This is a genomic window from Micromonospora zhanjiangensis (assembly GCF_042650605.1).
Lineage (GTDB): Bacteria > Actinomycetota > Actinomycetes > Mycobacteriales > Micromonosporaceae > Micromonospora_J > Micromonospora_J zhanjiangensis.
On the sequence record NZ_JBHSBN010000001.1, the window covers coordinates 227,064 to 282,848 of the forward strand.

57 protein-coding genes (2 of these 57 running past the window's edge) are annotated in these 55,785 nt (G+C 73.0%); 31 read left to right on the forward strand and 26 right to left on the reverse strand.

Going from position 1 to position 55,785, the window contains the following annotated elements; translation table 11 throughout:
- From pstB to ACFOX0_RS01065, 7 genes are all read right to left on the reverse strand, one after another.
- Nucleotides 1–349, reverse strand: the beginning of a protein-coding gene (gene pstB / locus ACFOX0_RS01035; RefSeq protein ID WP_377541460.1) for a phosphate ABC transporter ATP-binding protein PstB. 428 nt of this gene lie to the left of the window's left edge; only the first 349 of its 777 coding nucleotides appear in the window; it begins with the start codon at nucleotides 347–349; its stop codon lies off the left edge, out of view.
- A gap of 23 nt (nucleotides 350–372) precedes the next feature.
- Nucleotides 373–1,461, reverse strand: a complete 1,089-nt coding sequence (pstA, locus tag ACFOX0_RS01040) for a phosphate ABC transporter permease PstA (protein WP_377541461.1) — start codon at nucleotides 1,459–1,461, stop codon at nucleotides 373–375.
- A complete protein-coding gene (pstC, locus tag ACFOX0_RS01045) occupies nucleotides 1,458–2,546 on the reverse strand; it encodes a phosphate ABC transporter permease subunit PstC (RefSeq protein ID WP_377541462.1) in 1,089 nt (362 codons plus the stop codon). The genes pstA and pstC overlap by 4 nt, the downstream gene beginning before the upstream one ends.
- Before the next feature lie 44 nt (nucleotides 2,547–2,590).
- Complete coding sequence (gene pstS, locus ACFOX0_RS01050) at nucleotides 2,591–3,694, reverse strand: phosphate ABC transporter substrate-binding protein PstS (RefSeq protein ID WP_377541857.1); 1,104 nt, start codon at nucleotides 3,692–3,694, stop codon at nucleotides 2,591–2,593.
- A 317-nt stretch (nucleotides 3,695–4,011) separates the two neighbouring features.
- Nucleotides 4,012–5,043 (reverse strand): mycothiol synthase, encoded by a 1,032-nt coding sequence (gene mshD, locus ACFOX0_RS01055; RefSeq protein WP_377541858.1) that lies wholly within the window; start codon nucleotides 5,041–5,043, stop codon nucleotides 4,012–4,014.
- 46 nt (nucleotides 5,044–5,089) lie between these two features.
- A complete protein-coding gene (locus ACFOX0_RS01060; protein WP_377541463.1) occupies nucleotides 5,090–6,043 on the reverse strand; it encodes a polysaccharide deacetylase family protein in 954 nt (317 codons plus the stop codon).
- Nucleotides 6,044–6,150: 107 nt separating this feature from the next.
- On the reverse strand, nucleotides 6,151–6,867 hold the full coding sequence (locus tag ACFOX0_RS01065) for a winged helix-turn-helix transcriptional regulator (RefSeq protein WP_377541464.1): 717 nt from the start codon (nucleotides 6,865–6,867) through the stop codon (nucleotides 6,151–6,153).
- Between the two features lie 260 nt (nucleotides 6,868–7,127).
- Here ACFOX0_RS01065 and ACFOX0_RS01070 point away from each other — a divergent pair, with 260 nt between their 5' ends.
- The 5 genes from ACFOX0_RS01070 to ACFOX0_RS01090 all read left to right on the forward strand — a co-directional run bounded on the left by ACFOX0_RS01070 (nucleotide 7,128) and on the right by ACFOX0_RS01090 (nucleotide 10,687).
- A complete protein-coding gene (locus ACFOX0_RS01070; RefSeq protein WP_377541465.1) occupies nucleotides 7,128–8,189 on the forward strand; it encodes a hypothetical protein in 1,062 nt (353 codons plus the stop codon).
- 141 nt (nucleotides 8,190–8,330) lie between these two features.
- A complete protein-coding gene (locus tag ACFOX0_RS01075; RefSeq protein WP_377541466.1) occupies nucleotides 8,331–9,125 on the forward strand; it encodes an LmeA family phospholipid-binding protein in 795 nt (264 codons plus the stop codon).
- A gap of 103 nt (nucleotides 9,126–9,228) precedes the next feature.
- The gene (locus tag ACFOX0_RS01080) at nucleotides 9,229–9,306 is read left to right on the forward strand and encodes an Ms5788A family Cys-rich leader peptide (RefSeq protein WP_310503780.1); all 78 of its coding nucleotides are present in this window, start codon (nucleotides 9,229–9,231) and stop codon (nucleotides 9,304–9,306) included.
- A gap of 207 nt (nucleotides 9,307–9,513) precedes the next feature.
- Nucleotides 9,514–10,362, forward strand: coding sequence for a sulfurtransferase (locus ACFOX0_RS01085; protein WP_377541467.1), 849 nt, complete (start codon nucleotides 9,514–9,516; stop codon nucleotides 10,360–10,362).
- A 1-nt stretch (nucleotide 10,363) separates the two neighbouring features.
- Entirely contained in the window at nucleotides 10,364–10,687 is a 324-nt protein-coding gene (locus ACFOX0_RS01090) for a DUF1416 domain-containing protein (protein ID WP_377541468.1), read from the forward strand.
- Between the two features lie 143 nt (nucleotides 10,688–10,830).
- Here ACFOX0_RS01090 and ACFOX0_RS01095 read toward each other — a convergent pair whose 3' ends face one another.
- From ACFOX0_RS01095 to ACFOX0_RS01120, 6 genes are all read right to left on the reverse strand, one after another.
- Nucleotides 10,831–12,339 carry a sensor histidine kinase gene (locus ACFOX0_RS01095; RefSeq protein WP_377541469.1) on the reverse strand — a complete coding sequence of 503 codons (1,509 nt, stop codon included), beginning with the start codon at nucleotides 12,337–12,339 and terminating at the stop codon, nucleotides 10,831–10,833.
- A complete protein-coding gene (locus ACFOX0_RS01100) occupies nucleotides 12,336–13,019 on the reverse strand; it encodes a response regulator transcription factor (RefSeq protein ID WP_377541470.1) in 684 nt (227 codons plus the stop codon). Before ACFOX0_RS01100 ends, ACFOX0_RS01095 begins: the two co-directional genes overlap by 4 nt.
- Nucleotides 12,994–14,454, reverse strand: coding sequence for a hypothetical protein (locus ACFOX0_RS01105; protein WP_377541471.1), 1,461 nt, complete (start codon nucleotides 14,452–14,454; stop codon nucleotides 12,994–12,996). The genes ACFOX0_RS01100 and ACFOX0_RS01105 overlap by 26 nt, the downstream gene beginning before the upstream one ends.
- A complete protein-coding gene (locus ACFOX0_RS01110; RefSeq protein ID WP_377541472.1) occupies nucleotides 14,454–15,224 on the reverse strand; it encodes an ABC transporter permease in 771 nt (256 codons plus the stop codon). Before ACFOX0_RS01110 ends, ACFOX0_RS01105 begins: the two co-directional genes overlap by 1 nt.
- Nucleotides 15,221–16,138, reverse strand: a complete 918-nt coding sequence (locus ACFOX0_RS01115; protein ID WP_377541473.1) for an ABC transporter ATP-binding protein — start codon at nucleotides 16,136–16,138, stop codon at nucleotides 15,221–15,223. Before ACFOX0_RS01115 ends, ACFOX0_RS01110 begins: the two co-directional genes overlap by 4 nt.
- A gap of 204 nt (nucleotides 16,139–16,342) precedes the next feature.
- On the reverse strand, nucleotides 16,343–20,737 hold the full coding sequence (locus ACFOX0_RS01120) for a S8 family serine peptidase (RefSeq protein ID WP_377541474.1): 4,395 nt from the start codon (nucleotides 20,735–20,737) through the stop codon (nucleotides 16,343–16,345).
- 357 nt (nucleotides 20,738–21,094) lie between these two features.
- On the opposite strand from ACFOX0_RS01120, the gene ACFOX0_RS01125 reads away from it, so the two are divergent.
- Both ACFOX0_RS01125 and ACFOX0_RS01130 read left to right on the forward strand, forming a co-directional pair.
- The gene (locus ACFOX0_RS01125; RefSeq protein ID WP_377541859.1) at nucleotides 21,095–21,592 is read left to right on the forward strand and encodes a winged helix-turn-helix domain-containing protein; all 498 of its coding nucleotides are present in this window, start codon (nucleotides 21,095–21,097) and stop codon (nucleotides 21,590–21,592) included.
- Nucleotides 21,593–21,704: 112 nt separating this feature from the next.
- Nucleotides 21,705–22,562: a hypothetical protein gene (locus ACFOX0_RS01130; protein WP_377541475.1), complete on the forward strand. Its 858-nt coding sequence runs from the start codon at nucleotides 21,705–21,707 to the stop codon at nucleotides 22,560–22,562.
- A gap of 58 nt (nucleotides 22,563–22,620) precedes the next feature.
- On the opposite strand, the gene ACFOX0_RS01135 is transcribed toward ACFOX0_RS01130, so the two are convergent.
- Entirely contained in the window at nucleotides 22,621–22,983 is a 363-nt protein-coding gene (locus tag ACFOX0_RS01135) for a DsrE family protein (protein ID WP_377541476.1), read from the reverse strand.
- Nucleotides 22,984–23,006: 23 nt separating this feature from the next.
- Between ACFOX0_RS01135 and mtfM the strand changes: the two genes are divergently transcribed.
- The 13 genes from mtfM to ACFOX0_RS01200 all read left to right on the forward strand — a co-directional run bounded on the left by mtfM (nucleotide 23,007) and on the right by ACFOX0_RS01200 (nucleotide 34,054).
- A complete protein-coding gene (gene mtfM / locus ACFOX0_RS01140) occupies nucleotides 23,007–23,111 on the forward strand; it encodes a small membrane protein MtfM (RefSeq protein ID WP_304528807.1) in 105 nt (34 codons plus the stop codon).
- Nucleotides 23,112–23,166: 55 nt separating this feature from the next.
- Nucleotides 23,167–23,772 (forward strand): FABP family protein, encoded by a 606-nt coding sequence (locus ACFOX0_RS01145; RefSeq protein ID WP_377541477.1) that lies wholly within the window; start codon nucleotides 23,167–23,169, stop codon nucleotides 23,770–23,772.
- A gap of 144 nt (nucleotides 23,773–23,916) precedes the next feature.
- The gene (locus tag ACFOX0_RS01150) at nucleotides 23,917–24,339 is read left to right on the forward strand and encodes a Fur family transcriptional regulator (RefSeq protein ID WP_377541860.1); all 423 of its coding nucleotides are present in this window, start codon (nucleotides 23,917–23,919) and stop codon (nucleotides 24,337–24,339) included.
- A complete protein-coding gene (ygfZ, locus tag ACFOX0_RS01155) occupies nucleotides 24,336–25,448 on the forward strand; it encodes a CAF17-like 4Fe-4S cluster assembly/insertion protein YgfZ (protein WP_377541478.1) in 1,113 nt (370 codons plus the stop codon). The genes ACFOX0_RS01150 and ygfZ overlap by 4 nt, the downstream gene beginning before the upstream one ends.
- Nucleotides 25,449–25,501: 53 nt before the next feature.
- Nucleotides 25,502–26,341, forward strand: a complete 840-nt coding sequence (locus tag ACFOX0_RS01160) for a BKACE family enzyme (RefSeq protein WP_377541479.1) — start codon at nucleotides 25,502–25,504, stop codon at nucleotides 26,339–26,341.
- A 127-nt stretch (nucleotides 26,342–26,468) separates the two neighbouring features.
- A complete protein-coding gene (locus tag ACFOX0_RS01165; RefSeq protein ID WP_377541480.1) occupies nucleotides 26,469–27,428 on the forward strand; it encodes an asparaginase in 960 nt (319 codons plus the stop codon).
- Between the two features lie 103 nt (nucleotides 27,429–27,531).
- The gene (locus ACFOX0_RS01170) at nucleotides 27,532–28,260 is read left to right on the forward strand and encodes a helix-turn-helix domain-containing protein (RefSeq protein ID WP_377541481.1); all 729 of its coding nucleotides are present in this window, start codon (nucleotides 27,532–27,534) and stop codon (nucleotides 28,258–28,260) included.
- On the forward strand, nucleotides 28,257–28,871 hold the full coding sequence (locus ACFOX0_RS01175) for a hypothetical protein (RefSeq protein WP_377541482.1): 615 nt from the start codon (nucleotides 28,257–28,259) through the stop codon (nucleotides 28,869–28,871). The genes ACFOX0_RS01170 and ACFOX0_RS01175 overlap by 4 nt, the downstream gene beginning before the upstream one ends.
- A gap of 88 nt (nucleotides 28,872–28,959) precedes the next feature.
- Nucleotides 28,960–29,277 (forward strand): DUF2516 family protein, encoded by a 318-nt coding sequence (locus ACFOX0_RS01180; protein WP_377541483.1) that lies wholly within the window; start codon nucleotides 28,960–28,962, stop codon nucleotides 29,275–29,277.
- Nucleotides 29,274–30,164, forward strand: coding sequence for an alpha/beta fold hydrolase (locus ACFOX0_RS01185; RefSeq protein WP_377541484.1), 891 nt, complete (start codon nucleotides 29,274–29,276; stop codon nucleotides 30,162–30,164). Before ACFOX0_RS01180 ends, ACFOX0_RS01185 begins: the two co-directional genes overlap by 4 nt.
- Before the next feature lie 127 nt (nucleotides 30,165–30,291).
- Nucleotides 30,292–32,559, forward strand: a complete 2,268-nt coding sequence (locus ACFOX0_RS01190) for a transglycosylase domain-containing protein (RefSeq protein ID WP_377541485.1) — start codon at nucleotides 30,292–30,294, stop codon at nucleotides 32,557–32,559.
- Entirely contained in the window at nucleotides 32,496–33,068 is a 573-nt protein-coding gene (locus tag ACFOX0_RS01195) for an alanyl-tRNA editing protein (RefSeq protein WP_377541861.1), read from the forward strand. Before ACFOX0_RS01190 ends, ACFOX0_RS01195 begins: the two co-directional genes overlap by 64 nt.
- Before the next feature lie 71 nt (nucleotides 33,069–33,139).
- Complete coding sequence (locus ACFOX0_RS01200; RefSeq protein WP_377541486.1) at nucleotides 33,140–34,054, forward strand: SDR family oxidoreductase; 915 nt, start codon at nucleotides 33,140–33,142, stop codon at nucleotides 34,052–34,054.
- On the opposite strand, the gene ACFOX0_RS01205 is transcribed toward ACFOX0_RS01200, so the two are convergent.
- The 5 genes from ACFOX0_RS01205 to ACFOX0_RS01225 are packed head-to-tail and all read right to left on the reverse strand — an operon-like array spanning nucleotide 34,045 to nucleotide 38,816.
- A complete protein-coding gene (locus tag ACFOX0_RS01205; RefSeq protein WP_377541487.1) occupies nucleotides 34,045–35,061 on the reverse strand; it encodes a helix-turn-helix transcriptional regulator in 1,017 nt (338 codons plus the stop codon). The two genes, ACFOX0_RS01200 and ACFOX0_RS01205, sit on opposite strands and share 10 nt — an antisense overlap.
- A 16-nt stretch (nucleotides 35,062–35,077) precedes the next feature.
- Nucleotides 35,078–35,752, reverse strand: coding sequence for a response regulator (locus tag ACFOX0_RS01210; RefSeq protein ID WP_377541488.1), 675 nt, complete (start codon nucleotides 35,750–35,752; stop codon nucleotides 35,078–35,080).
- Nucleotides 35,749–37,113, reverse strand: a complete 1,365-nt coding sequence (locus ACFOX0_RS01215) for a sensor histidine kinase (protein ID WP_377541489.1) — start codon at nucleotides 37,111–37,113, stop codon at nucleotides 35,749–35,751. The genes ACFOX0_RS01210 and ACFOX0_RS01215 overlap by 4 nt, the downstream gene beginning before the upstream one ends.
- A gap of 35 nt (nucleotides 37,114–37,148) precedes the next feature.
- On the reverse strand, nucleotides 37,149–37,883 hold the full coding sequence (locus ACFOX0_RS01220; RefSeq protein WP_377541490.1) for an ABC transporter permease: 735 nt from the start codon (nucleotides 37,881–37,883) through the stop codon (nucleotides 37,149–37,151).
- Nucleotides 37,884–37,907: 24 nt separating this feature from the next.
- On the reverse strand, nucleotides 37,908–38,816 hold the full coding sequence (locus ACFOX0_RS01225; RefSeq protein ID WP_377541492.1) for an ABC transporter ATP-binding protein: 909 nt from the start codon (nucleotides 38,814–38,816) through the stop codon (nucleotides 37,908–37,910).
- A gap of 242 nt (nucleotides 38,817–39,058) precedes the next feature.
- On the opposite strand from ACFOX0_RS01225, the gene ACFOX0_RS01230 reads away from it, so the two are divergent.
- From ACFOX0_RS01230 to ACFOX0_RS01240, 3 genes are all read left to right on the forward strand, one after another.
- The gene (locus ACFOX0_RS01230; RefSeq protein WP_377541493.1) at nucleotides 39,059–39,850 is read left to right on the forward strand and encodes an EI24 domain-containing protein; all 792 of its coding nucleotides are present in this window, start codon (nucleotides 39,059–39,061) and stop codon (nucleotides 39,848–39,850) included.
- Nucleotides 39,850–40,365 carry an O-acetyl-ADP-ribose deacetylase gene (locus ACFOX0_RS01235; protein WP_377541494.1) on the forward strand — a complete coding sequence of 172 codons (516 nt, stop codon included), beginning with the start codon at nucleotides 39,850–39,852 and terminating at the stop codon, nucleotides 40,363–40,365. Before ACFOX0_RS01230 ends, ACFOX0_RS01235 begins: the two co-directional genes overlap by 1 nt.
- A gap of 655 nt (nucleotides 40,366–41,020) precedes the next feature.
- On the forward strand, nucleotides 41,021–41,224 hold the full coding sequence (locus ACFOX0_RS01240; protein ID WP_377541495.1) for a DNA-binding protein: 204 nt from the start codon (nucleotides 41,021–41,023) through the stop codon (nucleotides 41,222–41,224).
- Between the two features lie 90 nt (nucleotides 41,225–41,314).
- On the opposite strand, the gene ACFOX0_RS01245 is transcribed toward ACFOX0_RS01240, so the two are convergent.
- The gene (locus ACFOX0_RS01245; protein WP_377541496.1) at nucleotides 41,315–42,325 is read right to left on the reverse strand and encodes a LacI family DNA-binding transcriptional regulator; all 1,011 of its coding nucleotides are present in this window, start codon (nucleotides 42,323–42,325) and stop codon (nucleotides 41,315–41,317) included.
- A 12-nt stretch (nucleotides 42,326–42,337) separates the two neighbouring features.
- Nucleotides 42,338–43,099: a maleylpyruvate isomerase family mycothiol-dependent enzyme gene (locus ACFOX0_RS01250; protein ID WP_377541497.1), complete on the reverse strand. Its 762-nt coding sequence runs from the start codon at nucleotides 43,097–43,099 to the stop codon at nucleotides 42,338–42,340.
- A 68-nt stretch (nucleotides 43,100–43,167) separates the two neighbouring features.
- Here ACFOX0_RS01250 and ACFOX0_RS01255 point away from each other — a divergent pair, with 68 nt between their 5' ends.
- The gene (locus ACFOX0_RS01255) at nucleotides 43,168–44,259 is read left to right on the forward strand and encodes a UDP-N-acetylmuramate dehydrogenase (protein ID WP_377541498.1); all 1,092 of its coding nucleotides are present in this window, start codon (nucleotides 43,168–43,170) and stop codon (nucleotides 44,257–44,259) included.
- An 11-nt stretch (nucleotides 44,260–44,270) separates the two neighbouring features.
- Here ACFOX0_RS01255 and ACFOX0_RS01260 read toward each other — a convergent pair whose 3' ends face one another.
- Nucleotides 44,271–45,122, reverse strand: coding sequence for a class I SAM-dependent methyltransferase (locus ACFOX0_RS01260; protein ID WP_377541499.1), 852 nt, complete (start codon nucleotides 45,120–45,122; stop codon nucleotides 44,271–44,273).
- Complete coding sequence (locus ACFOX0_RS01265) at nucleotides 45,122–45,886, reverse strand: SDR family NAD(P)-dependent oxidoreductase (RefSeq protein ID WP_377541500.1); 765 nt, start codon at nucleotides 45,884–45,886, stop codon at nucleotides 45,122–45,124. Before ACFOX0_RS01265 ends, ACFOX0_RS01260 begins: the two co-directional genes overlap by 1 nt.
- A 258-nt stretch (nucleotides 45,887–46,144) precedes the next feature.
- Here ACFOX0_RS01265 and mshA point away from each other — a divergent pair, with 258 nt between their 5' ends.
- From mshA to ACFOX0_RS01280, 3 genes are all read left to right on the forward strand, one after another.
- Nucleotides 46,145–47,503: a D-inositol-3-phosphate glycosyltransferase gene (gene mshA / locus ACFOX0_RS01270; RefSeq protein WP_449288844.1), complete on the forward strand. Its 1,359-nt coding sequence runs from the start codon at nucleotides 46,145–46,147 to the stop codon at nucleotides 47,501–47,503.
- Between the two features lie 60 nt (nucleotides 47,504–47,563).
- Nucleotides 47,564–48,103: a type III secretion system chaperone family protein gene (locus tag ACFOX0_RS01275; protein WP_377541502.1), complete on the forward strand. Its 540-nt coding sequence runs from the start codon at nucleotides 47,564–47,566 to the stop codon at nucleotides 48,101–48,103.
- Nucleotides 48,104–48,171: 68 nt separating this feature from the next.
- Nucleotides 48,172–48,951, forward strand: a complete 780-nt coding sequence (locus tag ACFOX0_RS01280; RefSeq protein WP_377541503.1) for a hypothetical protein — start codon at nucleotides 48,172–48,174, stop codon at nucleotides 48,949–48,951.
- A gap of 440 nt (nucleotides 48,952–49,391) precedes the next feature.
- On the opposite strand, the gene ACFOX0_RS01285 is transcribed toward ACFOX0_RS01280, so the two are convergent.
- The gene (locus ACFOX0_RS01285) at nucleotides 49,392–50,726 is read right to left on the reverse strand and encodes an MDR family MFS transporter (RefSeq protein ID WP_377541504.1); all 1,335 of its coding nucleotides are present in this window, start codon (nucleotides 50,724–50,726) and stop codon (nucleotides 49,392–49,394) included.
- 151 nt (nucleotides 50,727–50,877) lie between these two features.
- Between ACFOX0_RS01285 and ACFOX0_RS01290 the strand changes: the two genes are divergently transcribed.
- Nucleotides 50,878–51,681, forward strand: a complete 804-nt coding sequence (locus ACFOX0_RS01290) for a phosphoglyceromutase (protein ID WP_377541505.1) — start codon at nucleotides 50,878–50,880, stop codon at nucleotides 51,679–51,681.
- Nucleotides 51,682–51,798: 117 nt separating this feature from the next.
- On the opposite strand, the gene phoU is transcribed toward ACFOX0_RS01290, so the two are convergent.
- Nucleotides 51,799–52,443, reverse strand: a complete 645-nt coding sequence (gene phoU / locus ACFOX0_RS01295; protein WP_377541506.1) for a phosphate signaling complex protein PhoU — start codon at nucleotides 52,441–52,443, stop codon at nucleotides 51,799–51,801.
- A gap of 222 nt (nucleotides 52,444–52,665) precedes the next feature.
- On the opposite strand from phoU, the gene ACFOX0_RS01300 reads away from it, so the two are divergent.
- The 3 genes from ACFOX0_RS01300 to ACFOX0_RS01310 all read left to right on the forward strand — a co-directional run bounded on the left by ACFOX0_RS01300 (nucleotide 52,666) and on the right by ACFOX0_RS01310 (nucleotide 55,322).
- Nucleotides 52,666–53,985, forward strand: a complete 1,320-nt coding sequence (locus ACFOX0_RS01300; RefSeq protein WP_377541508.1) for a sensor histidine kinase — start codon at nucleotides 52,666–52,668, stop codon at nucleotides 53,983–53,985.
- 25 nt (nucleotides 53,986–54,010) lie between these two features.
- Nucleotides 54,011–54,694, forward strand: a complete 684-nt coding sequence (locus ACFOX0_RS01305; RefSeq protein ID WP_377541509.1) for a response regulator — start codon at nucleotides 54,011–54,013, stop codon at nucleotides 54,692–54,694.
- 136 nt (nucleotides 54,695–54,830) lie between these two features.
- Entirely contained in the window at nucleotides 54,831–55,322 is a 492-nt protein-coding gene (locus ACFOX0_RS01310) for a hypothetical protein (RefSeq protein ID WP_377541510.1), read from the forward strand.
- Between the two features lie 24 nt (nucleotides 55,323–55,346).
- Here the strand turns inward: ACFOX0_RS01310 and ACFOX0_RS01315 are convergent, their stop codons facing one another.
- On the reverse strand, nucleotides 55,347–55,785 hold the 3' portion of the coding sequence (locus tag ACFOX0_RS01315) for a hypothetical protein (RefSeq protein WP_377541511.1). It continues 428 nt past the right edge of the window; the window shows 439 of its 867 coding nt (coding positions 429–867); the start codon falls outside the window, past its right edge; its stop codon occupies nucleotides 55,347–55,349.

The window sequence follows — 55,785 nt, forward strand, 5'->3', positions numbered from 1 at the left end:
TGCGGACGCCGTTGAGCTTCAACCCGGCCACCACGTTGTCGAAGATCGACATGGTGGGGAACGGGTTGGGCCGCTGGAAGACCATCCCGATCATGCGACGGACCGCGGTCACGTCCACGTCGCGGTCGTAGATGTCCTGGTCGTCGATGGTCAACCGGCCGTCGACCCGGGCACCGGGCAGCACCTCGTGCATCCGGTTGATCGACCGCAGGAAGGTGGACTTGCCACAGCCGGACGGTCCGATCAGGGCGGTCACGGTCTTCGGTTCGACGGTGAGGTTGATGTTCTCGATCGCCTTGAACGAGCCGTAGTAGGCGCTGACGTTCGTGGCTTCGACGCGCTTGGCCATGGTGGGGTCACCTCCGGAGGTGGTCATCGGGCGAGCCGGTTGCGACGGGCGAGCAGCTTCGCCGCGATGGTCAGGACGAGTACGAGGGCGACCAGGGTGAGAGCCGCCGTCCAGGCCCGCGCCGGGGCGTACCGGGACGCGTCGCCCGCCTGCTGGTAGACGAAGAGCGACAGGGACGCCTGGTTGTTCTGGAACGGGTCGAAGTTGATCGCGGCCGTGCCGCCGGCGACCAGCAGCACCGGTGCGGTCTCGCCGGCCGCCCGGGCGATCGAGAGCATCACGCCGGTGACGATGCCGGGCAGCGCGGTCGGCAGGACGATCCGCAGGATCGTCTTCCACTTCGGCACGCCGAGCGCGTACGACCCCTCGCGCAGCGGCGCCGGGACCAGCCGGAGCATCTCCTCGGTCGAGCGGATCACCAGGGGAAGCATCAGCACGCTCAGCGCCAGCGACGCCGCGAAGCCCGAGTACGCGGGCTGTCCGTCGTTGAACAGCGGCGTGACCATCAGCACCCAGAAGGCCAGCACGAACAGCCCGGCGACGATGGACGGGATGCCGGTCATCACGTCCACGAAGAAGCGGACCAGGAAGGCGAACCGGCCCCGGCCGTACTCCACCACGTAGATCGCGCAGAGGATGCCGAGCGGCACGGTGATCAGGGCGGCGATGCCGACCTGCTCCAGGGTGCCGACGATGGCGTGGTAGGCGCCGCCCATCGGGTCGCGGGCGCCGATGTTGTTCATCGAGGTGCCGAAGAAGTTGCCGTCGAGCCGGTCCATGCCCTTGCTCACCAGCGTCCACACCACCGACAGCAGCGGCAGCACGGCCAGCACGAAGGCCGAGTGGATCAGGGCGCTCCAGACCCGGTTGCGAGCCTGCCGGGGGCCCTCCACCGACCGGCTGGCCGCGTAGAGGCCGAGCAGGTAGAGCAGGGCGCCCAGCACGACGACCAGCACCGGGCCGCCGAGGTCGGCGCCGTAGACGATGCCGGCCGCGACGGCCAGCGCCGCCACCGCCAGGCCGAGGCGGACCGGCAGGGGTAGCCGGCGGCCCCGCAGGTCGGTCGGACGGCCCGGGGCGGTCGGGCGGCCGGGAGCGGTCAGGGTACTCATGCGGCGGACTCCGTGAACTCCCGGCGGCGGTAGATGATCGCGCGAGCGGTGATGTTGACCAGCAGCGTGATGGCGAAGAGCACGAGACCGGAGGCGATCAGCGCGCCCCGACCGGTGTCGTCGGCCTCGCCGAACTTGACGGCGATGTTCGCGGCGATCGAGTTGCCGCCGTTGGCGAGGATGTTGAACGAGATGTCGTAGGCGAAGCTGAGCGTCATGGCGAGGGCGATGGTCTCGCCGAGCGCCCGACCGAGACCCAGCATCACCGCGCCGATGACGCCCGGCCGCCCGTACGGCAGGACGGCGGTGCGGATCATCTCCCACCGGGTCGCGCCGAGGGCGAGGGCGGCCTCCTCGTTGGCGGTGGGCGTCTGCAGGAAGACCTCGCGGGAGAGCGAGATGACGATCGGCAGCACCATGATCGCCAGAACCAGCGAGCCGAGCAGGATCGACCGGCCGAACGGGCCGTCGCCGCCGAAGATCGGGATCCAGCCGAAGTACCGGTTCAACCAGATCGACAGGTCCTGTACCGGGCCGGCGAAGTAGTCCCGGCCCCACAGGCCGAAGACCACGCTCGGCACGGCGGCCAGCAGGTCGACCAGGAAGCCCAGGACGACGCCCACCCGGCGCGGCGCGTAGTGGGTGAGGAAGAGCGCGATGCCCAGGGCCACCGGCACGGCGACGATCAGCGCGATGACCGCCGAGAGCACGGTGCCGAACGCCAGCGCGCCGATGCCGAACTGCGGATCGGCGCCGTTGGGTGACCAGCCCTCGAAGGTGAGGAAGTTGGCCTTGTTGGCGCGCAGCGCCGGGATCGCCTTGGCGATCAGGAAGACCGCGATGGCCAGGATGATGAGCAGCACCGTCGCGCCGGCCGCGGTGCTGAGCAGCCGGAAGACGCGTTCGGTGCCGAAGGTCCGGCGCCGGGGCAGGGCCCCGCCGCCACCGAGGCCGGCGGGCGGCCGACCGGACATGGGCGGTGCGGTGTCGACCGACACCGCCGAACCGGCGGACCGGGCGTGACTCGTGGTCACGTCCGGTCCGCCGGCCCTGGTGTCGGCCGAGCGGGGAGGGGATTCACCCATCTGCTCGCTCGCTCCGTGTGAGGAATGGTGAGGGAACTACCGGATCAGGCCAGGCCCTTGACGGACTCGGCGACCTTGCTGCGGACCGACTCCGGCAGCGGGGCGTAACCGAGTTCGGCCAGGACCTGCTGGCCCTCGCTGCTGGCCGTGTAGGTGAGGAAGCCCTTGACCAGCTTGAGCTTGTCGGCGGCGAGGCCCTTGTCGCAGACGATCTCGTACGTCACCAGGATCAGCGGGTAGGCCCCGGCCTCCTTGGTCTTGTAGTCGATCGACAGCTTGAGGTCGTCGCCCTGGCCCTCGACCTTGGCGCCGGCGACGGCCTTGCCCGCGTTCTCGGCGGTCAACTCGGCGAACTCGCCGTTGCCGTTGGCGATCTTGGCGATGCCCAGGCCGGCGTTCTCCGCGAACGACCACTCGGTGTAGGTGATGGAGCCGGGGGTGGACTTGACGAAGCTGGTGACACCGTCCGAGCCCTTGGCGCCGGTGCCGCCCGGGGCCTTCCAGCCCTTGGCGTTACCGAAGGTCCAGTCCGACTCGGCGGTCTTGAACAGGAACTTGGTGAAGTTGTCGGTGGTGCCGGAGTCCTCCGACCGGTGCGCGGTCTGGATGGCGGTGGACGGCAGCTTGGCGTCGGCGTTGTCGGCCTTGATCGCCGGGTCGTCCCACTTGGTGATCTTGCCGGCGAAAATCTTGGCGACGGTGGCCGGCTTGAGCTGCAGGCCCTTCACGCCGTCCAGGTTGTACGCCACCGCGATCGGGCCGGTGACCATGGGGAGGTGGATGGCCTTGCCGCCGGAGCACTTGGCGTCGGCCTTCGGCTGCTCCTCCGGCTTGAGCGCCGAGTCGGAGCCGGCGAAGTCCGCCGTGCCGGAGATCAGTGCCTGGATGCCGGCACCGGAACCGGTGCCCTCGTAGTTGATCGTCGCGCCGTTGCACTTCTGCTGATACGCCTTGCGCCACTCGTCCATGGCGTTCTTCTGGGCGGTAGAGCCCTGCGCGTTCAGCGTGCCGGTGGCACAGTCGGCCGCGGCGGTGGAGCCCGCCGACGATCCGCTGCTCGGCCCGTTGTTGTCCGAACCGCAGGCAGCGAGTGCGAGCGTTGCGGAAAGAGCGAGGCAGGCGATGGCGCCGTGCCGCTGGAGCTTCACCGAGGGGTTTCCCTTCATGAACGTTGCGTCGCGGAGGTCGTCCGCGCGGCCGGCGGTCAACCAGCCAGTACGCAAGTTAGGAGGGCCAGGTGGACGGCTTGCCGGGCGTGGGTGAACGGGGGGTGAACAGGTGTTGCCGGCCAGGCCGCCGTCAGCTGAGGGCGGGTTGGCCGGAAAGTGAACTCCGAGGCTGACGTCGTGACACGTCCGTACTTAATACGACAGCCAGTTATCGGCCCGTGATCCGCCGTACATCGGGCCGTGATCCCGACGACCCGACCCGGTCACCGCGGACCCGGGCTTCGGCCCGATCTCGGCTACGCGGTACGTCGGTAGGTGACGTGGGCCGTCCATCGGCCGAAGCCGAGCCGGTGGTAGAGCGCCATCGCCGCCGCGTTGTCGTCGTCGACGTACAGCATCGCCCGGTTCAGGCCCCGGTCGCGCAGGTGGCGCAGGCCGGCCAGGGTCAACGCCTTGCCCAGGCCGGTGCCGTGCGTGGTCGGGTCGACGCCGAGCACGTACACCTCGCCGACGGGCTCGCCGCGGTAACCGGAGCCGGCGACGTCGGCCGCTCCGGCCGGCGCGATCCCGTCCGGTCCGGCGGCGGCCGGTCCGCCGTGCACCTTGGTCCAGTGGAAGCCGAGCAGGCGGTCGTCGGCGTCCTGGACCGCGAGCAGGAATCCGGCCGGGTCGAACCACGGCTCGGCCATCCGTACCCTCAGATCCTCGGCCGTCCAGCGGCCCTGCTCGGGGTGCTCGGCGAAGGCCCGCCGGTTGACCGCGAGCCAGGCGTCCTCGTCGTGACCCGGCCGGAACGGCCGGATCGACACGCCGGCCGGCAGTCGGGGTTCGGCCAGCGGGCCGGCCAGCGGCCGGCGCAGCTGCCAGAGCACCCGGACCCGGTCGAAGCCCAGGTCGAGCGCGAGCGCCGCCGCCGACGGGTGGTCACCGTGGGCCCATACCCGCAGCCCGCGGTCGGTCGCCGGGTCGGCCCCCGTGCCGTACGCCACCGGCCGTTCCCTGGTCGCGTCCAGCGCGGCGGTCAGCAGCGCCCGGCCGACGCCGCGCCGCCGGTGGGCCGGATGCACCACCAGCTCGGCCACCGTCCCGTCCGGCTCCGGCGTCAGGTGGGCGTAACCCGTCAGCGTGCCGCGCGGACCGCGGGCCAGCAGGTGTACGGCGGGCTCCGGCCCGCCCGGACTCAGCCGCAGCAGCACGCTCTCGGAGAGCGGGTCGGCCCCGTCGGCTACGCCGGCCGCGCGGCTCAACGCGATCACCTCCGGCACCTCGTCCGGATCCAGCCGTCGACTGCTGGCGGTCCGCGGCCTCTCCGAGGATGCTTCGTTGATCACCGTCTCACCGTATATCGGACGGGGGCGCGCCGGGGCGGTCCGCTCAGCGCGGGCCCGCGTTCGCCACCGGCGCCCGCTGGTACGCGGCCGCGGCGAGACCGGTGGGCAGCGACTCCAGTTGGAACCGCTGGGTGAGGCTGGCCAGGATCACCCGCAGCGCGTCGACGCTGCCCTGCCGGTTGCCGCCGCCGTCGTGCATGAGCACGATCGAACCGGCGTCGACCGGGTCCAGGACGGCGGACACGATGGCCGCCACGCCCGGCCGGGTCCAGTCCCGCGGGTCGACCGACCAGGCCAGTGAGGTCATCCCGAGCTGTCGGGCGACGTCGACCACGACCGGCGTCCAGGCCCCGCCCGGCTGGCGGAAGTACCGGATGGTCGCGTCGGGCGCGGCGGCGTGGATCGCCTCGTCGGTGGCGGTCAGGTCGGCGCGGATCGCCGCCGCCGTCCGGGAGCCGAGGGTCACGTCGTGCGACCAGCTGTGGTTGCACAGGGTGTGCCCCTCGGCGACGACCTGCCGGACCAGCTCGGGGTAGTCGCGCGCGTTCCGGCCGATTATGCAGAAGGTGGCCTTGACGCCGTACTGCCGCAGCACGGCGAGGATCTGCGGGGTGTACTCGGGGCTCGGCCCGTCGTCGAAGGTGAGCGCCACCCGGTCGGATCCGGTGCTGATCCGGCTGCCGAACGGGCCGCCCCGCTCCGGCGGGAGCTGCGGCTCGGCGTACCGGTCGGGGGCCTGCGGGGTGGGCCTGGCCGGCGCCGGGGAGGTACGCGCGGGTCCGGCCCGATCGGCGTCCGATCGGGCGGCGACCGGCGTGCCGGACGGTACGCCGCCGGAGGTGCCCAGCGTCCGACCCACCGCGTACGCGGTGAACAGCGTCGAACCGGCTATCAGCACGACCAGCAGGGTGTTCCGGGCTCCCGGGGTCAGCCGGAGGGATCCCCAGCGGTTCCGGTAGTTACCGGGCCGGTAGTTGCCTCCCTGGTAAAGCGACATCCCAGTGCCCTTCTCGCGGCAGATCCGTCATCGACCCTACGGATATCAAGCCGAAAAATGGGCTTTTCTCGGGATTAGTCACGGGAATGGGGCATAGCGGGTGACAGTCAGACCGGCAGCGGTGCCGGCTCCGGCTGCTCGCTCATCGACCGCGACGGCGGTACGACGAACTTGTACCCGACCTGGCGGACGGTGCCGATCATCGACTCGTACTCCGAGCCGAGCTTGGCCCGCAGCCGCCGGACGTGCACGTCCACGGTCCGGGTGCCGCCGAAGTAGTCGTACCCCCAGACCTCCCGGAGCAGCTGGTCGCGGGTGAACACCCGGCCCGGGTGCTGGGCGAGGAACTTCAGCAGCTCGAACTCCTTGTACGTCAGGTCGAGCGGGCGCCCCTTGAGCTTGGCCGCGTAGGTGTCCGGGTCGATGGCCAGCTCGCCGGCCCGGATCAGCCCGTGCGCCCCGGCGGTGGCGCTGGTCAGACGGCCGACGGCCAACCGCAGCCGGGCCTCCACCTCGGCCGGGCCGGCGCTGGCCAGGATCACGTCGTCCACGCCCCAGTCCGCGTTCAGGGCGATCAGGCCGGCCTCGGTCACCACCGCGACCAGCGGCACCCCGAGGCCGGTGGCGTGCAGCATCCGGCAGGTGGCGCGGGCATCGCTGAGTTCGGTGCGGGCGTCCACCAGCACGGCGTCCGGGCTCGGCCCGGCGACCAGGGTGCGGACGTCCCGGGGCGCGGTGCGAACCGAGTGGGGGAGCAGGTCCAGCGCGGGCAGCACGGCGGATGGCTCGCCGGCGCGCGCGGTGACCAGCAGCAGGATCTCCACGCAATCACCTCCGTCCCGGCGGCCTGGGCCGCGCGGTGATCAGCGACGTCGACCGGATGACGTCCGGGAGGTCGCTGGAGACTGGCGTCGGTCCCGGCGTCGCTGACGGGCGGGTTAAGGCCTGAGCGTAGCGGATGCTCAGTGTCCCGCCGTCGATGTTCCGTCCGATTACCGACCTATTGCCGGACTGGCCGGCCAGGTTTTTACTTCGCCGAAACGGTGACCGACGTGTAACCCCGTGGGTCTGGCACGATCAGGGCGTGTTCCCCTCGAAGTCATCCGAGACCGGCCGCGACCCGTGGACCGACGACGACCACGACGGCCCACCGCCCGGGCCGGGATCCCGTGACTCGACCGCGGACCCGGACCTGGGCGGCGGCGACCGGACGCCCCGGAAACGGCGCGGCACCGGGCGGGCCCGGCGGGGGGAGGGCGCGCCCGAGTCCCGCGCCGCCGACGCGCCGGCGGACGACGACGAGCCGGACGAGGAGATCGAACCGGTCCCGATCCGCCGGCTGCTGTCGGTCGCGGTCGCCGGGTTCGCCGCGCTGCTCGGGATCGGGTTGGTGCTCGGCGCGCAGACGTCCGGCCCGGACAGCCGACTGCCGTTCGCGGCGGTGGTGCTCGGCGTGCAACTGCTCTACGTCCTGGCCTGGACCATGGCCATGCGGCCACCGGCGTTGCTGCTGATCGCCGGGATCAGCGTCGTGGCGGCGGTCGGCGCCGACGCCGCCGCCGTCGTACCGAAGACCGCCGGCCTCGCCCCGCTGCTCTACGTCGCGGTGGGTGCGCTGGTGGTCGGGGTGCTCGGCCAACTCGTCCGGCCGGCCGACCGGAGCCGGGTGACCGAGTCACTGGGCGCCACCGTGCAGATCGTGGCGGGTGTGGTGGCCCTCGGCACCCTGCTCGTGCTGACCCGGCTGCCCGCCGGCACCCAGGCGATCTCGGTCTGCCTGACCGCGACCGCGGTCGCCCTGGCCGTCGCCCGGCTGACCGATGCCGTGCTGCCCTGGCCGCGGCTGGCGCCGCAGGTGCCGCGGGGAGCCGCCGGGGTGGTGCTCGGGGCCATGCTGGGCACCCTGGCCAGCGCCGTGGCCGGCAGCTATCTGGTCGCCTTCACCCCGGTCAGCGGGGCGTTGATCGGCCTGCTGGCCGCGGCGTCCGCGGTTCTGGTCGACCTCGGCGTCGGGTACGCCGAGGCGGGCCGGCAGATGGCCGGCGAGTCGCCCACCCTCTGGGTGGCCCGGCACATGCAGGGCCCGCTCGGCGGGTTCGCGCTGGCCGCCCCGGCGGCGTACGCGATGGCGGTCTTCTTTCTCTGATTCCCCGACAGTCCCGGCGGCGGTGCCGGCCCTTCGATTGGATCGGCGCCCGCCCGGGTATTCAGCGGTGCGCCGACCGGCGCGGCGAGACAGCGGGAGGCGCCCCGCGCGGCGACCCCGGACAGCGAGACAGGAGGCGGCGTGGCCGACAGCTATCAGGAGTACGAGGGGCGACCCCGACGGCGAGGTGGCCGGCGGGTACTGATCGGATTCGTCGTCCTGATCCTCGTGCTGGGTGGCCTGCTCGTGGTGGCCGACCGGTTGGCCGTCGGGTTCGCCGAGCGGGCCATCGCCGACCAGGTCCGCCAGGAGGTCGCCAAGCAGCAGGTGCAGGCGTCCGGCCCGGACGTCAAGGTGGGCGGCTTCCCGTTCCTCACCCAGGTGGTGAACGGACGCTACGAGGCGATCTCGATCGTGCTCACCGACCTGAGCGGGAACGTCGAGGGCAAGGCGGTCAGCCTGCCCAAGCTGGACATCGACGCGCGCAACGTCAAGGCGTCGATGGACACGCTGCGGACCGGGCAGGGCGAGGTGGTCGCCGAATCGGTCAAGGGCACCGGCACCATCACCTACGACAGCGTGACCAAGCTGATCGACCGCAAGGGGATCAAGCTCGCCGGGCAGGACGGCAAGCTCACCGTCACCGGGCCGGTGCAACTGCCCGTCGTCGGTGAGATGACCGTGCACGGCACCGCCAACCTGGCGGTGCAGAAGGGCCAGGTGGTGATCAAGTTCGAGCGGTTGACCGCCGACGGCCTGCCCAACATCCCGCTGGTCCAGGGCGCGATCAGCACGTACGCCAAGCAGCTCTCGATCAACGTTCCGTTGCCGCCGCTGCCGTTCGGGCTGAAGGTGCAGGAGGTCCGTCCGCTGCCGGAGGGACTCGCGGTCACCGCCGCGGCGCAGAACGTACCGCTGCGGTCGTCCGCCGGCTGAGAGCGCGACGCGGTTCCCGGAGCCCGGTGGGAAACCTCCGCCGGGCTCCCGGATTGTGGTCTGCGCTATAGCGGTACGGAAAACCGCTGGTAGGCTCCGTGGCATGGGGACGCACCTCACCAAACGGCGCGCGGTCGACCTGTGCCGCGTGGCCACCTGCCTGTGTCGCCCCGTCATCTGACGGCGGGACCGCATCCGGCTGCCTAGCGCGGCCGACCGGCACGGGACATCACGCGTTCCTCGGTACCCCCCTCATCGCCCGGCAGCGGCGCCGTCGCAACGAACCCCGAATTCCCACCTCCCCCGGGTCCGCGCGTGTTGCCGTACCAGAATCTCGATCTTCACGCGCTGACTCATCCACCGATCATCGGAACCAAGGAGTAATTCGATGAGTCGCGACACCGCACTCGTATCGGCCGACTGGGCCGAGAAGAACCTCGACACCCCGGGCGTCGTCTTCGTCGAGGTCGACGAGGACACCGCCGCGTACGACCGCGGCCACATCGCCGGCGCCGTCAAGCTCGACTGGCGCACCGACCTGCAGGACCCGGTCCGCCGGGACTTCGTCAACAAGACCCAGTTCGAGGAGCTGCTGTCGTCCCGCGGCATCGGCAACGACGACACCGTCGTCCTCTACGGCGGCAACAACAACTGGTTCGCCGCGTACGCGTACTGGTACTTCAAGCTCTACGGGCACCGCGACGTCAAGCTCCTCGACGGCGGCCGCAAGAAGTGGGAACTGGACGCCCGGCCGCTGGTCGCCGACCCGGTCTCCCGGCCCGTCACCCAGTACGTCGCGCAGGAGCCCGACCTGTCCATCCGGGCGTTCCGCGACGAGACGGTCGCCGCGATCGGGGTGAAGAACCTGGTCGACGTGCGGTCCCCGGACGAGTACGCCGGCCGGCTGCTCGCCCCCGCCCACCTGACGCAGGAGCAGGCCCAGCGGGCCGGACACATCCCGACCGCGATCAGCGTCCCGTGGTCCAAGGCGGCCAACGAGGACGGCACCTTCAAGTCCGACGACGATCTGCGCTCCCTCTACGCCGCCGCCGGTCTCGACGACGGCAAGGAGACGATCGCCTACTGCCGGATCGGCGAGCGCTCCTCGCACACCTGGTTCGTGCTGCACGAACTGCTCGGCCACCGCCAGGTGAAGAACTACGACGGCTCCTGGACCGAGTACGGCTCGCTGGTCGGCGTACCGGTGGCGCTCGGCGACGAACCCGGGGAGGCATGAGATGACCGCACCCACGTCCACCACCGGCTGCGCGGCGCCCGACCAGGCCGCCCCGCTGCCCGCGAGTCTCGACCTGGAGAAGGAAACCGTCATCACCGGCGTGGTCCGCGCGGACAGCGGTGAGACGGTGGCCGGCGCCTACGTCCGGCTGCTCGACTCGACCGGCGAGTTCACCGCCGAGGTGGTCACCTCGCCGGAGGGCCAGTTCCGGTTCTTCGCCGCACCGGGCACCTGGACGCTGCGGGCGCTGTCCCGGCACGGCAACGGCGACCTCGCCGTCACCGCCGGCCGCGGCATCAACGAGGTCGGCGTCACCGTCGCCTGACCCACCCACCAAGCACCAGCACACGGCCGCGGCGCGCCTCCTCCCCAGCGCACCGCGGCCGTGTCGCGTTCCGGCTGCCATGATCGCGTGATTCGGCAATGTCGGGGACCTTGCTGTCTCACCCGCACTACGAAGCAGCAAAGTCAGGGATTCTGCTGCCTCGTGAACTGGGGTGTGGCGGGCAGGGTGATGCGGAAGGTCGTTCCGGGGGCCGTACCGGTGAGCAGGTCCAGGCGGCCGCCGTGGGCGGCTACCAGGGAGCGGGCGATCGCCAGGCCGAGGCCCGCGCCACCGCCGGTCGACCGGTTGCGGGAGGCGTCGACGCGGAAGAAACGCTCGAAGATCCGTTCCGCGTGCTCGGCGGCGATGCCGGGTCCGGCGTCGGCGACCTCCAGGATCGCCGAGTCACCGATGGTGCCGACGCCGATCCGCACCGGCGTACCGGTCGGGGTGTGTGCCACGGCGTTGCCCACCAGGTTGCCGACCACCTGCCGCAGCCGGGCCTCGTCGCCGGCCACCGGCGCGTCACCCGGGTGACCCTGTCCGCCCGGACCGGTGAGGATCACCGGGCGCTCGGGGGCCAGCGCGGTCAGGTCGTGCCGGGCGTCCACGGCCAGGGTACGCAGGTCCATCGGGCTGAGTTCCGGTCGCGCGCTCTCGTCCAGCCGGGCCAGCAGTAGCAGGTCCTCGGCCAGCCGGGCCAGCCGACCGGACTCACTCTCGATCCGGGCCATCGTCCGGTCGACGTCCTGCCGGGTCGGCAGCCCACCCATCCGGTACAGCTCGGTGAACCCCCGGATGCCGAACAACGGCGTACGCAGTTCGTGGCTCACGTCGGCGACGAACCGCCGCATCCGGGCCTCGGACTCGGCGCGGGCGGCGAAGGCCCGCTCCAACTGGGCCAGCATGCCGTTCAGGGCGGCCGAGAGTCGGCCGATCTCGGTCCGTTCGCCGGCCCCCGGCGGCACCCGGTTGGTCAGGTCACCGCCCGCGATGGCGGCGGCGGTGTGTTCGATGCGGCGCAACGGGCGCAACCCGGCGCGGACCGCGAACCAGCCGGCGACCGTCAGCAGGCCCACCAGCGATCCGCCGGTGGCCAGCAGGGTCAGCGCGGTCCGCTCGGTGATCCGGTCCACCTCGGCGAGCGAGGCGGCCACCACCACGCTTCCGCCGCCCGACTCGCGGGGCAGCGCGAGCACCCGCCACCGGTCGCCACCCGCGCGATCCGACACCTCGAAGACGCCGCCGTGCCGGGTCGCGGTCGCGGCGGCGTCCAGCCGGGGCAGTGCGGGCTCGGGGGTCCCGACGTCGCGGGGCAGCCGGACGGCCTGTTCGACCGTGCCGTCCGGGGCCAGGAACGCCACGTAGGTCGCGCTGATCAGGTCCAGACCCCGGCCGAGGCCGGTGGACTGGGCGCCGCCGGCGCGGTTCGCGAAGACGGCCGGCGGCAGCCGGGACAACAGCGTCGCGAACGGCCGCAACTGGGTGTCGACCCGGTCGACGAGGTGCCCGCGCAGCGTGGTGAGCACCACCGCGCCGCTGATGGTCAGGCCGGTCAGCAGCAGCGCCATGCTGATCGACAGCAGCCGGGCCCGCAGCGACAGCCGCCACCATCCCGGCCGGCCGGCGCTCTGGAGCCGAGTACGCCTCACGGGCGCGGCCGCCGGAGCACATAGCCCACGCCGTGCACGGTGTGGATCAGCCGGGGTTCGGTGTTGTCCACCTTGCGGCGCAGGTAACTGATGTAGGTGTCGACGATGCTGGTGTCCCCGCCGAAGTCGTACCGCCAGACGTCCGCCAGGATCTGTGCCTTGGACACCACCCGCCCGGCGTTGCGCAGCAGGTAGCGCAGCAACCGGAACTCGGTGGGCGAGAGCCGGACCGGTCGCCCGGCACGCCGTACCTGGTGGCCGTCGGGGTCCAGTTCGAGATCGCCGGCGACCAGGAGGTCCGCCGTACCGCCGGTGCGGCGCAGAATGGCCCGGATCCGCAGCAGCAGCTCCTCCAGGTTGAACGGCTTGGTGACGTAGTCGTCGCCGCCCGCGGACAGTCCCGCGATCTTGTCCTGGGCGGTGTCCCGGGCGGTGAGGAAGAGCACCGGCACCAGCGTGCCGGGTCGGGGCCCGGCCCGGAGCCGACGGACCACCTCGAAGCCGTCGATGTCCGGCAACATCACGTCCAACAGCACCAGGTCGGGCGGCTCGCGGCGGGCGGCGGCCACCGCCTCGGCGCCGGTCCCGGCCGAGGAGACCTGGAAACCGGCGAACCGGAGGGTGTCCGACAGCAGCTCACGGACGGTGGGCTCGTCATCCACCACCAGGAGTCGCTGCACCCGGCCACCTCCCCTCGGGGACACGGTAGCGACCGGACGGCCGTACCAGCAGTCCCAGCGCGCCGGCGGCGGTGCCGGCGACCAGCCCGGCCAGCGCGCCGAGACCGGCGGCCGACAGCGGATCGCCGCGTACCCCCAGGGTGAGGCCGCCCAGCCGGAAGAACCAGGCCGCGACGTCGAGCCGTACCGTCACCGTCGCCAGCATCGTGAGCAGCGGCATCGTCACCGCCATCGCCACGGCCAGCCGTACCGCGGGGCGGACCACCCGACCCGGCCGACCGCCGTCCGAACCGGCCGACCGTCGGGCGATCGGGATCGCGCAGGCGGCCAGGAACAGCAGGGCGAGCGCCGCCGACGACAGCCGGGCGGTCCGGCCGCGTGCCGCGTCCGTCACCCGGCCGATCCCCGAGGGGTACGACAGTGCGCCGCCGGACCGTCCGGCCGGCCCGAGTGGCGTGCGGCCCTGGCTGCCGGCCGGCCCGAGTGGCGTGCGGCCCCGGCTGCCGGCCGGCCCGAGTGGCGTGCCGGGCACCGCCGTGGCGGCGCCGTCGGTCGGACCGACGGAGAACGGGACGCCGATGCCGGCCGGTAGCGCGCCGAGGGCCAGGTTCGGCCCGGCCAGCAGGGCCGCCCCGGCGACCGGCGGACCGCCCCACGCGGCCGCGACGACGCCGGTCAGCATCGCGGTGAGCGACAACGCCGCGAGCACCGTCGGCACGACCGCGCAGGTCGACCGCACGGCACGGACCACGGCCGCCCGGGCGGTGCCGTGCGGACCGGCGGTGCCGTGCGGACCGGCGGTGCCGTGCGGACCGGCGGTGTCGGTCGGGCGGGCCGGCAGTCGGATCCGGCGGCTGGACAGGCAGGCCAGGACGAGCACCACCAGGGTCCCGACCAGTGCGCCGACCACCGTCGACGCCGGGTCGACCCGGAACTGCAGGGAGACCCGGTCACCGGCCATGACCCGTCCCTGGCCGAACCGGCTGCCGAGGGCGACCAGCGCCGGTACGGTCAGCAGGACGGTTGCCGCCCGCAGCGCCATCCGGCGGACCGGCACGGTACGTCGCAGCGGCAGCAGCACCGCCGCCGCGAGCACGACCGCCCCGCACACCGCGACGCCGAGCGGCCGCCCGTCCACCGAGCCGGTGAGCACGGCCGACAACGACGGTCCCGGCCCACCTGCGGCACCGGACCCGCCGGGCAGGCCGAGCCCGCCGAGTCCGGCGGGGAGCTCGGGCGCCGGGCCGGCGGCCGTGCCGGCGAGGGCGACGGTGCCGCCCAGGGCCAGCGCCAGCACGGCCACGGTGAGCGGCACCAGCGGACCGAGCCGGTCGGCACCCAGCAGGACCAATCCCAGCGCCGCCAGCCCCGCCATCGCCGCGACCGCCAGGCTCGCGGCGGTCAGCCCGGCCGCGACGTCCCGCAGCGCCCGCATCACACGTCCCGGGTCCGCAACGTCGCGTACGCGACCGCGAGGACCGCTGCCACCTCGACGCAGAGCACCCCGTACCCGGACCACGCGGCCAGGTGCGCGGAGTCCGGCGGCCGGGTGGTCAGCACCTGCCCGCCGGCGGTCGGCGGCCAGTACCGGGTCACCCACCGGGCCAGCGTCTCCGGCAGCACCGGGGCGAACACCGGGACCAGCAGCACGACCGTCACCATGGCGAAGACCGCACCGGCGGTGGCCCGGACCAGCGTCCCGACCGCCACGCCGAGCAGCCCCACCGCGGCGAGGTACAGCCCGTACCCCAGCACCGCCCGCGGCGCGTGCGGCGCGCCGAGCCCGACGTGCGGCGCACCGTACGCGGCCAGCACGGCCTGCCCGGCGAGGAACGAGCCGAACCCGGCGGCCGTGCCGACGACCAGCGCCAGCATCACGAACACGGCGGACTTCGCGGCCAGCAGGCGGCCCCGCCGCGGTACGGCGGCCAGGCTGGTCCGGATCACCCCGGTGGCGTGCTCCGACGTGACCACGAGTACGCCGAGTACGGCCACCGCGAGTTGGGCCAGCAGGAAACTCTGCAGGCTGACCGCCGTCGGGTCGAACGCCGCCCGTTGGTCCGCGGTGAGGTCCGGGTAGCGCATCGCGGCGCCCCGGCTGATCAGGGCGCCCAGGCCCACCGCCAGCAGTACGGTCACCAGCAGCGTGTACGTCGTGGACCGGAGGCTGTAGAGCTTCGTCCATTCCGACCTAAGCAGGTTCATCGGGTCGCTCCTTGCTTGCTGGCGTACTCGACGGCGTCCCGGGTCAGCGCCATGAACACGTCCTCCAGCGAGGCGCGACGCGGGGTCAGTTCGGTCAGCGGCAGGCCGTGCGTCAGGGCGACCCGGCCGATCGCGGTGGCGTCCAGCCCGGAGACCACCAGCGCGCCGTCCGGCTCCCGGTGGACGGCCGCCCCGCTGCCGGTCAGGTGACCGGTGAGCCGGTCGACCTCGGGGGTACGGACCAGCACCGCCTCGTCGGTGTTGGCGCGGACGAAGTCGTCCATCGTGGCGTCCGCGATCAGCCGCCCCCGGCCGACCACGACCAGATGGTCGGCGGTCAGGGCCATCTCGCTCATCAGATGACTGGACATCAGGACCGTACGGCCCTCCCCGGCCAGGCCCCGGATCAGGTCACGCAGCCAGCGGACCCCCTCCGGGTCCAGCCCGTTGACCGGTTCGTCGAACATCAGCACGCCGGGATCGCCCAGCAGCGCGGCGGCGATGCCGAGCCGTTGGCTCATGCCGAGGGAGAACGTGCCGGCCCGCTTGCCGGCGACCCGCTCCAGGCCGACCAGGGCGAGCACCTCGCGGACCCGGCGCCGCCCGATGCCGTTGCTGCGGGCCAGGCAGAGCAGGTGGTGGTACGCGGTGCGGCTACCGTGCACCGCCCGGGCGTCCAGCAGCGCGCCCACCTCGCGCAGCGGGGCCGGCAGGTCGACGTACCGCCGTCCGCCGACCGAGATGGTCCCCGCGGTGGGCCGGTTCAGCCCGAGGATCATCCGCATCGTGGTGGTCTTGCCGGCGCCGTTGGGGCCCAGGAACCCGGTCACCCGGCCGGGCAGCACCCGGAAGGTGAGGTCGTCCACGGCGAGCGTGTCGCCGAAGCGTTTGCTGACTCCGTGCAGCTCGATCATGTGGGCAGTCTGCGCGGGCCGGCTGGCCGGATCCGGTGACGTTCTGTGCGTTCCCTGTGTGCCGGCGGACCCGCCGGTCCTGGCCCGTTGGCCGGCGGACCAGGACCGGCGGCCGGCGACCGGCGGACGGCGGACGGCCGGCGGACGCGCGGAGGGCCCCCTCCTGTCAGGAAACGACAAGAGGGGGCCCTCTTCAGTTCAGGGTCAGATGCCGCCGACCCGGTTGTCGCAGGAGACCACCGGATCCAGCTCGAAGTCGAGCGTCGAGACGAATCCGGCCTGGATCTGTTGCTGGTTCACCTCGGGGATCCAGCCGTCCTTGGCCACGATCACCTGGTACTTGCCCTTCGGGATCCAGAAGGCGTACTTGCCCTGGGCGTCCGCGGTCAGGGTGTAACCGGTGGTCGAGTTGGCCAGGTTGAGCCGCACCGTCGCCCGTACCGGTAGCCGGTCACCGGAGCAGCTGTGGCCGAGCACGGTGCCCTGGATCTTGCCCCAGCTCGCCGGCGGCGTGACGTGCATCGTCACGCCCACCGTGGACACCGGGTACGGCGTGTTGGACCGGATGCCCAACTCGGCCGGGTAGCTGCCCGGCTGCGCCGCCCCCGCCTCGGCGGTCGCGGTCAACGTGACGGTCACCTTCTGCGAGGCGCCCGGGGCCAGGGTGAACGTGGTCGGCGCCGTGGACAGCCACGGCACGTCGCCCGACGCGTCACACTGCTCCAGCCCGCCGAGCCGTTCGGTCTCCTTGGCGGCCACGAACGACGACGGCGATCCACCGATCTTGTACGCCCCGCACGCCCCGGCGCCGCGGTAGCGGCTGAACTGCGCGTTCGGCAGGCTCTTCCAGGCGCCCGCCGCCGGGTCGTACGCCACCGTGCGGTTGGTCACCGAGGTGGAGCCGCCGGTCACCCCGCCGGCGAGCACCAGCAGGCCGCCCGCGGCGGAGTACTGGGATCCCCACAGGTCGATCGGCATCTTGGGCAGGGCCGACCAGCTGTCGCCGGCCGGGTCGTAGGAGTACGCGTCGGAGTAGTCGTCGTCTCCCGAACCGCCGGCACAGTAGACACTGTTGCCGATCCCGCCGCAGGCGCCCCAGGACACCGTGTGCGGGTAGTTGGCGCCGGTGCTGAACGCCCCGGACGCCGGATCGAACACCACGGTCTTGGCGGACGGCGTGCAACTGGTGTCGGCGCAGCCGCCCACCAGGTACACCTTGCCACCGGCGACCGCGGTGCCCGCCGCCGCGACCGGCGCCGGGTTGGTCACGCCGGCCAGGGTGCTCCAGCTACCCGTCGCCGGATCGAAGACGTCGACCGAGGCGAGCGGAGCGCCGGAACCCCAGCCGCCGATGACGTACAGCTTCCCGTTGACCGCCACGGCCGACGGCTTCGACCGAGCGTTGGGCAGGTCCGGCAGCGCCGTCCAGGAGTTGTCGGCCGGGTCGAAGACGTACGCCTTCTTCTCCCCGCCGGTGCCGGAGCCGCTACCGACCGAGTAGACCTTGCCGTTCAACGTCGCCGCGGCGTTGTCGAACACGGCGGCCGGCAGGTCGGCCACCCGGGTCCAGGCGTCGTCGGCCGCGGGCGCGGCCTTCGCCGGGTCACCGGCGGCGCCGTACGCGACCCCGTCCCGGGCGGTGCTGAGGCCCTTCATCTTGTACTCGGCCAGCGCCGCACCCTTGAGCGAGAGCATCTGGTAGGCGCCGGGCCGTTCCAGCAGTTCCACCTGGGCCGGTGCGCCGCCGGTGTTCTTGACGGTCACCGTGGTGGTGCGGGTGCTGCCGTACGGCTGGTACGACTCGATGGTGGTCGGGGTGACCGTGAGCCGCCCGGCCGCCAGGGCGAAGTCGGCCCGTACCGTGTTGTCCGCCGGGACCGTGACGTCCTTGGTCACCGAGCCGTACGGCGCCTTCGTCGCGGTGAACGGGTGCGTCCCGGTCTTGCTGGAGTAGAGCCAGTAGAACCCGTCCGGGATGTTCGGGTCGTCCGGCGTGGCGGCCGAGACACCCTTGTCCGCCGGCGCGTCGCCGCTGGTGACGGTGACCCCGGTCAGCGGCGTACCGGTGTTCTTGTCGGTGGTGAAGCCGGCGACCAGGCCACCCGGCACCGGGGTGCAGGTGCGGTTGACGACCTGGACGTTGTCCAGCTCCCACCACCAGGCGTAGGTGCCCTTGAAGTGGAACCGGACCAGGGCGTTCGCCGCACCGGCCGCCGGGGCCAGCGGGATCTCCTCGACCCGCGGGCCACGCCGGCTGGCGGTCTGGTGCCAGACGTTGCTCCAGGTGGTGCCGCCGTCGACCGAGACGTCGACGTCGGCGGTGTCGCTGATGCCGACCGCCCGCCAGTCGCTGTTGAACCGCAGCAGCGGCGCGCCCGAGCCGGTCAGGTCGACCGGCGGCGTGACCAGGTCGGTGTCCTGGCTGTTGCCGCTGCCCAGCTTGTCGCTGTCGACGATGGCGAAGCCGCCGGAGCCGCCGGTCAGGTTGCCCCGCTTGCCGGGATCGTCGAAGGTCCAGCCGCCGCTGGGCGTCCGGTTGACCACCTGCCAGCCGGCCGGCGTGCCGGTGCCGTCGAAGGACTGCGACAGCAGCGGGGCGGTCAGGCCGGCCGAGTAGCCGACGGCGGTGCAGGCCGGGTCGACCGGCACCGCGATGTCGACGGTCTTGGCCGCGCCGGCGACCGTGACGTCGGTGTTGACCGTCCGGTAGCCGGGGTACTTCGCGGTGGTGGTGAGCTTGTAGCTGGCGTTACCGGGCACGGTGAACGAGTACCGGCCGGTGATCGGGTCGGTGAAGACCGGGCCGCCGGGCCGACCGGCGATGTCGATCTTCGCGTACAGCGGCCAGCCGTGCCCCGAACCGTCGGTGACCTTGCCGGAGACGGCGACCGTCGGCGACGCCACCAGGGCGAAGTCCTTGGTCGCCGCGCCGCCCTCGGGCACCGTGACGGTGGCGGTCTGGCTGCCGTAGCCGTACGCCGAGGCGGTGACCTCGTGCTCGCCGGCCTCGACGGTCAGCGAGTAGCGCCCGCTGGCGTCGGTGGTCGCCGAACGTCCGTCGGTGCTCACGGTCGCGCCGGCGACCGGGGTGGAACCGCCGGCCTTGGTGACGATGCCGGTGATCCGGCCGACCGGGCCGCGCGGTGCGGCGTTGACCGCCTGGTACGCGTTGAGCCGGCCCTCGCCGAACACGTTGTTGTCCTGGGCCGTGCCGCCGCAGGTGGTGGCGTTGACGTCGATGGCGGTCCGGTCGAGCAGTGCCTCGGTGGCCGTCACGTCACCCTTGAGGCTCGGCGCGGCGGACCAGACCAGCGCGACCGTGCCGGCCACGTGCGGCGTGGCCATCGAGGTGCCGCTGAACGCCGCGTAGCCGCCCGGGACGCTGGACCGGACGTTGGCGCCCGGCGCCGCGATGTTCGGCTTCAGGCCGCCGTCCACGTCGGACGCGCCGCGGCTGGAGAAGCTGGCGATGTTGTTGTTCACGTCGTACGCGCCGACGGCGTACGAGTTGGGGTAGTCGCCGGGGGAGTTGGCGGTGCCGCAGCCCGGCCCGTCGTTGCCGTTGGCGAAGGCCGGGAAGATCCCGGCGGCCCGCCAGGCGGTGACGGTCTGCTGGTACCACGGGTCGTCGCCGTCGCCGCTCCAGGAGTTGTTGACCACGTCGGCGTGCAGGTCGGGCCGGGGGTTCTGCCCGTTCAGGTCGGTCGGCGCGAGCACGAACTGGCCGGCGGCCAGCAGCGAGGCGTCCGAGCAGCCGTTGGTCTCGCAGCCCTTGGCGGCGATCCACCTGGCGCCCGGCGCGACGCCGATCTGGTTGCCGGCGCCGTCGTCGCCGACCATCGTGCCCATGGTGTGGGTGCCGTGGTCGTTGTTGTCGCACGGCTTCGGGTCGGGGCAGATACCCGCCGGGTCGTACCAGTTGTAGTTGTGGTCGAAGGTGCCGTTGCCCAGGTTGCCGCGGTACTTCCCGACCAGCGCCGGGTGGTCGTACGCCACCCCGCTGTCGATGTTGGCGACCACGATGCCCTCACCGCGGTCGCCGAACTCGGTCCAGACCCGGGGCGCCTCGATGTTGGTCAGGCCCCACTCGGCGGCGTTGACGGCCTTGGTGGTCGACTGCGCCGGCTGCGGCTTGACCAACTGGTGAATGCGCAGCGGCTCGATCCGCTCCACCTCGGGCCGGGCCGCGATCGACTCGACCAGGGCCTTGTCGCCCTCGACCCGGATGGCGTTGGCGATCCAGTACGGGGTGTACCTCGCCTTGCGCTGGTCCAGGTCGGCGCGCAGGCCCTTCTGGCTGGTGTCGGCCGTGGCGGTGAGCTGCCGGTGCACCTCGGTGGCCTTGGCGTCGGCGCCCTTCAGCTTGGCCGCGCCGCTCAACGACGCCCGCTCGCGCAGGTAGACCATGAAACCGGTGCTGCCCTTGACGTCCAACTGCTTGACGAGTTCGCCGTCGACGGTGGCCCTCGGCGCGGCCGCGGTCGCGGTGCCGGCCAGCACCGGCTGCGCGCTGACACCGAGGATGAGGGCCGCCAGAACGGCCAGTGGTCGCCGGAGTCTGGACCGGCTCGCCGGTCCGCTCCATGGTCGGTGTGACATCGTCGTTCCTCCCCACGTCTGCGCCCCGGCTGTCGGTACGCCGGCGCGACACCAGCCCCGGGATGTCCGGTGCTGTCCGCGCGGGTGAGCCGTGATGTGTACGGAAAGTGCCCCCCGCGTCGGCTTGCAGTCATGCTCTGGCGCGCAACGGAGGTGATCAATGGGTGTCGGTGGGCAGTATCTGGGCAGTAATCAGGCTCGATCCGGGCAGCCGCCCGAATTCATACCCGTATAGGGCGACATCGCTGTTGACTCTGTCGATCGAAGGGCGTTGGCTGAGGGCCACGAGTTGGGCTTCCCGAGGGGGGTTCGGTGACGGGTAGCGACGTACCGCTCGTGGTGTGCGTCTCCACCGACGTGTCGGTCCGGGAACGTGTCGTCCGCCGGCTGGACGACTTCGGTCCCGTGGTGATGTGTTCGGACCTGTCCGAGTTGCGGGCGATGCTCTTCCCGGTCGAGCTGGCGACGGCCCGACCCGGGTCCCGGTCGCCGGGCCTCGACGGCTGGACCGCGTCGCCCGAACCGGATCCGGGCCCGCCGCCGCGGGTGATCGTCGGTGACCTCTGCGTCGACCCGGGCGCGCACCTGGTCACCTGGCGGAACGAGCCGTTGGCGCTGACCCGGCTGGAACGGGAACTACTGGCTCGACTGGCCAGTTCACCGCTCGCCGTCTGGACCTACGAGCGGCTGTTCGGGTCGGTCTGGGGCGGTGCGTACCTGGGTGACACCGCGATCCTGCACTCGGCGGTGAAACGGCTGCGGCGCAAGCTGCGTGCGGTCGACGGCGGCCCGTGGATCCGGACCGTGCGCGGCGTCGGCTACCGCCTCGACCCGGGACCGGTCGGTCCCGGCTGACCGTCGGACGGCCGGCCAGCCCGAGCCGGGGGGCGTCCCGCCGGCCGACCCGGCCGGCCACCGACCGCGGGGTGTCGGTCCGGTCGGCGGGACAGCGTGTCACGATGGCGGCGTGAGTACGCAGGCGCCGTGGGCGGCGCGGCACGGCGGTCCACCCGGCCGGTCCCGGGCCGGCTGGCTCGTCGCGGTGGCGGTCGTCTGGGCCGTGTTGCTGGCCGGGCTGGCCTACGCCTCGGTCCGGCACGGCGCGCCGACCGTCCGGGAACAGCGGGACATCGCGCAGGCCGCCCGGGTGGCCGACCGGGCGATCGGTGAGCTGGTCGCGGCGGCCGGCCCGGAGGCGCTGGTGGAACTCGCCGCCCCGCGGTACGACACCGGTTGCCGGGTCAGCGTGCTGCGCTACGGCACGGCCCTGGACCGGGTGGTGACCTTCCGCACCCGGCCCGACGACGCGTCGGCGCTGCTCACCGGGATCGCCGACCGGCTGCCGGCGAGCTACCGGGCCGGCACCCACCCCGGCCGTGGGGATTCCGGCCCGACGCTGCGGGCCGACGCGGGCGAGTTCGTCGGCGTGCACGGCGGGGTGACCGCGCCGGGCGTCGTCGAGTTGACCGCCAGCACCGGGTGCCGGCCGCCGGTGGCGGGATTCGCCGGCCAGGCCGAACCGTTGATCGGCCTGCCGATCGACGCCGAGCCGGCCCGGCCGCTCACCGCGTTGCACGCCACCGGGGTGACGCCGGGCGAGCGGGTGTCGGTGCCGTGTCCGGGCGGTGGGGTGGCCAGGACGGCGCGGGCCACCGGCCAGGTCGCGGCGGCGTCCCCGCTGGCCCCGGCGGCACCCGCCGGCGCGGTGGTCGTCACCGACGAGCCGGACCTGTACGCCTACCGCAGCGGCGCGCTGAGCGTCGTGCTGCGCCGGTCGGGTGACCAGGTACGGGTCGCCGTCGGGACGGGCTGCCCGGCCGGCTGACACCCCCGGGCCCCGTGCGGTCACCCGAGCCGAGTCGGGTCGGGTCGGGTCGGGTCGGTCAGTAGACCAGGGCCTGCGCCCCGTCGGCCATCGACTCCTCGACGAACACGGCCGCGCCGGCGATGCGTACCCCGGGCAGCACGTCGGCCTCGGTGATCTCCCGCCGGGCGGCGCACTGGGTGCAGACGGTGACCCGCCCCTCGGTGAGCAGCACGTGCAGCAGTTCGGCCAGCGGCGCCGAGTGCGGCAGCTCGAACTCCTGGGCCCGCCCGGGCACGGCCAACCAGCTGGATTCGCCGGTCAGCCACAGCGACACGTCGATGCCGGCCGCGGCCGCGGTGGCGGCCACTGTGAGCGCCTGGGCGCAGCGTTCCGGGGCGTCCGTTCCGGCCGTGGCCTTGACGACGAGAGTGCGAGCCATAACGCCAGCATAGGATGGTGCGGATGGTTACCGAGATCGGGTTCGTCAGCCTGCTGGTCGCGGGGTTCGGCGCGCTCGCCGGTGGCCTGGTCTACCTTGCCGTCAAGATCTCGAGAGGACGCTGGTGAGCGCGAGGAGTGAGCCGGGTTTGCGAGCCCCGCAGTCGCGAACGGAGATGGCACGGTGAGCGCGAGCAGCGACAGCGACAATGCCCTGCAGCCGCCACCATGGCTCAACGCGCCACCGGTCGACCCGTACCCGTACGAGGAGACCCACGACCTGCGGCACGGGCCCGACCTGCATCCGGCGCTGCTCGGCCTGCTGCCGTACATCGGGGTCTGGCGGGGTCGTGGCCGGGGTGGCTACCCGACCATCGAGGACTTCGACTACGCGCAGGAGATCCGGATCAGCCACGACGGTCGGCCGTTCCTGCAGTACGAGTCGCGGGCCTGGCTGCTCGACGACCAGAGCAGGCCGGTCCGGGCGGCGGCCCGGGAGACCGGATGGTGGCGGCCGGTGCTGGACGGGGACCGCGCCACCGACGACATCGAGGCGATGATGGTGTACCCGACCGGGATCATGGAGCTCTACCTCGGTCGGGTGACCGGCACCCGGGTGGAGATGGCCACCGACGCGGTGGTGCGGTCGGCCACCGCCAAGGAGGTCACCGCCGGTCACCGGCTGTTCGGCATCGTCGAGGGCGCCCTCCTCTACGCCCAGGAAATGGCCGCCGTAGGCCACTCCCTGGCCCCCCACCTCTCCGCCCGCCTCCTCCGCGTAGTCGGCTGACCCCCGGACCCCCGGGGTCGATCATGAAGTTGTTGTCGGCGGCATCGGCGTGTCGCGACAACAACTTCATGATCGACCGCAGGGGCGGCGACGGAGGGCGCCTTAAGGTGGGGAGGTGGGGAGGTGGGGGAGGAGGTGCGGGAGATGGAGCTGGCGGAGGTGTTGCGGGCGCGTGGGTTGCGGCTGACCGCGCAGCGGCAGTTGGTGCTGCGGGCCGTGCACGAGTTGGGGCACGCGACGCCGGAGCAGGTGCACACCGCGGTCCGTGAGGTGGCCGCCGGTGTGAACATCACCACGATCTACCGCACCCTGGAACTGCTGGAGCGGCTCGGGTTGGTTACCCATACGCACCTGTCGCACGGTTCGCCGACCTACCACGCGGCCGGTGCCGACCAGCACGTCCACCTGGTCTGCCGGGACTGCGGCGCGGTCGACGAGATCGATCCGGAGCTGCTCCGGCCGCTCGCCGACCGGTTGGCCGCCGAGCGCGGTTTCCAGGTCGACATCGGGCACGTGGCGCTCTTCGGGGTCTGCGGCAAGTGTGAGAGATGCGGGGACCAGACATGATCGACATTCCGGGCGCGGTGGCCGTCGAAGCGATCGACGAGCAGACCCGGGACCGGCCGGAGCCGGCGCACGCCGAGGCCGGCGTCGCCGGGGTGGCGGCGCACTACGGCGACCCGATGCGCGAGCAGCGGCTGCTGGCCACCGACGTGGGTCTGGTCGACCGGTCCCACCGGGGTGTGGTGGCGGTTCCCGGCGCGGACCGGATCGGCTGGCTGCACACGCTCACCTCGCAACACCTGAACGACCTGCGCGCCGGGCAGGGCAGCGAGCTGCTGGTGTTGTCCCCGCACGGGCACGTCGAGCAGCACGCCATGGTCGCCGAGGACGGCACCACCACCTGGCTGGACACCGAGCCGGGCGACGGGACCGCGCTGCTGGACTACCTCACGAAGATGCGCTTCTTCAGTCAGGTCGAGCCCCGGGACGCGACCGCCGACTGGGCGCTGCTCACCCTGGCCGGGCCGCGGGCCGGCGCGGCGGCCGGCGCGCTGGGCGTACCGGACCTGGCCGAACCGGACGTGATCGCGGTGCCCGGTCCGAAGTTCGCCGGCGGCTCCGTCCCGCCCCGCCCCACCATCCGGTACGCGGTGAGCCCGCTGCCCGGCGGCGGCTGGGCCCGGCGTACCCGGTTGGGGATCGACCTGCTGGTGCCTCGGGGCGACCTGGACGCGGTGGCCCGGAAACTGACCGACGCCGGGGTGCCGGCGGCCGGCCTGTGGGCGTACGAGGCGCTGCGGGTGGCCGCCCGGCTGCCCCGGGTCGGCTTCGAGACCGACCACCGGACCATTCCCGCCGAGGTGGACCTGGTCCAGCCGGCCGTACACCTGGACAAGGGCTGCTACCGCGGTCAGGAGACGGTGGCCCGGGTGCACAACCTGGGCCGGCCGCCCCGCCGGCTGGTGCTGCTGCACCTGGACGGGGTGACCAGCGACCAGTTGCCGGCCGTCGGCACCCCGGTCGAGCTGGCCGGCCGTACCGTCGGGTTCGTCGGCACGGCGGTGCGCCACCACGAGCTGGGTCAGGTCGCGCTCGCCGTGCTCAAGCGCAACGTCCCGGACGACGCCCAGCTGCTGGTCGGCGGGTCCGCGGCGGCCGTCGACCCGGCCTGACCGGGCCACCGGCCCCGGACCGGCCGGCGGGGCCGGGTCCTACAATCCCCGGCATGACCACAGGTACGTTGATCACGGTTGCCCCGACCGGTGCCGAGTCGGCCAAGGCCGACGTGCCCGCCTTGCCGGTGACCCTCGACGAGCTGGTGCTGACCGCCAAGGAGTGCGAGGCGCTGGGCGCCGCCGTGATCCACGTCCACATCCGGGACGACCAGGCGCGGCCCACCCTCGACCAGGGCCGGCTGCGGGACACCGTCGCCGCGCTGCGGGACAGCACCGACCTGATCGTGCAGCTGTCCAGCGGCGGCGCGGTGACCGACCCGGAGGCCGACCGGCTGGCCGTGTTGGACGCCGGCCCGGACATGGCCTCGTGCACCATGGGCACCGTCAACTTCGGCGACGACGTCTTCCTGAACCGCTGGGAGTTCATCGTCGACCTGCACACCCGGATGCAGGACCGGGGCATCGTGCCGGAGTACGAGATCTTCGACCTGGGCCACCTGACCTCGTTGCAGCGCCTGCTCGGCAAGCACGGCCTGCCGGCCGGCGGGCACGTGCACGTCGACTTCGTGATGGGCGTGCCGGGCGGCATGCCGGCCAGCACGGAGGCGCTGGTGGCCTGCCGGCAGGCGGTGCGGGACCTGCCCGAGGGCACCACCTTCTCGGCGACCGGCATCGGGCGCGGGACGATCCCGGTGATGCTGGCCTCGCTGTCGGTCGGCGGCCACCTGCGGGTCGGCATGGAGGACACGGTCACCTACGCAAAGGGCCGACCGGTCGAGTCCAACATGCAGCTGGTGGCCCGCGCGGTCGGCTTCGCCCAGCTCGCCCAGCGCCCGCCGGTCACCGCCGCCCAGGCCCGTGAACTGCTGGGTCTCCCAGCTCACAGCTGACGGTTTCCCGGCCGCCACCGCAACCGGAGCCGGGTACGGTCGCCGGCATGAGCGAGCGAATCGAGCGAATCGGGAAGCTCGGCGCGGTGGAGCCTCGGGTCGGCGCGGAGCGTGGCGGAGCGCCGGCGTGAGCGAGGTCTACTGCGGTGGGGTGCCACTGGTCGAGGTGGTGCGGTCCGGTTTCGTCGAAGGGCTGCACCGCGGGTCGGTGGTGGTGCTCGACGCGGCCGGCTCGGTGCTCGCCTCGGCCGGTGACGTCGACGCGCCGATCTTCCCTCGGTCGTGCAGCAAGCCGTTGCAGGCGATCGGGATGCTGCGCAGCGGGTTGCGGTTGTCGGACGAGGCGGACCTCGCTCTGGTCTGCGCCAGTCACCAGGGGGAGGACTTCCACGTCGACCGGGTGCGCGCCCTGCTGGCCGGCGCGGGCCTGACCGAGTCGGCGCTGCGCTGCCCGCCGGAGCTGCCGCTCGGTGAGGACGCCCGGGCGGCCGCGCTGCGGTCCGGCGGTGGGCCGGAGCGGATCCGGATGAACTGTTCGGGCAAGCATGCCGGGATGCTGCTCACCTGCCTGGCGGCCGGTTGGCCGGTCGACGGGTACTGGCACCCGGAGCACCCGCTGCAGGTGCGGCTGCGGGCCGCCGTGGCGGAGTACACCGGCGAGGAGGTGGCGGCGACCGGGGTGGACGGCTGCGGTGCCCCGGTGCTGGCGGTGTCGCTGACCGGCCTGGCCCGGGCCTTCGCGCGGCTCGTCGGTGACGGCCGTGGCACGGTCGGGCGGACCGTCGCGGACGCGATGCGTGCCCGTCCCGACCTGGTAGCCGGGACCGGCGCCGAGGACACCCGGTTGATGGCCGGGGTGCCGGGGCTGCTGGCCAAGGGTGGCGCCGAGGGAGTGCAGGCGGTCGCCGTACCCGGTCGGGGAGCGGTTGCTATCAAGATCGACGACGGCGCCTTCCGGGCCCGGATGCCGGTCCTGGTCTCGGCGCTGGGCCGGCTCGGCGTGACCGCGCCGGTGCTGGACGAACTGGCCGAGGTCCCGCTGTACGGCGGCGGCGAGCCGGTGGGCGCGGTCCGCGCCCGCTGGTGAACCGGGACGAACCGGTACGGCGGTCGCGTCGGAGATGAGACCTCGCTAACTCTCGCTAGCGTTTCGCTTGCAGGAGCTAGCGCTTCGGGCTAGCGTCGGGGCCATGGCCACTCCCAAGGACCTGCCCCGCGACGTCGGGGGGTTCATCCGCGATCTCCGGCGAAACGCCAAGATCTCCCTCCGTCAGCTCGCGGAGCAGGCCGGGGTGAGCAACCCGTACCTGAGCCAGATCGAGCGCGGGTTGCGCAAGCCGAGCGCGGAGGTGCTCCAGCAACTCGCCAGCGCGCTGCGGGTCTCCACCCCGGCGATGTACCTGCGCGCGGGGTTGCTGGACGACAAGGAGGGGCAGGGCGTGCTGGCCGCGATCGCCACCGATCCCGACCTCACGATGCCGCAGAAGCAGTCGCTCAGCCAGATCTACGAGACGTTCCGCCGGGAGAATGCCCGGCACGCGGAAACCGCCGCCACGGCCGAGACGGCCACCGAGCGGGCCGACGCCGCCACCGCCGAGGCGGCTGCCGCCGTCCGCGCCGAGCGGACCACCGCCGAGGCCACCGCCGCGGCCCGCGCCGAGACGGCGGAGACGACGCGCGCGGAGCCGGCCGACGGGCCGGAGCGGCCCACCGGTCCGGCCCGGCCGGCCAGCGGCGGATCGCCCACCGACGCGGTGCTCGAATCGGTGGCGGTGACCGAGGCGGCCGGTGCCCCGGCACCGACGAAGACGACCCCGACGACGACGACCCCCACGGACGAGGCGCCCGCCCGCAAGGCGGCGCGCAGGGCCGTCCCGAAGACCACGACGACCGCCGCGGCGGTCGAGGAGGAGAAGTGATGACCGAGCCGAAGACCACCCGCATCCCCGCCCCGTTCTACGCCGCCGCCGGCGCCGGTGAACTCGCCCTGCAGCAGTTGCGCAAGCTGCCGACGGTCTTCGCCGAGCTGCCCACCGTGCTCACCGACCTGACCGGCCGGGCCGCCAGCACCACCACCGAGCTGCGGGAGCGGGCCAACGCCACGCTGCGCACCGCGAACAGCACCGCGGTCGGGCTCAAGGAGCGGGCCCGGACCAGCACCACCGAGCTGGACGTCGACAAGCTCCGCGAGGCGGCCATCCGCAACGCCGCGGTCGTGGTGGCCGGCGCCCAGTCCGCCCAGGAGCGGGCCACCGCCCTGTACGGCGCGCTGGTCGCCCGCGGCGAGCGGGTCGTCGGCACCGGCGTGGTGCAGGCGGCCGACACGGTCAACGCCGACATGGCGGCGACCGAGGCCCCGGCCGAGGTGACCGCGACCCCGGCCGATGTGGCCGAGACGGTGGCGGCCAAGCCGGCCGCGAAGCGACCCCGGACGGTCAAGCCGGCCAAGCGCGCCGCGGCGACGGACACCCCGTCGGCCAAGCTGCCGGCGAAGGCGACCGCCAAGCGCACCCGGCCGGCCGCCGAGTAGCCGGCCACCGACCCACGCGACGCGCTCACGGACCCCGGGCGGGTGCCATGTGGCACCTACCCGGGGTCCGCGACATAAGCTTCATGGCATGAGGGCCACCGCCGCGCCGATATTCTTCGCCAACGTCCGGTACGTCATCGACGTTGTGCTCCTCGTCTTCGCGCTCATCGTGCAGGGCGTCGCCTTCGTCCACGCGCTCACCCAGCGGTCCGACGCGTTCCCCGCGATCGGCACCCTGCCCAAGGGCGGCTGGCTGATCATCCTCGGGCTGTCCATGGTGCTCACGCTGTTTCTCTTCGGTCCGATCAGCATCTTCGGTCTGATCGGGATCACCGCGGCGTTGGTCTACCTGCTCGACGTACGGGTGGGATTGCGGGACCTGACCGACGGCAAGGGCTTCTGGTGAGGGATTTCCGCTGGCCACCGCCGCCGGACGGCGGGCCGCGGACGTACGGCCCGGGGCCCAGCGCCCCGCGCACCGGCCGGCCGGCCATCCCCGACCCGGAGACCGAGCTGGTCGCCACCCCGCACGGCGTACGGCTGGAGCGGCTGGTCACCGGCGGCGGCGACCCGATCACGGTGTTCGCGCACGGGCTGGGCAACGGCATCGCCACCACCCGCCCGCTCGGCAGCGCGGTGCGCGGCCGCAAGATTTTCTTCCAGTTCCGCGGGCACGGTCGCTCGGACGCCCCGCCCGGCCCGTGGGGTTACGCCGACCTGGCCCGCGACCTGCGGGCCGTCGCCGACCTCGGGCAGGCCACCCGGGCGTTGGGGGTGAGCCTGGGTGCCGGCGCGCTGTGCCGGCTGCTCGCCGAGAGTCCGGCCCGGTTCGAGCGGGTGGTCTTCTTCCTCCCGGCGGTGCTGGACCGACCCCGCCCGGCGGTCGCCCGGGACCGGCTGACCGAGCTGCTGGCCGCGGTCGACGCCGGGGACGCCGCCGCGGTCGCCGACGTGGTCTCGTACGAGGCCCCGGCGCCGGTCCGGAACACTCCCGCCGGCTGGGCCTACCTGCGTCAGCGGGTCGACCAGTTGATGCGGGACGGGCTGGCTCCCGCGCTGGCCACGCTCCCCGACGAGGTGGCCGTCCCGGACCGCGCGGCGTTGGCCGAGGTCACCGCGCGGGCCCTGGTGATCGGCTGCGTCGGTGACGACCTGCACCCGGCCGAGGTGGCCGAGCAGTTCGCCGCGGCCCTGCCGCACGCGACCCTGCACGTGTACGACCGGCCGGCCGTGCTCTGGACCAACCGGGCGGACCTGCGGGACCGGATCTCCGAGTTCCTCAACGGAGAGTAGTCGAGCGGGCGCCGGGACGTGCCGATCGATCGACCGGTGTCGTCGGGGGTGAAGGTCGGGTGAAGTCCCCGTCGGGTTGCCGTGACCGGGGCACCCCGGGTCCGGGCGGCGGTATCTGCTGGACTCCGTGGAGGCCTATCGATTTCCGCCGCGGCGGCACCGGGCGCTGCGGTACCTGGAGAAACTGACCGTCACCCTGCTGGTCGTGGGGGTGGCGGCGGCCGGTGTGCTGGCGGCCGTCGTCGACGCTACGGCGGTGCCGGCCGATCCGGTGGTGGCACAGGCGTCGGTGCTGTACTACCGGGACGGCCGGACCGTGCTGGCCCGGGTGGGGCCGAACAACCGCACCGACGTGCCGCTGGCCCGGGTGCCGGTGGCGGTACGCCGGGCCGTGCTGGCCGCCGAGGACCGTGGCTTCTACGAGCACGCCGGCATCTCGGCCCGCGGCGTGCTGCGGGCGGCCTGGGCGAACCTGTCCGGCGCCGGCGAGGGCGCCTCGACCATCACCCAGCAGTACGCCCGCAACGCCTACCTCAACCAGGAACGCACCGCCACCCGGAAGGCCAAGGAGGCGACTCTCGCCCTCAAGCTCGAACAGGAGCTGAGCAAGGACCAGGTGCTGGAGCGCTACCTGAACACCGTCTACTTCGGCCGCAACGCGTACGGGATCGAGGCGGCGGCGCTGGCGTACTTCAACACCACCACCGACCGGCTCACCCTGGCGCAGGGCGCGCTGCTGGCCGCGGTGATCAAGGACCCGTGGAACTTCGACCCGGCGGTGGACCGGGCGGCCGTCGAATACCGGTGGCGGTGGATCCTGAACGGCATGGCGGAACTCGGCTGGGCCGGGCCCGACGGCGCCGCCCTCGCCTTCCCGGCCACCCAGCCGCGGTTCGCCAACGCCGTCGGCGGTCCGCTCGGTCTCGTCGTCGACCAGGTGGAGCAGGAGTTGAGCCGGCACGGGATCCCACCGCAACGGTTCCACTCGGCCGGCCTGAAGATCGTCACCACGCTGGACGTCACGGCCGAGCGGGCGGCCCTGGACCGGATGGCCGCGCTGCGCCGTACCCAGCCGGCCGCCCTGCACGCCGCGCTGGTCGCGGTGGAACCGACGACCGGCGCGGTACGTGCCTACTACGGCGGGGAGAACGGCACCGGGTACTTCGACGACGCCGTCGCGGCCCGCCCGCCGGGCGCCACCTTCACGCCGGTGGTGCTGGCCGAAGGACTCCGGCAGGGCATCTCGGTCCGGTCCCGGTGGGACGGCTCGTCGCCCCGCACGTTCCACGACCGGTACGGGGTACCGCTGGTCAACCCGCACGGAGACCAGTGCAAGCCGTGCACCCTGGACGTGGCGATGAGACTGTCGTTGAAGACGCCGTTCTACGCGCTGGCCGAACGGGTCGGCCCGGACCGGGTCCGGAAGCTGGCCGTCGCGGCCGGCGTCGCGGACCGCTACACCGGCGTGAAGTCACTTGTCGACGAGGAGACCGCGCCGACGCCCGGCCGGACCCGGGCGGACATCTCGCTGAGCCGCTACCCGGTCTCACCGGCCGACCTGGCCAGCGTGTACGCCACCTTCGCGGCCCAGGGCGCGCATGCCGAGCGGCACTTCGTCGAGTCGGTCAGCGGACCGGGCGGCGCCGTCGAGTACCGGGCGGCCGTACGCCGTACCCGGGTGTTGTCGGAACCGGCGGCCGGCGACGTGACCGCGGTGCTCAGTGCGGGGCTGCTGGCGGCGGGCGGGTCGGTACCGGGCCGGCCGGCGGCCGGCAAGGCCGGCACCACCGCGTACGGCGACACGGGTGACTACTCCGACGCCTGGATGGCCGGCTACACGCCGCAACTGGCGGCGGTGGTCTGGATCGGTCGGGCGGAGCCCGGTCCGATCCGGGACGTGCGGCACCGGCCCATCGCCGGTGAGGGACTGCCGGCGACCCTGTGGCGGGACTTCCTGACCGCCGCGATGGCCGGCCAGCCGGTCGCCGACCTGCCGGAACCGGGTCACGTCGGCAGCGAGTCCGCGGGCGAACTGCCGGCGGCGTCGGCACCGCCGGATCCGGCCGGGCACGCTTTCGGATCGCAGGGGAGCGGTGGGCCGGCGCCGTCCCCCGAGCCGACGAAGGGGACCTCCGCCCGACCGGCCACCGGGTACCCTTCGACGGCATGGGCGTCACGAAGCACGGGCACACCCACCGTCTCGACCTGGCCGATCCGACCCTGCGGGAGTGGCAGTGCGTGGTTCTGTCCGCCGATCCGGAGCAGGGCATCGTGCTGGACCGGTCGGCGTTCTACCCCGGCGGCGGTGGCCAACCACCGGACCACGGCGTACTGCTCTGGCAGGGCGTACAGACCCGGATCGTCGGCACCCGCAAGGGTGACGACCTCTACCTGATCCCCGCCGAGGGTGACCCGCTCCCGCCGGCCGGCACGACCGTCACCGGCGCGGTGGAGGACACCCGCCGGACCTTGCTGATGCGCACCCACTCCGGCCTGCACGTGCTGTGCGGCGTGGTGTTCCGCGATTTCGGCGCGTTGGTCACCGGCGGCAACATGGAGCCCGGCGAGGCCCGGATGGACTTCAACCTGCCGGAGGTGCCGCCCGACTTCAAGGCCCGGATCGAGGAGCTGGTCAACACCGAGGTCGCCGCCGACCGGTCGGTCGCGGTGCGGGTGCTGCCCCGGGCCGAGGCGTTGGCCCTGCCGGACATCATCCGGACCCAGTCCAACCTGATCCCGCCGGACGAGCAGGAGGTGCGGATCGTCGACATCGTCGGCCTGGACGTGCAGGCCGACGGCGGCACGCACGTCGCGTCCACCGCCCAGATCGGGAAGATACGGGTGGTCAAGGTGGAGAGCAAGGGCCGCGCCAACCGTCGGGTCCGGGTCCGCCTCGCCGACTGACCGGGGTCGGCAGCCCGACCGGGCGGAATAACCGGACACCGGTTGTCAGGGTTCGTTGCCACGATCGGCGGATGAACCGACCACTGACTGGAAAGATCGCGCTCGTCGCCGGGGCCACCCGGGGCGCCGGCCGGCAGATCGCCGTGCAACTCGGCGCCGCCGGAGCCACCGTCTACGCCACTGGCCGCAGCACCCGCGACCGCCGCTCCGAGATGGACCGGCCGGAAACCATCGAGGAGACCGCCGAACTGGTCACCGCGGCCGGCGGTACCGGCGTCGCCGTACCGGTGGATCACCTGGACCCGGAGCAGGTGCGGGCGCTGACCGGGCGGATCGACCGCGAGCAGGGCCGGCTGGACGTGCTGGTGAACGACATCTGGGGCGGCGACCCGCTGGTCACCTGGCACAAGCCGGTCTGGGAACAGCCCCTCGAACAGGGCCTGCGTACCCTGCGGCTGGCGATCGACACGCACATCGTCACCAGCCACTTCGCCCTGCCGCTGCTGATCCGCCGGCCCGGCGGCCTGGTGGTCGAGATGGGCGACGGCACCACCGCGTACAACGAAACCAACTACCGGCTGTCGGTCTTCTACGACCTGGCCAAGGTGTCGGTCAACCGGTTGGCCTTCAGCCAGGCACACGAACTGCGCCAGCACGGCGCCACCGCCGTGGCGCTGACACCCGGTTGGCTCCGGTCGGAGAGCATGCTGGACCACTTCGGCGTCACCGAGGAGAACTGGCGGGACGCCACGGCCGACCAACCGCACTTCGCCATCTCGGAGTCGCCCGCGTACGTCGGCCGGGCGGTGGCCGCGCTCGCCGCGGACCCGGACCGGGCCCGCTGGTCGGGACAGTCGCTGTCCAGCGGCCAACTCGCCCGGGTGTACGGCTTCACCGACCTGGACGGCAGCCAGCCGGACGCGTGGCGGTATCTCGTCGAGGTGCAGGATCCCGGGAAACCGGCCGACGTCACCGGCTACCGCTGATCGACGGGCACCAGCCCGCCGCCGGTCCCGTCTGCGGCGGCGTCCGGGTAGAGCGCCACCAGGCGGGCGGCGGCGGTGCTGAACAGGGCTCGCAGTTCCGGCGGTGACACGGCCTCCACCTCGGGCCCGAGGGCGAGCAACTGGGTGTAGGCCACCCCGACCGACTCGACCGGGAGTTGGGTGGTGACCCAGCCGTACCGGTCGGGGTCGCCGGCCGCGGCGACGGCCTCCCGGGCCGCGGGCGCCTCGACCACGTGCCGCAACTGCCGCAACCCGGCCGGGCTGAGCCGGACGGTCACCGATTCGGGGAGCATCGCCCGGACGAACTCCGCCGCCCGGTCGGTCCAGAACCCGGCCAGGTCGAACGCCTTGTCCCGGACGAACGGGGTGTCCAGGTCGCGGACGCCGACCACCCGGTCCACCCGGTAGGTCCGGTGGCCGTCGCCGACCCGGGCCACGAGGTACCAGACGCCGCCCTTGAGGACCAGCCCGTAGGGCTGCGCGGTCCGGGTCACCTCGCGGTCGCCCCGGCGGTAGCGCAACTCCACCGACCGGTCCCGCCACACCGCCGTGGCCAGGTCGGTGAGCAGCGGCGGTGGGTCCGCGGTCCGGAACCACCCGGGTACGTCCAGGTGGAAGCGCGCCCCGGTGCGGGTGGCGGCGTCCCGGAGCCCGGGCGGCAGCGCGGCGAGCACCTTCAACTCGGCGGTCGCCACCGCCTCGGCCAGTCCCATGTCACCGGCCGGACCGGGCAGGCCGGTCAGGAAGAGGGCGTCCGCCTCGTCGCGACTCAGCCCGGTTAACCGGGTCCGGTACCCGCCCAGCAGCCGGTAGCCGCCGGCCCGGCCCCGGTCGGCGTACACCGGCACCCCGGCCGCCGACAGCGCGAGCACGTCGCGATAGACGGTCCGCTCGGAAACCTCCAACTCGCGGGCCAGTTCACCGGCGGTCATCGCCTCCCGGGACTGCAACAGGAGGACCAACGAGATCAGCCTGGCGGCGCGCACGGTCGCGTCCCGGCGGTCAGCGGTTGCCGGGGGTGAGCAGGCCGCGTTCGAAGGCGGTGGCCACCGCGGCGGCGCGGTCGTTGACACCGAGCTTGGCGTAGACGTGCAGCAGGTGGGTCTTGACGGTGGCCTCGCTGATGAACAAATGCCGGGCCGCCTCCCGGTTCGACGAGCCGCGGGCCACCAACGCCAGCACCTCCAGCTCCCGCTGGCTGAGCGGTTCCTCGGCCGGCGCGCGCAGCCGGCCCATCAGGCGGCTGGCCACCGACGGCGACAGCACCGACTCGCCCCGGGCGGCGGCCCGGACCGCCCGGAACAACTCCTCGCGCGGGGTGTCCTTGAGCAGGTAACCGGTGGCTCCGGCCTGGATCGCCGGTAGCACGTCGCTGTCCGTGTCGTACGTGGTGAGCACCAGCACCCGGGCGGTCAGCCCGCGCTCTGCCATGGTGGTGATCGCGGTGACCCCGTCCATGCCGGGCATCCGCAGGTCCATCAGGACCACGTCCGGGGTGAGCGCCTCGACCAGGGCCAGCGCCTCGGCGCCGCCGGCCGCCTCGCCGAGCACGGCGAAGTCCGGGTCGCCGGCGAACATGCCGCGCAGCCCGTCCCGGACCACCGGATGGTCGTCGACGATGATCAGCCCGATCGGCGTCCCGCCGGTCACGCCGCCACCGCCGCCGGGACCGGTCACGCCGCACCGGTCAACACGGCCGGTACGGTCGCCGAGATCGCCGTGCCGGCACCCGGCTCGGACTCGATGTCCAGTCTGCCGGCCACCCGGCTCACCCGCTGCCGCATCGCGGCCAGCCCGAAACCGCCCGGCCGCTCGGCACCGGCCGGGTCCCCGGCGGGCCCCCCGTCGCCGTCCGGCCCGGCGGTCCCGGCGGTTCCGGCGGGCGTGGCCGGGGCGGTGCGGGCGGCCGTCGCCGGCTCGGGCGGGATGGCGAAGCCCACCCCGTCGTCGCGGACGTCCAGGGTGACCACATCCTCCATGTACGACAGGGTCAGCCCCACCCGGGACGCGGCCGCGTGCTTCGCCACGTTGGTCAGCGCCTCCTGGGCGGTCCGCAGCAGGGCCACCTCGATCTCCGGGTGCATCCGGCGGATCGTACCGGTGGTGGTGATCTCCGCCCGCACGCCCTGCAGGCCCGACCAGCGCTCCACCAGGTCGGCGAGGGCGTCCGGCAGTTGGGCGGTCGCCAGCGGCTCGGGCCCGATCGCCCGGACCGACCGGCGGGCCTCGGTCAGGCTCTCCCGGGCCAGTCGGGTGGCGTTGTCCACGTGCCGCTGCCAGTCGACCCGCCGGTCCCGAGCCTGTCCGGCCGCCTCCAGTTGGGTGATCACGCCGGCCAGCCCCTGGGCGATGGTGTCGTGGATCTCCCGGGCCATCCGCTGCCGCTCGTCCAGGACACCGGCCTCCCGGGCCTGGATGAGCAGTTGCGTGTGCAGGCCCTGGTTCTCCCGCATGCTCTCCTCCAGCTTGCGGTTCGTCTCGGCCAGTTCCTGGATGGCCCGTTTGCGGAGGATGTTCTGCTGTTCCCGGACCTTGGCGAACCAACCGACGGCGCTCGCGATGATCATGCTGGCGAGGGCGATGACCGCCCAGAAGGCCCACGACGGGCCGTCGGTCGGCGGCCCGCCCGCGATCGCGGTGGCGGAGACCAGGGCGGCGCCGGCCACACCCGGGATCGCCCACCGGCCCGGCAGCGCGTCGAACGCGTACAGGTAGCCGCACCAGGCGAAGAAGCCGTACCAGGGGCTGAGCACCACCAGCGCCCCGGCGCAGCAGAGGAACCCGAGGAAGAACACGACCGCCCGCAGCGGGCTGCCCTGCCAACCGCGCCGGCAGCGGTGGCCGACGGCCACCCAACCCAGGGTGCCCGTGGCGATGGCGAACAGGGCCAGCAGGCGCGGGCCGGGCGACGGGGGACCGATCAGGGCGGCCAGCCCGGTGGACAGCACCAGGGTGCCGTACGGCAGGGCCTGGAAGACCCGGTCCTCCCGGCTGGTCCACGCGTCCAGTCGATCGGCCTCGTGCAGCGCGCTCGTCATGGCTCTCCCCGCCCCTGCCCCGATCGCGTCCGCCGTCACTGCCAGCGGAACAGCTTCGCCGCCGCCGTCCCGGCCGCCAGCGCCACTCCGGCCATTATTGCCAGGTGAACGGGCTGCGGCGACCCGCCGGCCCAGGAGTCGAAGAGCGCCTGCACGCCCGGCGGCAGGTACGCGCCGATCCGGTTCAGGAAGTCGGGCAGCAGGAACCGGGGCAGGTAGACACCGCCGAAGAACATGATCAGCATGAACAGCACGCCGGCCAGGCCGCCCGCCGCCCGGGCGCTGGGGGCGACCGCGGCGACCAGGAGCCCGATGGCGAGCAGCGAACCGATGCCGAGGACGAAGGTCACCGCGAAGCCGACCGGGTTCTTCGGCCCGGGTACGTCGAACGCGACGATCCCGACCGTGATCAGCAGCACCGCGCTGACCAGCATGGCCAACAGGTGGACGACGAGTTGCGCGGCCAGCAGCGCGGCCGGGCTGGCCGGCGTGGTGGCCAGCCGGCGCAGCACGCCGCGTTCCCGGTAGCCGGCCAGCGCCTGCGGCATGAGGTTCACCCCGGCCACGGCCAGCGAGAAGACCAGCAGCGACGGCAAAAAGTAGGTGAGGAAGCTCTGCCCGCCGAACTTCTCGTCCGTCTCCCGCAGCGCGGGAATCAGGCCGAGGATCACCAGGATGACGGTGGGCATCGCGATCGTGGTGATCACCGCCGCGGGGTCGCGCAGGAACAGCTTCGATTCGGTACGCAGGATCCGGCCGAACGGTGACATGTCTCGCTCCTTCAGATGTGCGGATCAGTTGTCGAGCTTGCGGCCGGTGAGTTCGACGAACGCGTCGTCGAGGCTGGCCTGTTCCACCCGTAGATCGGTGGCGACGACCTGGTTGCGGGCCAGGACCGAGGTCACCGCGTGCAGCACGTTCCCGGTGCCGGTGACCACCAGCTGCCCGCCGCTGCGCCGGACCGAGGTGACCTCGGGCAGCCCGGTGAGCAGGTCGTCGGCCAGCGGCGCCGACGGGCGGAACCGGATCCGCTGCTCCGGTGCGGTACGGGAGACCAGCCCGGCCGGGCTGTCCAGGGCCACCACCCGACCGGCGTCGATGATGGCCAGCCGGTCGCAGAGCCGTTCCGCCTCTTCCATGAAGTGGGTGACCAACACGACGGTCACCCCGCTGTCCCGGACCCGTTCGATCAGGTCCCAGGTGTCCCGGCGGGCCTGCGGGTCCAGGCCGGTGGTCAGCTCGTCCAGGATGGCGATCTCCGGGTTGCCGACCAGGGCCAGCGCGATCGACAGCCGCTGCTTCTGGCCGCCGGAGAGTTTCTTGTACGCGGTGTCCTGCTTACCGGCCAGCCCGAGGTCGTCGACCAGCCGCCGCCAGTCCGCCGGCTTCCGGTAGAACGAGGCGTACAGCTCCAGCGCCTCGCGGACCCGGAGCCGGTCCGGCAGCTGGCTCTCCTGCAGCTGTACACCGACCCGCTGGCGCAGTTCCGCCGCGTCCCGGTGCGGGTCCAGCCCGAACACCGACACCTCGCCCGCGTCCTGGGTGCGCAGTCCGGCGACGCACTCGACGGTGGTGGTCTTGCCGGCGCCGTTCGGTCCGAGGATCCCGAAGATCTCCCCGCGCTCCACGGCGAGCGAGACGTCGTGCACGGCGACCTGGTCGCCGTAGCGCTTGTGCAGGTTGGTCACTTCGATGACGGGCATCGTCCGGTACCCCGTTTCCGGTCGCGTTCGCTGATGTCATCGAGCATCCCGGTCCGACGGCCGCGCCGAATCGACCAGCCGGCGGCCCTCGGTTCCGGTCCGGGCGGACCCGCCCCCTCCACCGCCCGCGCACCCCGATCCACCGATCGGTTGATGCGTCGGGCGGGTTGGACCGGTAACAGCAGGTTTCCGGTCGGGTCGGAGCGAGCGGCGGTACGGATCGGTCACTAGGCTGACCGGCCGTGGACACACGCACGGTCACCGCGCCCGCGGTCGGCAGGGTCGGGCAGTTCCTCTCCGGCATCGGCCTGCTGTTCCGGGGCTTCGCCGTCTACGCCCGGCAACCGCGGCTGGTGCTGCTCGGCCTGGTCCCGGCGCTGATCACCGGGGCGCTGTTCGTCGCCGCCTTCGCCACCCTGGTCGTCTTCGTCGACGACCTGGCCGCGCTGGTGACCCCGTTCGCCGACGGCTGGTCGGCGGGGGCGCGCGGCACCGTACGGGTGATCGCCGGGCTGGCGTTCCTCGGGCTGGGCGGGCTGATCGGCGTACTCACCTTCGTGGCGGTGACCCTGGTGGTCGGCGACCCGTTCTACGAGGCCATCTCGGAACGGGTGGAGGATCGCTTCGGTGGCGTGCCGAACGCGGTGGACGTGCCGTTCTGGCGTTCGCTGCGACGCAGTGCGGCCGACTCGATCCGACTGGTCGCGAAGTCGGTGCTGATCGGCGTACCGCTGTTCGTGGCCGGCTTCATCCCGGTGTTCGGCCAGTTCGTCGTACCGGTGATCGGGGCGCTGGTCGGTGGCTGGTTCCTCGCCCTGGAACTGGTCGGTGCGCCGTTCTACCGGCGCGGGTTGCGGCTGCCGGACCGGCGGCGGGCGCTGCGGGCCGTCCGGCCGACCGCCGTCGGGTTCGGGGCCGCGGTGTTCGTGGTCTTCCTGATCCCGCTCGGCGCGGTGCTGTTCATGCCGGCCGCCGTCTCCGGGGCGGCGCTGCTGGCCCGCCGGTCGCTGGGCGACCCGATCGAGGAGGCGTGATGCGGATCGAACTTGTCCAGGGGGACATCACCGACGAGCGGGTGGACGCGGTCGTCAACGCCGCCAATTCGTCGCTGCTCGGCGGCGGTGGGGTGGACGGCGCCATCCACCGGCGCGGCGGCCCGGAGATCCTGGCCGAGTGCCGGGAACTGCGCGCCGGCCGGTACGCCGATGGCCTGCCCACCGGCCAGGCGGTGGCCACCACGGCGGGCCGGCTGCCGGCCCGCTGGGTCATCCACACCGTGGGGCCGGTCTGGTCCCGTCGCGAGGACCGGTCGGCGCTGCTGCGCGACTGCTACGCCAACAGCATGCGGGTCGCCGACGAGCTGGGCGCCACCTCGGTCGCCTTCCCGCTGATCTCGGCCGGCGTCTACGGCTGGCCGGTGGACGACGCGGTGACCCAGGCGCTCGGGGTGCTGCGCGCCGCCCGACCGGCGACCGTCGCGCAGGCCCGCCTGGTGCTGTTCGGCGCCGACACCTTCGCCGTGGCCGAGCGGATCCACGCCGCCGGCTGATAGCTCCTCACCTTGGAGTCGGCGTCCTTTTCTACCCGCGCTTGCCCGCGCATCGCATCCGCATCCGGAGGTTGGGGAATCTGAGTGTCGCTCCAGTGACACTCAGATTCCCCAGTCTCGGGCTGCGGATGCCGGACCGGCGGCGTGTCTGGACCGCACCGAGGTGGAGGGCGCCGGTTATCCGTACGGCGCTTTGATCGGCGCCATGATGCGGTTGAACAGAACGGCGACAGGCTCGTTCGGTAGATCTTTGACCGCCTCACTGAACTGTGTCGCGAGGTAGATCGCCGCCGTGGTCCGGTCGACTCGTGCGAGTTCCTGGCGTCGGGTCGGGCACGGCCACGGTTCGGCGCACGTCTGGCATGTCCACCCAGGCCGCTCCGGCGGGTGCGGCGCGGTCACCAATGTCCCCGGTTGATCCAAGCCGGTAGGCGTGGCGCCGGCTGGCGGCGGTCCGGGCATGGCCAACGCAGCCCGCACCGGCACCGCCGCCGCCGAAACCAGCGACGGACCGGAGCATGAACGGGCGCCAAGGGTATGGGCTTGATCACGTTACGTGGCAGCATCGCATCAGGTTGCCTGATGCTGTAGTCGCGCGTCAAGAGTGCAAAGCATCTTGCTCCGCGACCCCCTGACGGGTGCCTACGGTCAGCGCATGGGACGGCGGTACCGGCTGATGGGCGCGCACGAGATCCGTATGCGCCTGGGCGGTATCAGTCGCCAGCGCGTCTATGCGATCACTTCGCACCGCTCGTTCCCGGCGCCTGTTGCCGAGCTTCAACAGGGCAACGTCTGGGACACCGACGACGTGGAGGACTGGATCCGCGAACACCGGCCGAACCTCACCGACGAGGAGTGACCACGCCGGCCGGCCGGGCCGCCCGCCTTGGCTGAGCTGAGCGCCGAGCGGATTCACGCCGCCGGCTGAGGGGCGGGACGCCGGGGCCGGTCAGGCCGTGTCGCGCAGGACCAGTTCGGTGGGGAGTACCACGGCCGGCTCGATCTGCTCGCCGGCGGCGAGCCGGAGCAGTTGCCGGGTCATCCGGCGGCCGATCTGGAGGATCGGCTGGCGCACCGTGGTCAGCGGCGGGTCGGTGTAGGTGGCCAGCTCGATGTCGTCGAACCCGATCACGGCGACGTCCTCGGGCACCCGGCGGCCGGCCACCCGCAGGGCGTGCAGCGCACCGTGCGCCATCAGGTCCGAGGCGACGAAGACCGCGTCCAGCTTCGGGTCGTCGGTCAGCAGCTCGCGCATGGCCACCGCGCCGGACTCCCGGGTGAAGTCACCGACCGCCACGATCGACCGCAGGTCGGCCTCGCGCAGTGCCGCCAGGTATCCGGCGAGCCGCTCGATGCCGGCGATCATGTCCTGCGGGCCGGCCACCGTGGCGATCCGCCGGCGACCCGAGGCGATCAGGTGCCGGATCGCCCGGTCGACCCCGCCCACGTGGTCCACGTCGACGTAGGGGACCTGGGCGCCGCCGGGCGGCCGGCCGCCGGAGACCACCGGGATGCCCAGCCGGGCCAGCCGGCCGGGCAGCGGGTCGTCGCCGTGCAGGGAGGCGAAGAGTACGCCGTCCACGTGCCGACCGGTGGCGTAGCGCTCGACCCGTTCGTGGCCGGCGGCGGAGCCGGCGAGCATCAGCACGAGCTGCTTGTCGGCGTCCTCGAGTTCCTGGCTGACGCCGCGGATGATGCCGGGGAAGACCTGGTCGTCGGAGAAGACCCGGGTGGCCGCCTCCGGCATGATCAGCGCGAACGAGCCGGTCCGCTGGGTGACCAGGCTGCGGGCGGCCAGGTTGGGTACGTAGCCCAGTTCGGCGACCGCCTGCCGGACCGCCCGCGCGATCGGCTCGGCGACGGTGGGGGAGCCGTTCACCACCCGCGAGACGGTGGCCCGGGACACCCCGGCGAGTCGGGCCACGGCCTCCAGGGTGGGCCGTTCGCGAGTGGCGCTCATGTCGTCCGGGTCTCAGCCGGTCCGCAGGCCGTCGAGCAGGGAGACCTCCCCGGCCACGTCCAGGACGTCGAAGTCCACCCGGCCGTACAGGGCGAGCAGCAGGTCGCTGGCGGTGCCGGCGGCGTACACCCGGGCGTGGTGGTCGTCGGTGTCCAGGATGGTGCCGGTGTCCAGCAGCGCGACGCCCTCGCCGCGCAGCCGCAGGTACCACTCCTGTTCCGCGTCGGTGGCGGCGAGTTGTACGACGCCGCGCCAGTCCCGGCGGTTGGCCCGGCGCCCGGCCGGCAGCCAACTGTCCAGCACCTCACTCACCCCGTCGGCGGCGAGCTTCGCCTCGATCGGCCCGCCGACGCCGGTGGCCATCTGCGCGTCCCACCGGTGTACGGCGGTCTCGTGGGCCATCCGGCGGTGCCAGAAGGCGGCCTTCTTCGGCTGCGGCGCCCAGTTCCAGGCCGGTGCCTCCGGGTCGAGCCCGTCCAGCCGGCTGAGCAGACCGTCGAACTCCTGCCGCCACCAGGCCATCGCGGTCAGCCCGGCGGGCGGCTCGGGTGACTTCTCCCGCGGCGCCGGTGCCTGCGTGCTGCCGTCGGTGACGTGGCCGGAGACCCACCGGTAGATCGAGGCGAGGTGCAGCACGAGATCGTTGATGGTCCAGTCGGGGCAGGAGAGCACGGGTGTGTCCGCCGGCGCCTCGGCCGCCGCGGCCTGGAACGCCGGCCCCTCGGCCCGGAGCGCACCGATCCAGAAGTCCTTCGTCCCGTGCAGTCTGCTCATCACGATCCTCCCGGCCGACTCGGCCACCAGTGGGTGGGCGCGCTGTCCCTCAGCCTAGGGTGAAAGGCGTGCGAGACGTTAGTGCCCGGCCGACACCTGCCGCCCCCGCCCGTCCCGAGCCGTTGGCGAGGTACACCACGCTGCGGCTCGGCGGTGTGCCTGAGCGATTGGTCACAGCTGAGAGCGCGGACGAAATAGTACAAAAGGTTAGGGAAGCGGAGCTTCTCGGACACTCCGTCCTCGTCCTCGCCGGCGGCAGCAACGTGGTGATCGGCGACGCCGGCTTCGCCGGCACGGTGGTGCTGGTCCGGTCCCGAGGGATGCGGGTCGTCGCCGAGAACGCCGACGCGGTCACCGTCCGGGTCGAGGCCGGCGAACCCTGGGACGACCTGGTCGCCGCCACCGTGGCGGCCGGCTGGTCCGGGGTGGAGTGCCTGTCCGGCATTCCCGGTTCGGCCGGCGCGACCCCGATCCAGAACGTCGGGGCGTACGGGCAGGAGGTCGCCGAGACGGTGACCGCCGTGCTGGCCTACGACCGGGTCACCGGCGAGGTGGTCACCATGCCCGCCGCCGAGTGCCGGTTCGCCTACCGGTCCAGCGTCTTCAAGCACAACGACCGGTGGACGGTGCTGGCGGTCGACTTCCGGCTGGCCCGGTCCCCGCTGTCCGCGCCGGTCCGGTACGCCGAACTGGCCCGCGCCCTGGCGGTCGAGGTCGGTGACCGGGTGCCGCTGGCCGACGCGCGCGCCACCGTGCTGCGGCTGCGCGCCGGCAAGGGCATGGTGCTCGACCCGGCCGACCCGGACACCAGGTCGGTCGGTTCGTTCTTCACCAACCCGGTCCTCGACCCGGCCGCGTACACCGCGTTGCGGGCCCGGGCGCTCGCGGCGGGACTGGACGAGCCGCCGTCCTGGCCGGGCATCGGCGGCGTGGTGAAGGTCAGCGCGGCCTGGCTGATCGACAAGGCCGGCTTCGGCAGGGGGCACCGCGGTCCGGCCGGGGTGGCCATCTCCTCCAAGCACACGCTGGCGCTGACCAACCCGGCCGACGGTACGACCACCGCACTGCTCGCCCTGGCCGCCGAGATCCGCGACGGCGTGCACCGGACGTTCGGCGTCACCCTGCACCCGGAACCGGTCCTGGTCGGCTGCGAACTCTGACCGGGTGGGCGTCAGGCCGGCGCGGGTGGGCCGTCCGCCACGGCGGACCACGGGACGGTGATCTCGCCGAGTCGCCACCGGGTCGGGTCGACCACCGGCCAGCCGGCCGCGCGGACCGCCCCGACGGCGCGGATCCAGCGCTGCCGCGGCCCGAACGTCGCGTACGGGGCGGCGTCCCGCCATCCGTCGTCCAACGCCCGGACCAGGGCGTGCACGCCGGTACCCGGCACGTTGTGGTGGATCAGGGCCTTGGGCAGTCGTTCGGCCAGGGCGGCCGGCCGGTCCAGTGTGGACAACCGGGCCGACAGGGTCAGCGTGCGCGGCCCGGTCCGGTCGATCAGCAGCCAGCCCGCCAGCCGGCCCACCTCGTCGCAGGTGCCCTCGACGAGCACCCCACCCGGGGCCAACCCGGCGGTCATCGTCCGCCAGGCGCCGGCGACCTCGGACTCGTCGTACTGGCGCAGCACGTTGAACGCGCGGACCAGCACCGGGCGCAGCCCGGCCAGCTCGAAGCCGCCCCGCCGGAAGGACAGGCCGGGCGGGTCGGCGACCGGCTGGGCGGCGGCCACCCGTACCGGATCGATCTCCAGGCCGACCACCCGGACGTCCGGACGGACCGCGGCGGCCAGCCGGCGGCGCAGCTCGACGGCGGTCACCGGGGTGGCGCCGTAGCCGAGGTCGACCACGAGCGGCTCGGCCGCGTCGCGTAGCAGCCCGGCGCACCGGTGGGCGATCCAGTTGTCCACCCGGCGCAGCCGGTTGGGATTGGTGGTGCCCCGGGTGACCTCACCCACCGGCCGCCGGCCGCCCGCCGAGGGTCCGGCGGGTCGGGCCGTGCCGTCCGCCGGCCGGTACGGGCCCATCAGCTCACCCGGTGCACCTTGTGCTGGGCGGCCTGGGCCAGCGGGCGGACCACCAGCCGGTCGATGTTGACGTGCTGCGGGCGGGTGGCGCACCAGGCGATGCAGTCCGCGACGTCCTCGGCGACCAGCGGCTCCGGTACGCCCGCGTACACGGCCGCGGCGCGTTCCGCGTCGCCGTCGAACCGGACCAGGCCGAACTCGTCGGTCTTCACCATGCCGGGGTCGATCTCCACCACCCGGATCGGCCGGCCGGACAACTCCAGTCGCAGCGTGCCGGTGAGCGCGGTCTGCGCGTGCTTCGCCGCGGTGTACCCGCCGCCGCCCTCGTAAACGGTGAACCCGGCGGTGGAACTGACCATGATCACCGTACCGGCGCCGGAGGCGTCCAGCGCCGGCAGCAGCGCCTTGGTCACCCGCAGGCTGCCGAGCACGTTCACGTCGTACATCCACTGCCAGTCGCCGATCGAGCCGTCCTCGACCGGGTCCAGGCCGCGCGCCCCGCCGGCGTTGTTGACCAGTACGGTCACCGGGCCGGGCAGCCCGGCCGCGGCGGCCGCCAGCTCGGCGACCGACGAGTCCGAGGTCACGTCGCAGGTCACGGCGGTTGCCGTGCCACCCGCGGCGGTGATGTCCTCGACCAGGCCGGTCAGCCGGTCGGTCCGCCGGGCGGCGGCCAGTACGTGGAAGCCCTCGGTGGCCAGCCGGCGCGCGGTGGCCGCGCCGATCCCGCTGGAGGCACCGGTGACGATGGCGACAGGCGTCATCCGGCCATTGTTCCGCAGCCTCCCGGAAGCCGCCGCCGCAGCCCCGGCGGAGGTGTGCCGCAGGTCCCGGCCGGGCGGTCCGGTGACCCGCGCCGACACCCGGTTCTCCGGCCTACGCGGTGAGGCCACCGTCACACCGGCGTCGGGTACGGAACGCATGCTCGTCATCCGATCGGGAAGATGACGTGTTGCTCCGAGGTTTGTCCAAGGGGCACCCCGTCGTGCCGGCGGCAGCAAACCGTGACAAAAGGAGCGGATGTGGCGGAAATGCACACCGGGGTCGCCCGACAGCGGGGTACCCAGCCATGGCCCGCCCCCCGGCGGATCGCGACGTTGTCGGTGCACACCTCGCCGCTGCACCAGCCCGGCACCGGCGACGCCGGTGGGATGAACGTCTACATCGTCGAGGTGGCCCGCCGGCTCGCGGACGCCGGCGTCGAGGTGGAGATCTTCACCCGGGCCACCGCCAGCGACCTGCCGCCGGTGGTGGAGATGGCGCCGGGAGTCCTGGTCCGGCACATCACCTCCGGACCGTTCGAGGGGCTGTCGAAGGAGGAACTGCCCGCCCAGCTGTGCGCCTTCACCACCGGCGTGCTGCGGGCCGAGGCCGCCCGGCCGCCCGGCTACTACGACCTGATCCACTCGCACTACTGGCTCTCCGGCCAGGTCGGCTGGCTGGCCAAGGAGCGCTGGGGGGTGCCGCTGGTGCACACCGCGCACACCCTGGCGAAGGTGAAGAACGCCCGACTCGCCGCCGGGGACCGGCCCGAGCCCAAGGCCCGGGTGATCGGCGAGGAGCAGGTGATCGCCGAGGCCACCCGGCTGGTCGCCAACACCCGTGCCGAGGCCCGGGACCTGGTCGGCAGCTACGACGCGGACCCGGACCGGGTGAGCGTGGTCGAACCCGGGGTGGACCTGGAGCGGTTCCGGCCGCAACCGGGCGGCACGGTCGCGGCCCGGCGCCGGCTCGGCCTGCCCGAGACCGGGTACGTGGTCGCGTTCGCCGGTCGGATCCAGCCGCTCAAGGCCCCGGACGTGCTCCTGCGCGCCGTCGCCGAGCTGCGTCGACGCGATCCGGCGACCGCCGACCAGCTGACCGTGGTGATCGCCGGCGGCCCCAGCGGGAGCGGCCTGGACCGCCCGACCGGGCTGATCGAACTGGCCGCGTCGCTGGGCGTCACCGACCGGGTACGGTTCCTGCCGCCGCAGACCGGCGACGACCTGCCGGCGCTGTACCGGGCGGCCGACCTGGTCGCCGTGCCGTCGTACAACGAGTCGTTCGGCCTGGTCGCCCTGGAGGCGCAGGCCTGCGGTACGCCGGTGGTCGCCGCCGCGGTCGGCGGCCTGGTCACCGCCGTGCGGGACGGGGTCAGCGGGCTGCTGGTGCCCGGCCACGACCCGACCGACTGGGCCCGGCGGCTCGGTGACCTGCTGCGTGCGCCGGCCCGGCGGGCGCAGCTGAGCCGGGGTGCCGTCCGGCACGCCAGCAACTTCTCCTGGGCGCGCACGGCGGCGGCGCTGCTGGACGTCTACCGTGGGGCGGTGGCGGACCACCGCCACCGGCTGGCGTCGGCGCTGACCGGGGAGGCCGCCACGCTGCGGGCCTGCGCTCACTGAGCGCAGACCGTCGGTCCACGGTGGACGGCGCGGGCGGCATCGAGTGGAGGTACGGGCGGCGTGACAGCGGAGCAACGTTCGACGCGCGGCGAGGTCGCGGCCCTGATCGAGGCGGTGTGCGCCGAGCGGGAGTTGCCCTGCGAGTCCACCGGTGAGTTCTCCTACGCGGTGACCCTGCCCGGGACGCACAAGCTCAAGACGATCTGCAACCTGATCGTCGGGGAGCACGCGCTGCGGGTCGAGGCGTTCGTCATGCGTCAGCCGGACGAGCGCCGCGAGGAACTGTGGTCCTGGTTGCTGCAGCGCAACGCGCGGATGTACGGCGTGGCCTTCTCCATCGACGCGACCGGCGACATCTATCTCACCGGTCGGGTCGGCCTGTCCGGTGTGTCCGAGGACGAGTTGGACCGGCTGCTCGGCTCGGTGCTCAGCTACGCGGACGAGTCGTTCGACACGATGCTGGAGATCGGATTCGGCGGCGCCATCCGGCGTGAGTGGGAATGGCGGGTCAAGCGCGGCGAGTCGCTGGCCAACCTGCAGGCGTTCGCCCACCTCTTCGAGCCCACGACATCCCCTCCGGCGGGTTCAGACCGGTCCTGACGGGTATCCGCGCCGTGCGGCGCGGAGGGCGTCGCGTGGGCCAGGACACACTGTCGAGGGGGCGTTCCATGGCGCAGCGAAGCAGTTCGGGTCGCGGCGGGACCGCGACCGCCGCCCGGAACCGGACGAGTTCGACCATCGGGCCCGAACAGATCGGTCGGCTCCGGGTGGACGAGATCCGTAGTCGGCTGAAGAAACGCGGCGTACCGGGCATCTGGTCGCTGCGCAAGGATCAACTCGTCAAGGCGTTGATGCGGGTGATGAGCGCCGACAAGCGGGGCAGCGCCGGACCGGGCAAGAAGAGCACCCGCCCGGCGCGCAAGAGCGCGGCGACCGCCCGTACGTCCACCGGCACGGCCTCGGCCCGGCGCGGCACGGTGTCGGCCCGGAAGCCACCCTCGTCCTCGACGAGCGCGAAGAAGGCGCAGCCGTCGTCGGCGCCCGGGAAGACCGCGCCGTCGTCGGCCGGGCGCACCGGGATCCGCACCGGGAAGAACATGTCCCGCTCCCTGCGGTACGCCCAGCAGATCGGCTCGCCGAGCGAGCAGCCGGAACGGCCGGGGCGCAGCCTGGTCACCACGAACCACGAGGTGATCAAGCGGTGGGCCCGGGCCCGGCAGGCCAAGCCGGCCACCATCGAGGGGACCATGCGGGCGGGCCGGCCCGGCGTGCTGACCTTCGACTTCCCGGGCTGGCGGACCGGGGGCAAGCTGAAGCAGGTCACCTGGGAGGACTGGCTGCGTACCTTCGACAGTCGCCGGGTCAACTTCATCTACCAGGAGCAGAAGTCGGATGGGCGACAGAGCAATTTCTTCCGTACCGAGTCACCCGACCGGGAGTCCGCCTGAAGAGCGGCGGAATGATTCCGGGTGCTAACCGGTTGACCCACAGATACGACGCCGGAAGTCGATGTGACCCGCGAGACATGAGAACCGGGTTGTGTGGGTATTCCGACGACAACTACCGTTGTCCCACGCGCCACGCCCATATCGGCTTGGGGAAGCCGTGAATCACACAGATTCATTTCATGGGTCGCGGCGCTCGAAAGCGGGTGGCATTGCCGTTGGGGGACGGCGCCACCTGAGACCGGCGGGTGCGAGCGGGCGACGCTTACGGGGGTGAGTGTCGCCCGCCCCCGCCGGGCGCTTTCCGGTACGGCCAGGGCCGGCCCGCGGCAGACCGCGTCGGCCGGCCCTCGCCGTACCGGGTGGGCCCCCGCCGGGTCGGCCGGCCGGCGGTTACGAGGCGGGGCAGCCCTCGCCGTACCCGGCCCGGGTGGCCGGCGTGGTCACGACGTGGAACGGGCGGCGGCCAGGGCCGGGGGTGACGCGGTCGTGGCGGTCTCGGCCGGTTTGGGCATCGCGGTGGCCGGCAACGGCTCGGCCGGTGCGACGGCCGGGCGCAGCGCCGCGGCCTGCCGTTCCCGGGCCGGACCGGAGATCAGGTGGACCAGGGCGACCAGGCCGCCCACCGCGCCGCAGCCGAGCCAGAGCGCGGTGTTGCCGGCCTGCTGACGGACCAGGCCACCCAGCACCGGGCCGGCGGCCGCGGCGACCTGCCAGGACAGCGAGAACATTCCCTGGTAGCGACCGCGGTACGCGACCGGGGACAACTCGCCGAGCAGGGTGGCGTTGGACGGTGAGTTGAGCATCTCGCCGACGGTCCAGATCAGCACGGTCAGCGCGTAGAGCCAGGCGGTGCCGGCGAACGCGGTGAGCGCGAAGCCGACGCCCATCACCGCCGCCGCCAGCGCCAGCACGTGCGACCGGCTGCGGTCCCGGATCAGCCGGGGGACGAACAACTGGCCGACCACGATCAGCACCCCGTTCAGCGCGATCACCGTGCCGTAGCTGCTCGGGCTCAGCCCGTCCTGCGCCATCGCGATCGGCAGCATCGAGGCGTGTTGCAGGAAGACCAGCGCCGAGAACAGGTTGAGCACGACGAAGCCGAGGAACACCCGGTCGGTCAGCACCACCCGCAGGCCGCCGCGACCGGGCAGCCCGACGGCCGGACCGGCCGCTCGCACCGGCCGCTCGGAGCGGGTCTCCGGCACCTTCAGGAAGATCACGAGGGCGGTGACCAGCGTGGTGGCCGCGTCGATCACGAACAGCAGCAGGTAGTTGGTCTGGGCGGCGAACCCGGCGAGCACCGACGCGCAGGCGAAGCCCAGGTTCAGCGCCCAGTAGTTGAGGGAGAACGCCTTCAGCCGATCCCGTTCCGGCACGACGTCGACCATCATCGCGCCGAACGCCGGCCGGGCGCCCTCGGCGAAGGCGCCGAGCAGCAACGCGGTGCCGGCGACCGGCCACAGGTCGTGGACGAACCCCAGGGTGAGCATCATGCCGGCCGCGCCGAGCTGCGCGGTCAGCAACGTGGGCTTGCGTCCCCACCGATCGGCGAGCGTGCCACCCAGCATGGTGCCGACCGCTCCGCCGACGCCCCACATGCCCAGCACCAGGCCGGCCTCCAGGGCGGTGAAGCCCCGGGCGGTGGTGAGGTAGATGGCCAGGAAGATCAGGACGAACGAGCCGAGCTTGTTGATCAGGGTGCCGGTCCACAGGTACCAGAAGGTCCGGGGCAGGCCGCCCGTGGTGTCCCGGAACCATCCGCGCATCGTCCGCACCCCCGTACGTCTTCGCTATGTAATGACCAAATCCGCAGATCCGCCTTACAACCTAGTTGTCGGGCCGGCCGCCGGTCAGCCCGTTTTCCACGTGGTGGTCGTCACCCCGGACCGGTGGGTGCCGGCGCACCGGGTCGGGCAGGATGCAGCTATGACTGCGAGCGCGAATGGTGCGTCGGCGGGCGGCCAGGTGGCGGCCGAGGGGGCCTCGGTCGGCACGGTGGTCCTGCTCCGGCACGGCGAGAGCGACTGGAACGCCAAGAACCTCTTCACCGGCTGGGTCGACGTCGACCTGACCGCCAAGGGCGAGGCCGAGGCCCGGCGCGGCGGCGAGCTGCTGCGCGAGCACGGCCTGCTGCCCGACGTGGTGCACACCAGCGTGCTGCGCCGGGCGATCCGCACGTCCGAGCTGGCGCTGCACACCGCGGACCGGCACTGGATCGCGGTCCGCCGGTCGTGGCGGCTCAACGAGCGGCACTACGGCGCGCTCCAGGGCAAGGACAAGAAGCAGACCCTCCAGGAGTACGGCGAGGAGCAGTTCATGCTCTGGCGCCGGTCGTACGACACCCCGCCGCCACCGATCGACGACAACGACGAGTGGTCCCAGGCCGGCGACCCGCGGTACGCGTTGCTGCCGCCGGAGCTGATGCCGCGGACCGAGTGCCTCAAGGACGTCGTCGAGCGGATGCTGCCGTACTGGTACGACTCGATCGTGCCGGACGTGCTGGCCGGCCGGACCGTGCTGGTCGCCGCGCACGGCAATTCGCTGCGGGCCCTGGTCAAGCACCTGGACGGCATCTCCGACGAGGCGATCGCCAAGCTGAACATCCCGACCGGCATCCCGCTGCGCTACGACCTCGACGCGTCACTGCGTCCGCTGGTCTCCGGCGGCGCCTACCTGGACCCGGAGGCGGCCAAGGAGGCCACCGCCGCCGTCGCCAACCAGGGCCGCTGACCCGTCCGCCGGCCGTCGACTCCGCCGTCCGGGCGGGGCCGGCGGCCGGCGTGGTCGCGCCCGGTCAGGCCGGAGCCCCGCTCGCGGACGAGCGGGGCGCACTGGGCCGCCGGGCGGTCAGGCCGTGGGCTCGCCGGTGATCAGGTAGACGACCCGCTGGCCGGCGTTCACCGCGTGGTCGGCGAACCGCTCGTAGAACCGGCCCAGCAGGGTCGCGTCGATCGCCGTCTCCACCCCGTACGGCCAGTCGTCGCTGAGCAGCACGGCGAACAGGCTGCGGTGCAGGTCGTCCATTGCGTCGTCGTCCCGGTCCAGCTCGGCGGCCCGGTCGGCGTCCGGCTTGGACAGCACGGTGCCGATCTTCTCGGCCATCCGGTCGGCCACCCCGGCCATCTCGGTGAAGACCTTGCGCAGCTCGGCCGGTACCGCCGGCGACGGGTGCCGGCGCAACGCGGTCTTCGCCACGTGGTCGGCCAGGTCGCCCATCCGTTCCAGGTCGGCGGCGACGTGCAGTGCGGTGATCACCGCCCGCAGGTCCGAGGCGACCGGGGCCTGCCGGGCCAGCAGGTCGCACACCCGTTCCTCGACCTGCCGGTAGATGCTGTCCACCTCGGCGTCCTGGGCGATCACCGTCTCGGCGGCCTTCCGGTCGGCGGTGAGCAGCGCCCTGGTGGCCTGGCGCATCGCGGCCCGTACGGCCTCGGCCATGTCCACCAGTAGCTGGCTGACGATGTGCAGATCGGCCCGGAACTCGTCGCGCATGGATCACGTCCTGTGGTCGGGGTGGCCACCGGTACCCGGTCGGGGCCGCGACGGTGGCCGGAAGGGGATGCCGGCTGTGCGGCCAACCGTAGGTGGGTCGGGCTGCGGCGAGGTGAACGCCGGTGAACGACAACAGACCGGAGGGTGAACTTCTGCCAATCTGGCAGTGTTATGCCCTACTTTGCGAAGTTTCCAGGTTAACAATGACCCTACGATCGCCAGGTGGACTGGGAGGTCGTCGTCGCGGGAGTGACGGGTGGCGCGCTGGCCGGACTGGCCGTCGCGCTCCTCATCCTGTGGCGTACGGGAGCCCGGCACGGCACACCGGCCGGCCGAGTGGGCTGGCGGGGTGTTCCCGGTACAGGGAGGTCGGCGATCGTCCAGGAAGAGCAGGACCGGCTCGCCGAGCTGGGCCGCAAGAGTCTCGACTCGCTCCGGGCCGGGGTCGTGGTGCTCGACGGGGGCGACGTCCCGGTGCTGGTCAACCCGGCCGCCCGGGCGATGGGCCTGCTGCGCGCCGGTGCCGAACCGGGCACCGTCACGGCACACCCGATCCTGCGAACGGTGGCCGGGCAGGTACGCCGCACCGGGGTCCGCCGGGAGGTCGAGCTGGACGTGCCGCGGGGGCGACCCGGCGGGACCCAGGAACCCCTCGGCGTACACCTGCGGGCGATGGCCCTCGGCGGCGGGTACGTCGCGGTCGAGGCCGTCGACGTGACCGAGTCGCACCGGGTGGCCCGGGTCCGGCGGGACTTCGTGGCCAACGTGAGCCACGAGCTGAAGACCCCGATCGGTGCGCTGCAACTGCTGGCCGAGGCGCTGCTGGACGCGACCGCGCCGGCCGGCGCCGACGGCAGGGCGGACCCGGCCGGCGCCGGTCGCAGGGTCGGCATGGCCGACGACGTGGCCGCCGCGCGTCGGTTCGCCGAACGCATCCAGCACGAGTCGACCCGGCTCGGCCGGCTGGTCAACGAGCTGCTCGAACTCACCCGGTTGCAGGGCGCCGAGCCGCTGCCGGAACCCGCGCCGGTCGCGGTGGACTGGGTGCTGGCCGAGGTGATCGACCGGACCCGTACCGGGGCCGCCGCCCGCCGGATCGAGGTCGCCGCCGAGGGCCGGCGCGGCCTGACCGTGTACGGCAGCGACAGCCAGCTCGCCACCGCGGTCACCAACCTGGTGGAGAACGCCATCACGTACTCCGCGGCGGGGACCGAGGTCGTCGTCCGTACCGAGGCGGACGAGGAACACGTCGAGATCTCGGTGACCGACCAGGGCATCGGCATCGCGCCGGACGACGTGGAGCGGATCTTCGAGCGATTCTACCGGGCGGACCACGCCCGGTCCCGGTCCACCGGCGGCACCGGGCTCGGCCTGGCGATCGTGAAGCACATCGCCACCAACCATGGCGGTCGGGTGCAGGTGTCGAGCACGCTTGGTGGCGGGTCGACGTTCACCCTGCGGTTGCCGGCCCGCCCACCGGACGCCTTCCTGCCGACAGTCCTGTCGGATGAGATCGAGACCGGTCCGGCCGCGCTCCGTTAGGCCGGACAGAGGAAAGGAACTACCGTTGGCCCGCGTTCTCGTGGTCGAGGATGAGGAGTCGTTCTCCGACGCCCTCTCCTACATGCTGCGCAAGGAAGGTTTCGAGGTCTCCGTCGCGCCGACCGGCACCGCCGCGCTGACCGAGTTCGACCGGACCGGCGCGGACATCGTGCTGCTCGACCTGATGCTGCCGGAGATGTCCGGAACCGAGGTGTGCCGGCAGCTGCGCCAGCGCTCACACGTGCCGATCATCATGGTCACCGCCCGGGACAGCGAGATCGACAAGGTGGTCGGGCTGGAGATCGGCGCCGACGACTACGTCACCAAGCCGTACTCGCCGCGGGAACTGGTCGCCCGGATCCGGGCCGTGCTGCGCCGACAGACCGCCGAGGTGGTGGACGAGTCGGCGGCCACGTTGACCGCCGGACCGGTCCGGATGGACGTCGAGCGGCACGTGGTCACCGTCGGCGGGAACGCGGTGCAGCTACCGCTGAAGGAGTTCGAACTGCTCGAACTGCTGCTGCGCAACGCCGGTCGGGTGCTCACCCGGGGACAGTTGATCGACCGGGTGTGGGGGGCCGACTACGTCGGTGACACCAAGACCCTCGACGTACACGTGAAGCGGCTGCGCTCCAAGGTCGAACCGGAACCGTCCGCGCCGCGGTTCATCGTCACCGTCCGCGGGCTGGGCTACAAGTTCGAGCCGTGACCGGGCCGGGGCGGTGCGGTCACCGCCCGCGGCGCGGCCGGCCGGCACCCGCGGCCCGGGCCCGCCCTTCGGCGGGCCGCGCGTCCGGGAGGCGGTTGTTAGGCTTGCCGGTTCATCGACCGGAACGGGGAGAACCGTGTCACGTAGTCGTACCGGCGCCGCCACGCTCACCCTGGCCGTGCTGACCGCGCTGGTCGGGGGCTGCGGATCGGCGGACGAGAGCGGAAAGCCGACGACCACCGACCCGTCGTCCAGCGCGTCCGCGACGCCCGGCGCCGATGCGCAGGCGTCGCCCCGGGCCGCCGCGGACAACACCGACGACGTCTGTACGGCCGCGGCCGTGGCCATCGCCGAGGGCAGCAAGAAGATCGTCAAGCAGGCGACCGACTCGATCGGCAAGGAGACCGGCGAGGCCACCCGGAACAAGCAGATGCAGGCCACCTTCGCGGCCGTCGCCGACGACATCCGTGCACAGGCGGGAAAGGCGACCGACCCGGGGATCGGGGAGATCCTGCGGAAGGCGGCGACGGACGTCGACAAGGGCGCCAAGGCGGCCGACCCGGTGACGTTCCTCGGCACCGACTTCGTCCGGGTGCCCAAGGACCTCCAGCAGACCTGCCACTCCTGACCGATCCGCCGGCGGCCCGGCCGGTCAGGCGCGCGGTGGGGTGGCCGGTTCGCGGCCGCCGCTCTTCCTGCCGCGAGCGGGCTTCTCCGGAGTGGCCGGGTGCGGGGCGACCATGCCCTTGCTGCCCCGGGCCGCGCACAGCTCGGCCAGCTTCCGGTACGCCGCCTTGCCGATCAACGCCGTCAGCTCCGGCTCGTACGACACGTACATCGGTTCCCGGCCGACGTGCGCCTCCGGCGAGGAGGTGCACCACCAGTGCAGGTCGTGTCCACCCGCGCCCCAGCCGCGCCGGTCGAACTCGGACAGCGTCGAGACCAGCACCTTGCTGTCGTCCGGCCGCTTGGACCACTCCTGGTCCCGGCGGACCGGCAACTGCCAGCAGACGTCCGGTTTGTACTCCAGGGGATGCGCACCGTCGCGCAGCGCCTGGGCGTGCAGCGCGCAACCACCGCCGCCCGGGAAG

Bases quoted from the DNA above. Each gene is read 5' to 3' on its own strand.
- pstA (WP_377541461.1), bottom strand. From the start codon at position 1,461: ATGAGTACCCTGACCGCTCCCGGCCGCCCGACCGCCCCGGGCCGTCCG.
- pstC (WP_377541462.1), bottom strand. From the start codon at position 2,546: ATGGGTGAATCCCCTCCCCGCTCGGCCGACACCAGGGCCGGCGGACCG.
- ACFOX0_RS01060 (WP_377541463.1), bottom strand. From the start codon at position 6,043: ATGTCGCTTTACCAGGGAGGCAACTACCGGCCCGGTAACTACCGGAAC.
- ACFOX0_RS01080 (WP_310503780.1), top strand. From the start codon at position 9,229: ATGGGGACGCACCTCACCAAACGGCGCGCGGTCGACCTGTGCCGCGTG.
- ACFOX0_RS01085 (WP_377541467.1), top strand. From the start codon at position 9,514: ATGAGTCGCGACACCGCACTCGTATCGGCCGACTGGGCCGAGAAGAAC.
- ACFOX0_RS01090 (WP_377541468.1), top strand. From the start codon at position 10,364: ATGACCGCACCCACGTCCACCACCGGCTGCGCGGCGCCCGACCAGGCC.
- ACFOX0_RS01105 (WP_377541471.1), bottom strand. From the start codon at position 14,454: ATGCGGGCGCTGCGGGACGTCGCGGCCGGGCTGACCGCCGCGAGCCTG.
- ACFOX0_RS01110 (WP_377541472.1), bottom strand. From the start codon at position 15,224: ATGAACCTGCTTAGGTCGGAATGGACGAAGCTCTACAGCCTCCGGTCC.
- ACFOX0_RS01115 (WP_377541473.1), bottom strand. From the start codon at position 16,138: ATGATCGAGCTGCACGGAGTCAGCAAACGCTTCGGCGACACGCTCGCC.
- ACFOX0_RS01120 (WP_377541474.1), bottom strand. From the start codon at position 20,737: ATGTCACACCGACCATGGAGCGGACCGGCGAGCCGGTCCAGACTCCGG.
- ACFOX0_RS01135 (WP_377541476.1), bottom strand. From the start codon at position 22,983: ATGGCTCGCACTCTCGTCGTCAAGGCCACGGCCGGAACGGACGCCCCG.
- mtfM (WP_304528807.1), top strand. From the start codon at position 23,007: ATGGTTACCGAGATCGGGTTCGTCAGCCTGCTGGTCGCGGGGTTCGGC.
- ACFOX0_RS01150 (WP_377541860.1), top strand. From the start codon at position 23,917: ATGGAGCTGGCGGAGGTGTTGCGGGCGCGTGGGTTGCGGCTGACCGCG.
- ygfZ (WP_377541478.1), top strand. From the start codon at position 24,336: ATGATCGACATTCCGGGCGCGGTGGCCGTCGAAGCGATCGACGAGCAG.
- ACFOX0_RS01160 (WP_377541479.1), top strand. From the start codon at position 25,502: ATGACCACAGGTACGTTGATCACGGTTGCCCCGACCGGTGCCGAGTCG.
- ACFOX0_RS01170 (WP_377541481.1), top strand. From the start codon at position 27,532: ATGGCCACTCCCAAGGACCTGCCCCGCGACGTCGGGGGGTTCATCCGC.
- ACFOX0_RS01180 (WP_377541483.1), top strand. From the start codon at position 28,960: ATGAGGGCCACCGCCGCGCCGATATTCTTCGCCAACGTCCGGTACGTC.
- ACFOX0_RS01200 (WP_377541486.1), top strand. From the start codon at position 33,140: ATGAACCGACCACTGACTGGAAAGATCGCGCTCGTCGCCGGGGCCACC.
- ACFOX0_RS01215 (WP_377541489.1), bottom strand. From the start codon at position 37,113: ATGACGAGCGCGCTGCACGAGGCCGATCGACTGGACGCGTGGACCAGC.
- ACFOX0_RS01220 (WP_377541490.1), bottom strand. From the start codon at position 37,883: ATGTCACCGTTCGGCCGGATCCTGCGTACCGAATCGAAGCTGTTCCTG.
- ACFOX0_RS01225 (WP_377541492.1), bottom strand. From the start codon at position 38,816: ATGCCCGTCATCGAAGTGACCAACCTGCACAAGCGCTACGGCGACCAG.
- ACFOX0_RS01235 (WP_377541494.1), top strand. From the start codon at position 39,850: ATGCGGATCGAACTTGTCCAGGGGGACATCACCGACGAGCGGGTGGAC.
- ACFOX0_RS01240 (WP_377541495.1), top strand. From the start codon at position 41,021: ATGGGACGGCGGTACCGGCTGATGGGCGCGCACGAGATCCGTATGCGC.
- ACFOX0_RS01245 (WP_377541496.1), bottom strand. From the start codon at position 42,325: ATGAGCGCCACTCGCGAACGGCCCACCCTGGAGGCCGTGGCCCGACTC.
- ACFOX0_RS01250 (WP_377541497.1), bottom strand. From the start codon at position 43,099: ATGAGCAGACTGCACGGGACGAAGGACTTCTGGATCGGTGCGCTCCGG.
- ACFOX0_RS01260 (WP_377541499.1), bottom strand. From the start codon at position 45,122: ATGGGCCCGTACCGGCCGGCGGACGGCACGGCCCGACCCGCCGGACCC.
- ACFOX0_RS01265 (WP_377541500.1), bottom strand. From the start codon at position 45,886: ATGACGCCTGTCGCCATCGTCACCGGTGCCTCCAGCGGGATCGGCGCG.
- ACFOX0_RS01280 (WP_377541503.1), top strand. From the start codon at position 48,172: ATGGCGCAGCGAAGCAGTTCGGGTCGCGGCGGGACCGCGACCGCCGCC.
- ACFOX0_RS01290 (WP_377541505.1), top strand. From the start codon at position 50,878: ATGACTGCGAGCGCGAATGGTGCGTCGGCGGGCGGCCAGGTGGCGGCC.
- phoU (WP_377541506.1), bottom strand. From the start codon at position 52,443: ATGCGCGACGAGTTCCGGGCCGATCTGCACATCGTCAGCCAGCTACTG.